We start from the raw sequence: 54,953 nt of genomic DNA, 5'->3' as shown, positions 1-54,953 counted from the left end.
GAGCGGCATCCGCCGCTGGCTCGATGCCCGCGACTTCCTCGAGATCGAAACGCCGGTGCTGAATGTGGAGGCCGGTGGCGCCGACGCCCGCCCCTTCTGCACCCACCACAACGCCCTCGATCTGCCTCTGTTCCTGCGCATCGCCACCGAACTGCATCTCAAGCGGCTGGTGGTGGGGGGCTTCGAGCGGGTTTACGAATTGGGCCGCATCTTCCGCAACGAAGGCATCAGCACGCGCCACAACCCCGAATTCACGTCGGTGGAGGTGTATCAGGCCTATGCCGATTACACCGACATGATGGTGCTCACCGAGCAGATGATCGCCGCCGTCACCGAGCAGGTGTGCGCCACCACCGCCCTCACGTATCAGGGCGTGGCGATCGATCTCACGCCCCCCTGGCGCCGGGCCACCATGCATGAGCTGGTGGAGCAGGCCACCGGGCTGGATTTCTCTGGCTTCGCCAGCCGTGACGCGGCCGCCACCGCCATGGAGGCCGCGGGGCTGGAGGTGCCTGCCGCCGCTGACAGCGTGGGCCGCCTGCTCAACGAGGCCTTCGAGCAGCGGGTGGAAGCCAACTTGATCCAGCCCACCTTCGTGCTCGATTACCCGGTGGAGATTTCACCACTGGCGCGCACGCACCGCAGCAAGCCCGGCCTGGTGGAGCGCTTCGAGCTGTTCATCGTGGGCCGCGAAACCGCCAACGCCTTCAGTGAACTGATCGATCCCCTCGATCAGCGCCGGCGCCTGGAGGCCCAGCAGGAGCGGCGCCTGGCCGGCGACCTGGAGGCGCAGGGGGTGGATGAGGATTTCCTCCAGGCCCTTGAGGTGGGCATGCCCCCCACCGGCGGGCTGGGCATCGGCATCGACCGGCTGGCCATGTTGCTCACCGACAGCCCCAGCATCCGTGATGTGATTGCCTTCCCGCTGCTGCGTCCGGAGGCCGGGTCCAGCTGAGCTTGAAGGCCAAAGTGGATAATGGGGTCACGTTGGCACTGACCTTGGCCCATGAGCGGTGAGCGCGTTGGATTCCGCTTCAAGCACGCAGATGCGGTGGTCAAGCGCAACCCTCAGGGCCGCTCCCGTCGCGGCTGGGTGATGGAGCCGGTGGAGCAGACCACCAGCCGCGGCACCAAGATGCCGGCCTACAGGATTCGCTGGCGCGACAGTGAACGCCCCGAGATCGTGCTGCAGCACATGCTGATCGCCGATCCCGATCCAACGCCGCCGCCCGAAGGGGTGAGCCTGGTGCCGCCGGCGCCCAAGAAGTAGCTCCCGCCCAGTTTGTCGCATCCGGTCCGGATGTGCTGCTGGCAGCAGGGTGTGCTGCCGCAAGCCCACCTGCGCCCCATCCCGGCCTTCAACTCCAGCCCCGCAGCCGGTACACCAGCAGCCCCAGGTGCTCCTTGAGCGCCTGGGTGGTGAGCTGCAGGGCGCCGGCTTCGGGCAGCAGCTCGATCAGCAGCGAGGCGGCGGTGGGGCGGCCGGTCGCGCTGCGGGACGGCAGCAGATAATCGCAGGCCACCGGCACCACCTGGAGCCCTGAGCGGCGCTGAAACGTGGCCAGCGAGCGGGGCATGTGCATGGCACTGGTGACCAGCAACACGGAACGCCAACCGCGCGCCTGGCCGATTGCGCGCAGCGCCAGGGCCTCTTCCGCCGTGGTGCGGGCCTGATCGCTGAGCAGAAGGGGCGCCTCGGGCACGCCGAGCTCTAAAGCCAGCCGTCGCGCCGATTCCGCCTCCGCCGGCGCCGGGTTGTCGCTTTGGAAGGTCACCCGGCCGCCGCTCAGCAGCAGCAGCGGCGCCTTGCCGGCCCGCAGCAGGCGTACTCCGGTGAGCAGGCGGTCCCCCGCTTCGTTCACCTCCACGCTGGTGCGGGGCGGCAGCTGGGGGTGCAGGCCGCCGCCCAGCACGATCACGGCGTCAGCGGTGGGAAGTGGACTGGGGGTCAGGGCAGCGCTGCGCTCCTCCAGGCCCCAGACCAGCTGGCGGGCCGTGAACGGCAGGGCGCTGATCCACAGCAACGCCAGGCTGCCGCCACTCAGCCAGGGGCTCCAGCGGCGGCGGCGGCCCGCCAGGGCGATCGCCTGCAGGCCGATGGCCAGTCCCAGCGGGTAGAGCAGCAGCGGCAGCAGCTTGGAGAGCAGGAACCCCATGGCGGCCGGCTCAGCTCGGTGGAGAGCCGTGGCGGCGCCGCAGCTCCTCCAGCTCCTGCTGCGCTTCGAACGCCGACCAGGCGGCTTCCAGCTCGATCGGATCGAGCGGCGTGGGGCGGGCGGAAGCGCCAGCCGCCGCCGTTCCCTGGCGGCCTTCGGGGCGGCCTTGGCCGGCTCCGCTTTCGCCTGTCCCGGCTGGCGCTGGCGCGCCGGAGCCAGGTCCCCCCTGGGCGGTTCCGCTTTGGGCAGCTGCGGCCGCCTGTTGTTGCTCCTGTTCCTGTTGCAGGGCTGCCAGGTCGGCTTCCAGGCGGCGGAACTCATCGCCCAGGCTGCTGAGGGCCTGCCAGCGGTCGCGGCCCAGACCCATCAGCTGCCGCAGCCGCGCTTCGGCCTGGTCGGCCAGTGTGCCGGCGCCGGCGGCCCGGGCCCGCTCCACCCGCCCCTGCCACTGGGTGATCTCGCTGGCCAGCTCCAGCAGGGCGCGCCGCAGCCGTTCCGCCTCCGCCTGCACCTCCAGTTGCCGCTGCTTCAGCCGCCGCTGCCGTTCCCGCTGTTCTTCCTCCACCAGCAGCTGGCGCTGCTCGGGGTTGCCGCTGAGGAACGCTTCCAGCTGCTGCTCCAGCTGCGCCTCCAGCTGCTCGAACCAGTTGCCGCTCATGGCCGCTGCCTGCGCCAGAACCCGCCTTTCATTCCGGTGCCCGCGTGATCAACGGCGCCTCGATCTCTTCCTGCAGGGGCGTGATTGCGCCATCGCGGGAGCGCAGCAGCAACTGGGTGAGGCGGGCGATCGCCCCTTCGCCCAGGTCTTCGCCGCCGATGCGATCGAAGGCCTGGCGGTAGAGCTCCTCGAGCTCGGCGATCAACTGCTCGCGCGTGGTGCGCATCGCCTGGCGTTGGTCTTCCCGGCTCATCGGCTGGCCTCGACTGGTTCAAGTCTGCCTGGCGCCTGGGGGGCGAGCAGGTGCAGGCTGAAGCTGTCGCTGGGATCGGCCCAGCGCGCCTGGGCCCGCCAGCCGGCCGCGGCCGCCAGGGCCGTGAAGGCCGCGGGGGCGTACTTGTGGCTGTGCTCGGTGATCAGCGCCTCGCCGGGGGCGAACGGCCAGCGCCGGCCCGCCACCTCCACCACCTGCTGGCAGGTGCTCACCAGCGCCATCTCGATGCGGCCCTGCTGCGGCTGCCAGCGGGCGCGGTAGCGGAAGCGTTCCGTCACGAAGCTCCCCCCCAGCTCGCGGTTGAGCCGCACCAGCAGGTTGCGGGCAAAGGCGGCCGACCAGCCGGCGGCATCGTCGTAGGCGGCCTCCAGCTGGGCCGGGGCGCGGGGCTGGTCGATGCCGATCAGCAGGCGCCCCTCCGGGCCCAGCAGCCGGGCGAACTGACGCAGCAGGGCCACCGCTTCGCTGGGGGCGAAGTTGCCGAGCGAGCTGCCTGGGTAGAAGCCCAGCAGCCGCTGGCCATCGAGCAGCCGGTGGGCCGGCAGGGTGAGCAGTTGGCTGTAATCGCAGCAGATGCCGAGCACGGGAATGGCCGGATGGCGGGCCTGCAGCGCCCGGCAGGCCCCGGCGAGGTGCTCGGAGCTGATATCGAGCGCCACATAGGCCGGCGGCGCGAGGGCCTCCAGCAGCGGTGACACCTTGCGGGCGCTGCCGGCGCCGAATTCCACCGGCACACCGGCGCCGAGCGCCGCCGCCATGGCCGGCGCCTCCCGCTCCAGCAGGGCGGTTTCGGTGGCGGTGAGCGCATATTCCGGCTGCTCGCAGATGCGGTCGAACAGGCGAGAGCCTTCGGCGTCGTACAGGAACCAGGCGGGCAGCTGGCGGGGGCTGCGCGACAGCCCCTCCACCACCAGCCGCCGCATGTCGGCGGCGACGGGATGGAGATCGAGCAGCTCGACGGCGGCCGGCCCGCGCTGCAGAGCGGCGGCGGGGGCGCTCATCGGCCGTCCCGCGCGAGGCGCAGGCCGCCGGCCAGCCAGCGGCTCGCGGGCGGAAAGAAGTTGCGGTAGGTGAGGCGGCCGTGGCCCGGCGGTGTGAGAAAACTGCTGCCGCGCAGGACCATCTGGGAACTCATGAATTTGCCGTTGTATTCACCCACCGCTCCGGCGGCGGGCCGGAAGCCCGGATACGGACGGTAGGGGCTGGACGTCCACTGCCACAGCACCCCCTGCAGGGCGTCCAGCTCGCCGCTGCCGCCCGCCTGGGGTGGGGTGGCGGCGGTCACTTCCCACTCCGCTTCGCTGGGCAGGCGCGCCTCGGCCCAGCGGGCATAGGCGTCGGCTTCGAACCAGCTGAGGTGCCGCACGGGCGCGGCCGGGTGCAGGGGGCGCCGCCCCGCCAGGGTGAACTCCCACGACCAGCCCTCGGGGGCGCCGCTGCCGCGCCAGTAGCGGGGCGCCTGCCAGCCGCGCTGCTGGCACAGTTGCCAGCCCTCGCTCATCCACAGCTCCGGCCGCCGGTAGCCGCCCGCGGCGATGAAGGCGGCGTACTCCCCGTTCGACACCAGCCGGGGGGCCAGGGCGAAGGGCTCGAGCCACTGGCGGTGACGGGGGCTTTCGTTGTCGAAATGGAAGGCGCCGGACGGGCCCTCGGGGCCGGTGTGGCCCTCGGCGTGACCGATCTCCACCAGCCCTCCCGGCCAGTGCAGCCAGGGGGAGGCGGGCGGAGTAGGGCTGCTGGCGGAGGTGGTGGCGGGGGAGGGGCTGGTGGCCACCATCCCTTCGTAGGTGGCTTCGGCGCCGCGCCCCGCCGGCTCCACCGCAGGCTCCAGCGGGTTGCGGCTGAAGCCGTCGAGCAGATCCATCAGCAGCAGCTCCTGGTGCTGCTGCTCGTGCTGCAGCCCCAGCTCCAGCAGCGCCAGCAGGGGCGCTGCCGGCTCGGCGGGCCCGGCGCTCAGCCGCTCCAGCAGGGCCTCGAGTCCCGCATCGACGCGCCGCCGCCAGGCGAGTACCTCCGCCAGGGGCGGCCGGGACAGCAGTCCCCGCTGCGGCCGGGGGTGGCGTGCCCCGATCGCGTCGTAATAGGAATTGAACAGAAAGCCCCAGCGGCTGTCGACCGGCTCATGGCCCGGCAGGTGGGGCGTGAGCAGGAAGGTGTCGAAGAACCAGGTGGTGTGGCCCAGGTGCCACTTGGGCGGGCTGGCGTCCGCCATGCCCTGCAGGCACAGATCCTCCGGCTCCAGCGCCGCGATGAGCGCCTCGCTGTGGGCGCGCACGGCATGGAGCCTCCGCAGCAGAGCCTCGGTGGGGGCGGCGGAGGCCATGGCCAGAGGGCTGCTGGTTTGAGCGTAGAAGGAATCGGCCGCCATGGCCTTCGCCCCTACGATCGTCGCCAGAGCGATTTCTTCCCCCACAGGCGCGATGGGCAGCACCGCCGGTTCGATCAGCAGCGGCGGGGCCATGTCCGCCAGCGGGGCGATGGCCGCCGGCGGGGCGATGGCCGCCGCCCGGGCGGGAACCACCCAGGGCTTCGTCGGCGCGGTGGGCAACACCCCGCTGATCCGGCTGGGGCTGCTCAGTGAGCTCACCGGCTGCGAGATCCTCGGCAAGGCCGAATTCATGAATCCCGGCGGGTCGGTGAAAGACCGCGCCGCCCTCGGCATCCTGCTGGAGGCGGAAGCCAGCGGCGCCCTCGAGCCGGGCGGCACCGTGGTGGAGGGCACCGCTGGCAACACCGGCATCGGCCTCACCCACCTCTGCAATGCCCGCGGCTACCGCAGCTTGATCGTCATCCCGGACACCCAGTCGGCCGAGAAGATCGGTCTGCTGCGCAGCCTCGGCGCCGAGGTGCGCACGGTGCCGGCGGTGCCGTACCGCGACCCCAACAACTACGTGAGGCTCTCCGGGCGCATCGCCGCGGAAACCCCAGGTGCCGTCTGGGCCAATCAGTTCGACAACCTGGCCAACCGCCGCGCCCACTACGCCAGCACCGGGCCGGAGATCTGGGAGCAGACCGGCGGCCGCATCGACGCCTGGGTGTCGGCCACGGGCACCGGCGGCACCTATGCCGGCGTGGCCCTGTTCCTCAAGGAGCGCTCGCCCCAGGTGCGCTGCGTGCTGGCCGATCCCCACGGCAGTGCCCTCTACAGCTGGGCCACCGCCGGGGCGCTGCAGGCCGAGGGCAGCTCGATCACCGAGGGGATCGGCAACAGCCGCGTCACCGCCAATCTCGACGGTGCCCCGATCGACGATGCCGTGCGCATCGACGACCAGGCTGCCCTCGACACCATCTACCAGCTGCTCTGGCGCGAAGGCCTGTTCATGGGCGGTTCGGTGGGCATCAACGTGGCCGCCGCGGTGGAGACCGCCCGGCGTCTCGGTCCGGGCCACACGATCGTGACCGTGCTGTGCGATGGCGGCGACCGCTACCGCTCCCGCCTGTACGACGCCGACTGGCTGGCCGGCCGCGGCCTGCGCCAGCCCGAACGGGGCCCCCAGGACGGCCTCCCGCAGGACCGGCCCACCCATGGCTGACCAGCCCGGGGCGGACGCCGGTGCGGTGATCGCCGATCGCTATCGCCTGGAGATGGAGGTGGCCAGCGGCCCCCAGGGGGTGCTGTGGCGCGCCAGCGATCTGCTGGCCGGTGAGGTGCCGGTGGCCCTGCGGCAGCTGGGCCCCAGCCACGACCAGGCCGGGGCGCGGGCGGGCTGGAGCCGCCTGCAGGCCCTGCTCCACCCCCAGGTGCCCCGCTTCGGTGAAACGATCCAACGGGACGGCCAGCTCTGGCTGGTGCGCGAGTGGCAGGACGGGCGCACCTATCTGGAGCTGCTGGAGGCGCGGCGGGGACGCCAGCTGGTGTTCGGCCCCGGCGAGGTGCTGTTGCTGCTGCGCCAGCTGCTGCCGGTGCTGGCGGTGCTGCACGGCCAGGAGATCTGCCACGGCGATCTCACCCCCGCCAACCTGCTGCGCCGCGACCGCGACGGGCTGCCGGTGCTGCTCGACATCGGTTGGACCGGCCCCGGCCAGGCCGCTGCCGGCGCCACCCCGGGCTATGCGCCGCCGGAGCAGGTGGCCGGCGCTCCGCTGCTGCCCTGGATGGACCTGCACGGCCTGGGGGTGGTGGCGTTGGTGCTGCTCAGCGGCGAGGATCCCGCCGCCCTGCTCGATCCGGTGAGCCTGGCCTGGCGCTGGCCCGACGGCCTCCGCCTCGACCCGCCGTTCCGGGCCGCCCTGGAGCGGCTGATCAGCGCCGATCCCGCTGCCCGCTTCGCCAGCACGCCGCAGGCCCTCGCCGCCTTCCAGGCGCTGCCGATGCCGGAAAGCACCGGCCCGGTGGCCCGCGCTGATCGCACCTTGATGCTCGTGCCCGCCGCCGCCGGCTCGCCTGGCCTGGCCGGCGCCGGCGCCGCGGAGCCGGAGCCTGCGGAGGAGGCCGCTGCCTTCACCAACACCGCTGCGGCTGCCGCCATGACCCCCGCTGTTCCTGCACCAGCTCCCGAGCCCCGGGCGGCGGAGCGGCGGCCACCGCCACCGCCCATGCCGCCGCTCAGCCGGCAGCAGCAGAAGGAGGAGGCCGTCGAAGGGCGGCTTTGGCCGGTGGTGGTGGCCTTGGTGGTGTCGGCGGTGGTGGGCATCACCGGAGGCTGGTGGCTGCTCGGCCGCGATACCGCCCCTGCCAACCGCCCGGCCGAACAGCCCCGTGAGCTCACCGCCAGCCTGCCCCCCGGTGAGGTGGACCAGCGCCAGCAACTGCTGAACCGCCTGCGGGCGCTGCAGATCAACCGCAGCTGGTTCCTGCGGCTGGTGGACGCCAATCTGCTGGCCCAGTTCCCCGAGCGGGGCGGCCGCCTGCCCAACGACTCGATCGAGGACGCTCCTCTGCGCAAGGTGTGGAACGCCCTGGCGGAGGAGTGGCTGGCCCGGGTGGAGCGGTTGCCGCCGCCGCTCCGCAGCAAGCTTGGCTCCTTTTCCACCACCGACTGGGACGCCCGTCAGCGGCAGCTGGCCGGCCAGGGGGTGAGTCCGCCGGTGCTGCGCCAGCTGGTTTCGGGCAACGCCCAGGCGCTGCTGCCGGGCCGCGCCGGCGCCGACATCCCCGCTGAGCCCTTCCGCCAGCTCTGGTATGCCGCTGGCGAGCAGACACTCCAAACCCTGCAGATCGAACCGATCCAGGCCACGGCGGGCGAGCTGAAGGCCCTCTCCGCCTCGCTCGGTGCCGGTGGGGCACGGCTGTTTCCGATTCGCCTGCCGCAGGGATACCGGCTGGTGCTCGGTGTCAACGGCTCACCGCTGATGCAGATGAGCGTCTACAACGCGGCCGGCAGCCTGCTGGAGCCGAAGGGGCCGCTGCGGGTGGTGAGCCTGCCGCCGGTGCAGGGCACCGAGGTACAGCTGCTGGTCACCAACGACGGCGTGGCCCCGGCGATGATCACCCTGTCGCTGCGCGCCGATGCGCCGCCGCCAGAACCTCCGTCGGAGCAGCAGCAACCGCCCGAGACCGCCCCCGGCGACACCACCGCACCACCGCCGCCCGCTGAACCGGTGACGCCACCCTCCCTGCCGAGCCAGCCCCCTGTGGCCCCCTCGGCTCCCACGGCGCCTCCCGCTGCGACGCCCGAGTCCCAGTCCCCTGCTTCGCCGTGAGCACCGCTGCCCCTCCCGTCGCCGTCGCCCTGCTCTCCGGCGGCCTCGATTCGGCCACCGCTGCGGCGCTGGCGATCGAAGCGGGCTACCGCGTGATCGGCCTCTCGCTCGATTACGGCCAGCGTCACCGCCAGGAGCTGGCCGCGGCCGCGGCGCTGGCGTCCGATCTTGCCCTGGCGGAGCACCACACCCTGGCGGTGAACCTGGCGGCCTGGGGCGGCTCGGCCCTCACCGATGCCGCCATCGCCCTGCCGCTCGGTGGTGTGGAGGAGGGGGTGATTCCCACCACCTACGTGCCCGGCCGCAACACCGTGTTCATTGCCCTTGGCCTGAGCCTGGCCGAAGCGCGCGGGGCCGAGCGGCTCGTGCTGGGGGTGAACGCTGTCGACTATTCCGGCTATCCCGATTGCCGCCCCGATTACCTCGCCGCCTTCCAGCAACTGGCTGATCTGGCCAGCAAGAGCGGCCGCGAGGCCCACGGCGCCCAGCTGTGGGCCCCCCTGGTGACCTGGAGCAAAACCCGGATCGTGCAGGAGGCGCTGCGCCTGGGGGTGCCGATCGCCCGCACCTGGAGTTGCTACGCCGGCGGCGCCTGGCCCTGCGGGCGCTGCGACAGCTGCCGCATCCGCGATGCTGCCCTGCGGGACGCAGGTCGCCCGGACCTGGCCAGCGATGGGGGCGGCAGCAGGGGCGGGCCGTCGGCATGAGACCGGCTGCTGGGGCGGAGCGGCCGCCGCTGCTGCGCCGCTCATTGCCGTGGCGTGACCCCTGGGAGGTGGCCCTCGCCCTGGCCACCGTTGGCGGCACCGACGGCCTGGCCTGGCTGGATGGCGATGGCAGCGCGCTGGGGCGCTGGGGCCTCCTGGGCGTGGCTCCGCTGGAGCAGGTGGTGTGCCGGGGGCTGCCAGGCGAGCCGGATGCGGCCGATCCATTCGCGGCTCTCGCGCGCCTTCAGGAGCGGCCGGGCAGCTGGTTCGGCTGGCTCGCCTACGAGGCCGGGGCGTGGGTGGAACCGGCCGCCCACTGGCGCTCGCCCGACATGGCCCTGCTCTGGGCAGGCCGCTACGACCCTGTGCTGCGCTTCGATCTGCAGGAGCGTCGCCTGGAGCTGGAGGGGGTGGATCCCGCCCGGCTGACGGCGATGGCGGAGCGGCTCGCGGCCCTGGTGCCGGTGGCCGGCACGCCAGCAGACGCCGCTGGTGTGGCCGCCGAGGACTGGCACTGGCACACCGATCCCGCCACCTTTGCCCGCCAGGTGGCGGACCTGCGCCACTGGATCGCCGCCGGTGATCTGTTCCAGGCCAACCTCACCGCCTGCTGCGAGGCCAGCCTGGCCGCGCCTCCCGACCCGCTGGCCCTCTACGGCCGGTTGCGCACGTCCTGCCCGGCGCCGTTCGCCGGCCTGGTGGTGGCGGGCGATGAGGCGGTGCTCTCGGCCTCCCCGGAGCGCTTTCTGCAGGTGAGTGCCACCGGCTGGGTGGAAACCCGGCCGATCAAGGGCACCCGCCCGCGCCACAGCGATCCGGAGGCTGATGCCGCCGCCGCTGCCGAGCTGATCACCAGCCCCAAGGATCGCGCCGAGAACGTGATGATCGTGGATCTGCTCCGCAACGACCTCGGCCGGGTGTGTGTGCCGGGCTCGATCCAGGTGCCCCAGCTGGTGGGGCTGGAAAGCTACCCGCAGGTGCACCACCTCACCTCGGTGGTGGAGGGGCAGCTGCGCGCCGACCGCAGCGTGGTGGATCTGCTGCGCGCCTCCTGGCCCGGTGGCTCGATCAGCGGTGCCCCCAAGGTGCGGGCCTGCCAGCGCCTGAGCGAGCGGGAGCCCGTGCCCCGGGGCCCCTACTGCGGCGCCCTGTTCCGCTTCGGCGCCGATGGCAGCTTCGACAGCAATATCTTGATCCGCAGCCTGATGCTGCGGGGCCGGCGCCTGCGCGCCCATGCCGGCTGCGGCATCGTGGCCGACTCCGATCCGGCGGCGGAGGCCGAGGAGCTGCTCTGGAAGCTGGGTCCGCTGCTGGCGGCCGTGGCGCCAGGCCCGGGGAGTGGGGCGCGCTGATGCGGGCGATCGCCTGGATCGAATCCAGCGGGGCGCCGGGGGCGCCGGGGCTCTGGGGCGCGCCGGCCCAGCTGGCTCTGCCCCTCGCCGATCGGGGGCTGCAACTGGCCGACGGCCTGTTCGAAACCCTGCTGGTGGAAGCGGGGCAGCCGGCGCTGCTGAGTGCCCACCTGCAGCGCTGGTCGCAGAGCGCGGCCCTGCTGGGCATGGAGCCACCCCCCGGCGCTGAACGGGTGCGCGCCCTGCTGGGGGAGGCGGTGTCCCGCAGCGGCATCCAGACCGGCGCGCTGCGCCTCAACTGGAGCCGGGGTGCACCGGCCGCGGATGCTGCTGCTGAGGCGGCCGGGCCGCGGGGTGTGGAGCTGCCGGCAGCCGGTGCCCCACCGCTGCTGCCCCGCTTCTGGCTGCAGCTCACGGCCGCGGCGCCGGTGTTCGATCCCGTGCCGGTGATCGTCAGCCGCAGGGAGCGGCGCAACGCCGCGAGCCTGCTGAGCTGCTGCAAAACCTTCGCCTATGGGCCCGCTATTGAGGCGCGGCGTGAGGCCCGGGCTGCCGGCGCCGCTGACGCCCTGCTGGAGAGCACGGCCGGCGGCCTCTGCTGCGCCACCACGGCCAACCTGCTGCTGCGGCGAAACGGCCAATGGTTCACACCGCCCCTGTCCAGCGGCTGCCTGCCGGGGGTGATGCGAGGCCGCGCCCTGGCGTTGGGCTTGGCGCGCGAAGGCCCCTGTCCCCTGGGCCCCGACAGCGCCATGCTGCTGATCAACAGCCTGGGCTGCCGGCCGGCTTCGAGCGTGAATGGCGCCCCACTGCCGCTGGAGCCGGAGCCGGAAGCGTTCTGGCGCCAGCTGCTGGCAGGTGGGTGACCTTTGCCGCCGCCGGCCATTGCCGCGATGGGCGGCGAGCCTATGTTCTGAGGCTCCACGGTGAAGGCTGGGTGATGAGGTTGGTGTCCGGATCGGCCTGGAGCACAGGGGTGGCGGTGGTCGCAGCAGCGGTGGTGGCGGCTTCTAGCCTGAGCGCCTGCCGTGCTGCCCCCGGGGAGACACCCGCCCAGAAGGCCGAGATCGGCGATCTGCTGGTGCAGGCGGGAACCACCACTGTGACCCTGGCCAAGGCCTTCGTGCCTGGCCAGCCCAACGGCCTCTACAAAGGGGTCGTGAGCGTGGAGACGGAAGGGCAGCCCGACAGCAGCGCCAGACTGTATCAAGTGAATGCAGTTTGCAGTATCGAGAACGAGCCCAACTGGCCGACGTATGACAACCTTTATGGCAATGCACTGAAAGATCTCGCAGAAGCCGGAAAGTTCTCCACCACTACGCGCTGGCAGATTCTTTATCACTTCGATGGCGGTGTTGACAGCAGCGGTGTGTTGTCGCGTCAACCCTGGACCGATCGCCTCAAGGACAATCTCTGCCGCCGCGGCACCTTCAACGACAGCACGGCAAGCCCCGCCACATAGCCGGCCAGCCTGCAGATCGTGCTGCCGCTTTCTGCGGCGGAGGTGCGGCGTGCGCGCCTGTGTTGCCGCAGCCAGGCTGCTTGGTTCTGGTAGCCGATGACACTTCCGCGAATCCACCCGTGGATTTCGATAGAGGTGAAACACGCCTCGTTTGCGATGCCGAAAACGCTGTTCAAGGTTGATCTCACCAAGCCGATGGATCAACAGGACATGCCGGGCCACAACCGCTGGCATCCCGACATCCCCGCCGTCGTTTCCGTCAACCCTGGTGAGGTTTTCCGGATCGAATGCAAAGACTGGACCGATGGCCAGATCAAGGACAATGACGACCCCCAGGATATCGCTGATGTGAACCTGGAAGTGGTGCACGTGCTCAGCGGCCCGATCTGGGTGAACGGAGCTCAGCCCGGCGATATTCTTGTTGTTGACATCCTCGATGTGGGTGCACTCCAAGGGGATGAGTGGGGCTTCACCGGCATCTTTGCCAAAGAGAATGGCGGCGGCTTCCTCACCGATCATTTCCCCAAGGCCGCCAAAGCGATCTGGGATCTGGAAGGCATCTACACCTCGTCGCGTCATATTCCCGGCGTGCGTTTCGCCGGCATCACCCACCCCGGGCTGATTGGCTGTGCCCCTTCCCACGAGCTGCTGCGGGAGTGGAACCGCCGGGAAACCGAGCTGGTGAACACGGCCCCGGACCGGCGCACCTATGGCGCCGGCCTTTCGGGCAGCGAGCCCGTGCTGGCGGCCCTGCCCAACCCCAACAGCGCCATCCTCGGCACGCTGCCAAGCGCAGACTTTGAGCGTGTGGCCAACGAAGCGGCCCGCACCGTGCCACCCCGCGAACACGGCGGCAACTGCGACATCAAGAACCTCACCAAGGGAACGCGCATCTACTTCCCGGTGTATGTGGAAGGGGCCAAGCTCTCGATGGGAGACATTCACTTCTCCCAGGGCGATGGAGAGATCTCCTTCTGTGGGGCAATTGAGATGTCGGGCTATCTCGATCTCCATGTGGAGATCATCAAAGGTGGCGTCGCCAAGTATGGGATGGTCAATCCCATGTTCAAGACGAGCCCCGTGGAGCCCCACTTCACCGACTACCTGGTGTTCGAAGGCATCTCCGTGGATGAATTCGAAGGCAAGCAGTATTACATGGATGTGCACATCGCCTACCGTCGCGCTTGCCTCAATGCCATCGAATACCTGAAGCGCTTCGGCTACACCGGTGAGCAGGCCTACCTGCTGCTGAGCTGTGCGCCGGTGGAAGGCAGGATCAGCGGCATTGTGGACATTCCCAATGCCTGTTGCACCCTGGCGATCCCCACCTCCATCTTTGACCAGGACATTCTTCCCTGCTGATGGCTCGCAAGGGGCTGCCGGCGCCGCCGCGAGGTGAGGCGTTCGGTGGCCCTAAGGCGCCAGGCCACAACTCCTGCCCCAGCAGCAGGGGCTTTTGCCCCAACCGCGTGCTCCTTGAAGAGGCTTCGCTTGCGGGGCCTCCATTTCTTCTCTCCTTTTCTTCATGCCTGTCTACGAATTCAGCTGCGCTTCCGGCTGTGACAACTACGAGGTCTGGCGCAGCATCGATACCCGCCAGAACGACACGGATTGTCCCGGCTGTGGCCATCCTGGCAACAGAGTGTTCAGCCCGCCGATGACACTGTCAGGCAGTTTCCGCCTCAAGCAGGAAGCCAGTGAGCCCCGCCTGGTGCGCAAGGAAGTGCGCGAAGAATCTGCTAAACCCCGGCTCAGGGAAAGTGCCGCCCGCCCTTGGATGGTCACCCGCGGCTGTTGAGCCGCTGGTGACCATCCAGGGTTGCAAAACCGATGACGCAAGCAGTTGCGCACGAATCGCTGCGCACGAATCGTCGTGCACAACCGTTGGCTCCAACGGTTGTGCACCAAGAGCTCCAGCTCGTGCCGGCAAGGCTCAAGCTGTTGAGCTCCGGGCTATCGGGTTTGAAGTGTGGGCTCAGACCGTGAGGAAGGCCTGAACCACATCATCCGAAAGGTTTTCGGTGGGGCCGCTGGACACAATCCCCCCGCGTTGCATGGCGTAGTAGTAGTTGGATTGGCGCACGAAATGAAGGTGCTGCTCCACCAGCAGCACGCTGATGCCGGTTTCTTTCATGATCCGCTTCACTGCCACTTCAATGTCATGAATGATGGAGGGCTGGATGCCTTCGGTGGGTTCATCCAACAGCAGCAGTTTTGGCTTGCCCAGCAGGGCGCGGGCGATGGCCAGCTGTTGCTGTTGCCCGCCGCTGAGGTCACCGCCTTTACGGGCCAGGAACTTCTCGAGAATTGGAAAGAGATCAAACACGATTGGGTCAATGTGGCGGTTCTTTCCCATTCCGCCTGGGAGTGCTTCCATTCCCAGCAGTAGGTTTTCCTTCACCGTCACCTGTGGAATGATGTCACGCCCCTGGGACACATAGCCGATGCCGGAACGGGCGCGTTGGTAGGGGGGCTGATCACTGAGGGCCTGGTCGTCGTATTGCATGCTGCCGGAGCGTTGCTTGAGCAGACCAATGATCGTTTTGAGAAAGGTGGTTTTGCCCACGCCATTGCGACCGATCAGGCACACCATCTGGCCCTTGGGGATGGAGAGATCCACATTGCGAAGAATGTGGCTTTCGCCGTAGTACACATTGAGATTGGAGACGGAAAGCAGGTTGTCGGTTGTCATGGCAGCTGGGATTAGGTGGGAAGCAAGTGGTGGAATCTGCTTATTCCTCGGCTGGGCCCAGGTAAACCTCAATCACCCGAGGGTCCTTCTTCACATCCTCCAGGAGGCCTTCAGTGAGCAGTTGCCCCTGATGCAGCACGGTCACGGGGGCATTGAGGTCACGAATGAATTCCATGTCATGTTCGATCACCACAACGGTGTGATCGCCAGCCAATGACTTGATCAATTCGGCGGTGCGAACCGTTTCTTCGTCGGTGAGTCCGGCCACGGGTTCGTCGAGCAGCAACACCTCCGGTGACTGGGCCACCAGAGAGGCAATCGCCAGCCATTGCTTCTGTCCGTGCGAGAGAGAACCTGCCTGGGTGGTGGCGAAGGGGGTGAGACCCACGTAGTTCATCAAGCGATGCACTTCATCCTTGGCGGTTTTCGGAAGTGTGTCAGTGAGCAGGCTGAAGGGATTCTTGTTCGGTGACGCGGCCAGTTCAAGGTTTCGCAGCACCGTGAGGTTGTCGAACACTCGAGGTGTCTGGAACTTTCTGCCGATTCCTTGCCTTGAGATCCTCTGCTCCGACAGCCCCACCAGCGATTTCCCTTTGAATGTGACAGTCCCCTTGGTGGGACGCACCTTTCCCGTGATCACATCAAGAAAGGTGGTTTTGCCGGCGCCATTGGGCCCGATGATCGACTTGATCTCGCCTTTCTGCAACGTGAGCGAAAGATCGGTGAGCGCAAAGAAGCCATCAAAGCTGACGCTGACGTCGTGAAGTGCAAGGAGTGGTTCAGACATGATCGTCAGGACGGTTCAGGGGGGCTGTGGAAAGGGGGCTAGCCAGCGGGCTTGTCAATGGGAAGAGAGAGTTGAGGAAGGCGGATGGGATGGCGCTGGAGGGAGCAGGGCGGAGAAAAGATGGGGTTTGGTCACCTTCGGAGCAGTGAGTTCGCTGCCCATCGCCCAGGGCCCCGTTGCCAGCTGTGCGCCGGCCTGCCGCTCAGGCGGAGGAATCGTTGGGGGCTGGGCTCTTCATCTCCATACCTGGGCCTTCCTGATCGATCTGGGGATAGGTGCGGGCCTTGGGAGCAATGCCGAAGGCGGCCAGCAAGGTGCGCAGACCCCCTTTGGACACCCAGCCATAGATGCCATCGGGCATCAGCACCACGACGAAGACGAACAACGCCCCCTGCACGAACAGCCAGAACTCCGGCAAGGCTTCGCTCACCAGGCTGCGCAGATAGTTCACCAGCACGGCACCGATGATCGGGCCCACCAGCGTGCCGCGGCCACCCACAGCCACCCAGATCACCATCTCAATCGAGAAGGAGATCGACATGAACTGCGGGGAGACGATGCCACTCTGCACGGTGTAAAGGGCCCCTGAGATGCCGCACAGGGCACCAGCAACGAGGAAAACAATCGTTTTAAAGGGAACTGGATTGAAGCCGGCAAAGCGGAAGCGCTGTTCATCATCACGGATGGCAATCAAGGCATCGCCAAAACGGCCGGAGGTGAAATAGCGGCAGATCAGAAAGGCGACTGGAATCAGAATCACCGTGAGGCGGTAGAGCCAGATCTGCATATCGCTAGATCCCACTTGCAGGCCGAACAGCTCAGTGGTGCTGGTTTTTAGGCCGTTCGTGCCGTTGATCAGCTTCTGCTGGCCATTGAAAAAGTGAAAGAAGACCATCAACGCCGCTTGGGTGATGATCGAGAAGTACACCCCCTTGATCCTGTTCCTGAAAATCAGATAACCCACCAGCCCGGCCACGATCGCCGGGAGCACCCAGATGGCGATCAGGGTGAATGCGGGCGACCAGAACGGCTGCCAGAAGAAGGGCAGCTGAGCAACACCGTAGTTTTCAAAGAATTTGGGGATGCCATTGCCGCCGGCCTCACTCGGGGTGTTAAGCGTGAGGTACATTGCCACCCCGTAGCCTCCGAGGGCGAAAAAGATGCCTTGGCCAAGGCTCAACAGGCCCGTGTAGCCCCAGATCAGGTCGATCGCCAGGGCGGTGATGGCCAGGGAGAAATACCGGCCAAACAGGTTGATGCGGAAATCACTGAGGAACGTTGGAAGGATGAACAGCGCGAAGGCCAGCAGAATCCAGGGAATGAGTCGCTTTAGAAGTTTCATGGCTGGGGCCTCAGTGGAGAGGTGGTAGATGGAAGGAGCTTGGTTGTTGGCTGTGGTGTATCAAGCATCCACCGATCTCCCCTTCTGAGGGAACATGCCGTTCGGCCGGAATTGCAGGAAGGCAATGATGAAGATGAACACAAGCACCAACGACATGCTTGTGGTGGCGAAGAATTCCACCACGCTTTTCGCTGCCGGGGGCATGCCCGGGAACGCAGTCAACAGCGATCCCGAGCCCACCACCGACTGAATGATGCCGAGTATCAGAGAAGCGAACACCGTGCCCAGCAGGTTGCCCACTCCCCCCAGCACGATCACCATGAAGCAGGAAACGATGTAGGCCGCGCCCAGGTTTGGCCCCACTGACCCCAGCAGCGTGATGGCACATCCCGCCACTCCGGCCAGGCCTGAGCCAAGGCCGAAGGTGATGCTGTCCACGCTGTCGGTGGGAATTCCCAGGCAATTGCTCATCTGCCGGTTCTGGGTGACGGCCCGAATGCGAAGCCCCCACACACTCTTGGTGAGGAACCACATCACGAACAGCAGCAGCACGGCCGACAGCAGAATGATGAAGATCCTCAGACCAGGAAGTTGAATGCCGCCGATCACTCCCCAGCTGCCTTGCAGCCATTTGGGTGCGGTCACGTCGATGTTGCGGGGGCCAAACCAGGGGCTGGCGAGGGCCCGCATCGAGGAGAAGGAATTCACAACTGCCAGGCCAATGCCCACAGCGGCGGCCCACATCACGCCGTTGAGATAGGGGAAGGCAGGGCGATCGCCGATCTTTTTGCTAAGAAACTGACCACCGAAGAAGCCGATCGCCACCGCTGCGGCGATGCCGATCACCATGGAGGTGGAGATGCTTCGAATCAGCTGGATCAGGATCAGGCTCACCCCCCAGGTGGCCAGCAGCGTTTCCAGTGGTCTTCCGTAGAGCTTGCGGATCAGCGTTCGCTCCAGCACCACTCCGAAGATGGCGGTGACAAAAAAGGCGGCCACCAGTGCCACGGGGAAGTAGAGCTCAAACACCAAACCGCCCATCGGCCGAAACAGGTTCTGGACCACGAAGGTGATGTAGGCACCCAGCATCATGAATTCACCATGAGCAAGGTTGATGACCCCCATCAGGCCAAAGACGATGGCAAGGCCCGTGGCGGTGAGCAAAAGAACCGAGCCGATGCTTAAGCCATCAAGAATCTGCGAAAAGAAAAGTTCCACTGGGGGGCTGTTCCGTGCGAGTGGGATTAACCTTGGATGAACGTGAGCCTCACGGCTGTATCAAGCGATATTGCAAACTGTCTTTGTGCGTGAAGCGCGATCTGGGAGGCGAAGCAGGCCAAGCAAGCACCGCCATCCAAGCCGCTTCCATGCACAGAACGAGTGGCGGAATTGTCTGAACAAATGGGAAATCCAGAGAGAACAATCCGTGTTGGTTGATCTCTCTGGTGTGTTGTCTGCAGATCTAGGGAAAATGCCTCTTTGAGTGCCGAAGGCTATGGATCGCGCAATCAATGATAAAGGCGACAATCCAACGCCTGAAGCGATCACTCCAGGCAGCATCAATCGCTCAAGCCAGATTCAATGGCTTAAAGTGGAATCAATCACTCAAGCCAGGACTAATTGACCTGGCACGGATTCATCAACAAAGCCAGACAGTGAAAAGGAAGGGTGGCTTCCGAAGAGGCCACCCAAGCGATCACATCTTGAACTTGCCGGCATCCGGCCGGTCCTGCGTCCAGTCGCAGGTGTAGCCCTTGGTTTCAGGAACGAACTGGTTCCAGGGAATCGGTGGGATGGCCGTTTCGCTGTCGGAGAGGATTTTGAACTGTCCGTCGGGAAGAGCTTCGCCGATCATCACACGCTCGGACGTGTGGTGGTTCGGGAACATCTTGATCTCACCTTGAGGGGCATCAAAGGTGATGCCAATCATGGTTTTGCGGACCTTGTCAAGGTCTTCGAAGGTGTCTGCCTTCTCAACGGCGTTCTTCCAGAGATACACCATGTTGTAGGCCGACTCCGCAGGGTCGCCCACCACACGGTCAGCCCCGTAGGCCGCTTGGAAGTCGGCAACGAACTTCTTCGATGCCGGTGTATCCAGGCTCATGAAGTAGTTCCATGCGGCGTAGGTGCCGGCAGTGAACTCAGGGCCGATCTGGCGGATTTCCTCTTCCGCGATCGAGAAGGACATGATCGGGTACTTCTCGGGATCGATGCCCGCAGCCTTGAATTGCTTGAACAGAGCGACGTTGGAGTCACCGTTCAAGGTGTTGATGATGATGCCACCATCAGGGAACACTTCCTTGATCTTGGCGATGATCGGCGCCACTTCCGTGTTGCCGAGGGGGATGTAATCCTCGCCGACGGTTTCGCCGCCCAGCGCCTTCATCTGCTCCTTGATGATGGTATTGGCGGTGCGGGGGTAGACGTAGTCAGAGCCGACCAGGTAGACCTTCTTGCCCAGCTTTTCGCCGTACTGTTTCATCAGCCAATCAACCGCAGGCTCGGCCTGCTGGTTGGGAACGGCGCCGGTGTAGAAGATGTTGCGGGAGCACTCCTGACCCTCATATTGAATGGGGTAGAAGAGCATATGGTTTTTGGACTCATACACCGGCAGCATGGCTTTGCGGCTGGCTGAGGTCCAGCCACCGAACACCACGGCCACGTTGTCGGAGTCGATCAGCTTCTGAGACTTCTCGGCGAAGGTGGGCCAGTCAGATGCGCCGTCTTCAATGACGGGCACGATCTTGTAAGACTTGCCACCAACCTTGACGCCGCCAGCATCATTGATCTCCTTGATAGCCATTTCTTCGACCTCTTTCAGGGTCGTTTCAGAAATGGCCATCGTGCCACTCAATGAGTGAAGAATGCCAACCTTCACTTCGCCATCGAAAGAACCAGCGCCATCACCACCTTCACCGCCCCCGCAGGCGACGAGGGATAACGTGATCGCAGTTGCAGCAAGACCGGCAACCAGTCGCCTCGAGAAATACGGAACCATTGGGCCTGTTCAAGGTGAAGAAATTGCCGCAGTGCTGACGGCATTGCGGAACATACGGAGCTGTCCCGGTTGGCCCTGTCGTCAAAGGCACAGAAATGAGCGATCCCGTCATGCTGAGGGTGGCTTTGGAGCTTCCCGCACACAGCATTGTTCAACTACGTTCAATCCCTGTCTCGCTTTTGAGGTTGCGCCCACCGATCTCACGGTGCCCGCGCTTCTCCCTCCAACCACACAGCGGGGCTCTGGGTTGGTGCCGTTTAGGGAGCGAAGCTCGGAAGGGGTAGTTGTCGATACAGAAACTGCTCCACGGCATCAAGGCCTTCGCCGCTGCGCAGATTCGTGAAACACCAGGGGCGGTCCCCGCGCATGCGGCGGGTGTCCGCTGCCATCACCTCCAGGCTTGCTCCCACCATCGGCGCCAGGTCGATCTTGTTGATCACCAGTAGATCGGAGCGGGTGATGCCCGGCCCCCCTTTTCGGGGGATCTTGTCGCCGGCGGCCACATCAATCACGTAGATGCAGAGATCCACCAGCTCCGGGCTGAAGCTGGCCGCCAGATTGTCGCCACCGCTTTCCACCAGCACCAGGTCGAGATTCGGAAACTTCTCTTCCAGGTCTTCCACCGCAGCTTTGTTAATGGAGCAGTCTTCGCGGATGGCGGTATGGGGGCAGCCGCCGGTTTCCACCCCGCGGATCCGCTCCGGCTCCAGTGCTCCGGCGCGGGTCAGAAACTGGGCATCTTCCTGGGTGTAAATGTCGTTGGTGACCACCGCCAGCTGCAGCCGGTCGCGTAGCCGCCGGCACAGGGCTTCCACCAGCGCCGTCTTGCCCGAGCCCACCGGTCCGGCCACGCCGACACGCAGTTTGCTCATGGAGTCTCATCAAGCGGATGGGCGCAATCCTGCCACCGGTGCCCAGCCCAGCCTCCGCTCAACTTCTGAACAGGCGTGAATAGAGCTCGGTGTGTCCCAGCTGGGCCAGGCCCGCTCCCACTCCGCCGCTCCAGAGCGTGCGGGGGTCGGTGTGTTCCAGCTCTGCGGCCCGCTGGGCCAGCAGCGGCGCCAGGCGCAGTTGCAGCCCTTGCCCCTGGGTGGGCCCGATCGGCACCAGCCGCACGGCGGCGCTGATCTGGCTGGCCACCCAGGCATAGAGATAGGCCTGCACCAGGTCGGTACTGGGAACGCCGAGGCAGTGGCCGGCCCAGGCCCAGGCCGCCGGCCAGGCCAGCCCTCGCGCCGGTGTTGCAGGAGTGGCTGGTTCCTGGCCCGCATCGGTCGGTAGCCGCCAACCCAGTTCGCCCAGCAACTGGGTGAGGGAACGGCCCATCTGGCGCTGCTGGGCGCGCACCTCCGGCGCTTCCCGCAGGGCCAGTAGCCAGCCATCGAGATCGAGCACGGCGTTCCATTGCTCCGCCGCCATGGCCTGCTGCAACGGTGCCAGAGCCGCGGCCTCCACGCACAGCGCCCCCCGCTGCAGTTCCGCCGCCAGCCAGCTGTGCAGTGCCTCGGCGGAGCTGATCCGGCCTTGCTGCACCAGCACTTCCAGGCCCTCCGAATAGCTGAACGCCCCCACCGGTAAAGCCGGACTCACCAGCTGGAACAGCAGCAGGCGGGCCGGCGCAGTGCCCGCCGGGGCCGGGGGCTCAGTGCGCATGGCCGCCCTTGCCGGCGTAGGCGCCCGGTTCCGGCAGGAACGGTGCGTCGAGGCGGTCCACCACCAGCCCGCGGTGGCGCAGCAACTCCTCCAGCACCGGATCTTCCAGCAGGCGCAGCTCGCCGGGGCGCAGCTCCAGGGCCACATGGCGGTTGCCGAGGTGATACGCGGCTTGCATCAGCTGGAGGGAGTCGGCGCTGTGGGCCCGCAGCAACGGTTCTGGAGCGGCTTCCACCTGCACCACCGCGGCGTCGCCGTCGCGGCTGCTCAACCACTCACCGGGTGCGAGCGCCTCACCGCGCGGCAGCTGCAGCAGCAGATCCTTGCCGCAGGCGGTGCGGCGATGGCCGCGCAGGCTTTCGCGCTGCTGGGCGCTGAGCGGCAGCCGCAGGCTGGCGGGGGTTTCGGGCGGGACGCTCAGGCGCCGGTCGAGGACGATCATGGGCCCCACCCTCGCCACCGGCAGGGGCGAGAAATGTGCCGATCGCTACCGGGCAGCCGCCGCTTCGCTTTCAGCATCGCCGGACCGACCCATTCTTCTTCTGGCCCACGTCATCGTTGCGGATCCGACCCCAGCCACCGGCAGCGACAGCGGCAGCTGGCGCGGAGAGGCCAGTCTTCGCTTTGCGCTCTCGCCCTCGGTGCCGTCGCTCACCATTCATCAGGGAGGGGCCACCTCGCCGCTGAAGATTCAGCGTGCCTACAGCCGCGCTGACGGTCGCTGCGAGTTGCCCTTGCTGCACACCGCCGGCGGCCTGGTGGGCGGCGACCAGCTGGAGATCGCCACCCAGCTGGAGGCCGGCAGCCGCGCCCTGGTCACCAGCGTGGCGGCGCAGAAGGTCTATGGCTCAATCGGCCGCTCCCGCCGGGCGCCCGAGGGCCAATGGGCCCGGCAGGTGCTGGAGTTCCGCCTGGAGGACGGCGCCGATCTCGAATGGCTGCCCCAGGAGCTGGTGCTGTACGCCGGCGCGCTCTACGAACAGGAGAGCCGGGTTGAACTGGCGGCAGACGCCAGCTGGCTGGGCGCCGAGGTGGTGCGGCTCGGCCGCAGCGCCGACGGGGAATCCCTCGGTGCCGGCCGCTGGCGTTCGTCGCTGGCGATCCGCCGCGCCGGCCGCTGGAGCGTGGTCGATCGCCTGGAGCTGGGCGGCGACAGCCTGGATCACGGCCACGGCCTGGACGGTGCTCCGGTGTTCGGCAGCCTCGTGTGGGCGGCGCCGGCGCCAGTGAGCGAAGAGCTGCTGCTGCGCTGCCGCGACGACCGGCAGGGTCTGGTGGGTGAGATGGCCTGCGGGCGCCTCGATCAGGGACTGGTGGCCCGCTACCGCGGCCCTTCCACCCAGGCGGCCCGCTACTGGTTCACGCGCCTCTGGGCGCGCATTCGCGCCGAGCGGGGGCTGGCGCCGCCCCAGCTGCCGCGGGTGTGGCCGTTCCAGGAATCGCCGTTCGGCTGAGCCGGGCCATCACCCCCCTCCGTGGCCGGCGCCGCGAACGTTCCTGCTGAACCTGCTCCAGCCCCGCACCGCTGCGAGAGTGTGGCCGGCAATCGCGTCCCCCATGCATCTCACCCCCCAGGAGAAGGACAAGCTCCTGATCGTCACCGCGGCCCTGCTGGTGGAACGGCGCCTGGGTCGCGGTCTCAAGCTCAACCATCCCGAAGCCGTGGCCTGGCTCAGCTTTCAGGTGCTGGAAGGCGCCCGTGATGGCAAGAGCGTGGCCGCCCTGATGGAGGAGGGCAGCACCTGGCTCCGGCGTGACCAGGTGATGGAGGGCGTTCCCGAACTGATCCCCGAGGTGCAGATGGAGGCCACCTTCCCCGACGGCACCAAGCTCGTCACCCTCCACGACCCGATCCGCTGATCCCCCTGATCGCTGCGCCTGCATGTCTCCTCTCATCCCTGGCGAACTGCTGCCGCAGCCCGGCAGCCACGAACTCAACGCCGGCCGGCCTGTCACCACGCTCAACGTGGCCAACCGCGGCGACCGCCCGGTGCAGGTGGGCTCCCACTTCCACTTCTATGAAGCCAACGACGCGCTGGTGTTCGACCGCGACAGCGCCCGTGGCCAGCGTCTCGACATCCCGGCCGGCACCGCGATCCGCTTCGAGCCCGGCGACCAGCGCGAGGTGCAGCTGATCCCCCTGGCCGGCGCCCGCCGGGTGTTCGGCTTCAACGGCCTGGTCAACGGCCCGCTCGACTAAGGCGTCGCCGCCAGCGCGCGCTGCCAATGCCCTGCGACGGCCACCCCGGCCACCACCCACCCGTCCTCCTCGACTCTCCTCAGCCATGCCCTATCGGATGGATCGGCGGGCCTACGCCGAAACCTATGGCCCCACCACCGGCGACCGGCTGCGGCTGGCCGACACCGAGCTGTTCCTGGAGGTGGAGAAGGATTTCACCACCTACGGCGAGGAGGTGAAGTTCGGCGGCGGCAAGGTGATCCGCGACGGCATGGGCCAGGCCCAGACCTCCCGGGCCGAAGGGGCGGTGGACACGGTGATCACCAACGCCTTGATCCTTGATTGGTGGGGGATCGTCAAGGCGGATGTGGGCCTGCGCGACGGCCGCATCTGCGCGATCGGCAAGGCGGGCAACCCCGACATCACCGACGGGGTGACGATTGTGGTGGGCCCCGGCACCGAGGCGATCGCCGGTGAGGGCCATATCCTCACCGCCGGTGCCATCGACACCCACATCCATTTCATCTGCCCGCAGCAGATCGAAACCGCCATCGCCAGTGGGGTCACCACCCTGCTGGGTGGCGGCACCGGCCCGGCCACCGGCACCAACGCCACCACCTGCACCCCCGGTGCCTTCCACCTGGCCCGCATGCTGCAGGCGGCCGAGGGGCTGCCGGTGAACCTGGGCTTCTACGGCAAGGGCAACGCCAGCACCCCGGCGGCGATCGAAGAGCAGATCCGTGCCGGCGCCTGCGGCCTCAAGCTCCACGAAGACTGGGGCACCACCCCGGCGGCGATCGATTGCTGCCTCACCGTGGCCGACAAGTACGACGTGCAGGTGTGCATCCACTCCGACACGCTCAACGAGGCGGGGTTCGTGGAGGACACGATCCGGGCCATCGGTGGCCGCACCATCCACACCTTCCACACCGAAGGGGCCGGCGGCGGCCATGCCCCCGACATCATCCGGATCTGCGGCGAGGCCAATGTGCTGCCCAGCTCCACCAACCCCACCCGCCCTTACACCCGCAACACGCTCGAGGAGCACCTCGACATGCTGATGGTGTGCCACCACCTCGATCCCGCCATCCCCGAAGACGTGGCCTTCGCCGAATCGCGCATCCGCCGCGAAACGATCGCCGCCGAAGACATCCTCCACGACCTGGGCGCCTTCTCAATCATCGCCAGTGATTCCCAGGCGATGGGCCGCGTCGGTGAGGTGATCACCCGCACCTTCCAGACCGCCCACAAGATGAAGGTGCAGCGCGGCAGCCTGCCGGAGGATTCCGCCGGTCCAGGCGGCGGCCGCAACGACAACACCCGGCTGAAGCGTTACATCGCCAAGGTCACGATCAACCCTGCCATCGCCCATGGGCTCGACAGCCAGATCGGCTCGGTGGAAGTGGGCAAGTTGGCCGATCTGGTGCTGTGGAAGCCGGGCTTTTTCGGCGTGAAGCCGGAGCTGGTGATCAAGGGCGGCTCCATCGTGTGGGCCCAGATGGGCGATGCCAACGCCTCGATTCCCACCCCCGGTCCGGTGCACGGCCGGCCGATGTTCGCCGCCTACGGCGGTGCGCTCGCCCCCAGCTGCCTCACCTTCTTGAGCCAGGCGGCCCTCGACGCTGACCTGCCGCGCCAGCTGGGCCTGAAGCGCCCCTGTGTGCCGGTGGTGGACACACGCGGCATCGGCAAGGCGCAGATGCGCAACAACAACGCCCTGCCGAAGGTGGAGGTGGATCCCCAGACCTACGAAGTGTTCGCCGATGGGGAACTGCTCACCTGCGAGCCCGCCGACGTGCTGCCGATGGCGCAGCGTTACTTCCTGCTCTGAATGGCCGGATTCACCGCCCGGGCCGATCTGGCCGGGCCGGAGCCGCGGCCGGCCTGGCTTGATCGGTAGCAACCATGACGGGTTGGCCCCGCGCCGCTGTTCATGATTGAGCCCGATGCGGCTGGACATGTTCACCGATTACAAGCCCGCAAAGGGCTACGACGAATATTTCAGCGCCACCTCCCAGCCGCGCTCCGCCCTGCGGCCCCTGCTCTCCTCCCTGGGGCAACTGGGCATCGAAGAGATCAACCGCAACCACGCGGCCGCCGGCATGCTGCTCAAGCGCTTGGGCGCCACCTTTCGCCTCAATGGCTCGGGTGACCAGGGCGGCGAGCGGATCCTGCCCTTCGACCCCCTGCCGCGGCTGATCCGCGCGGGCGAATGGCAGGAGCTGGAGAAGGGCCTGGTCCAGCGCCTTGAAGCGATCGACTGCTTCCTCGCCGACGTCTACAGCGACCAGAAAATCCTCAACGACGGCGTCATCCCCCGCGCCGATGTGGTCAGCTCCCACGGCTGGCGCCCGCAGATGGCGGGGTTCAAGCCGCCGCTCGATCGCTGGTGCCACGTTTCCGGCCTCGATCTGATCCGTGACGGCAAGGGCACCTGGAGAGTGCTGGAAGACAACCTGCGCTGCCCTTCGGGCGTGGCCTACTTCCTGGAGAACCGCCGCGTGATGAAGCGGATGTTCCCGAGCCTGTTCTCCGGGCCCACGGTGCAGCCGATCGACGACTATCCCTCCCATCTGCTCCAGACCCTGCGCGAACTGGCCCCCTGGACCGACACCCCTTCGGTGGTGCTGCTCACCCCGGGCGTGTTCAACAGCGCCTACTTCGAGCACAGCTACCTGGCCCAGCAGATGGGCATCCAGCTGGTGGAGGGCCGCGACCTGGTCTGCGAGGGCAACCGCGTGTGGATGCGCAGCACCGCCGGGCTCGAGCCGGTGGACGTGATCTACCGCCGCATCGACGACGACTTCCTCGATCCGGCCGTGTTCCGCAGCGATTCGATGCTCGGTGTGCGCGGGCTGATGGAGGCCTATGCCGCCGGCCGGGTGGCGATCGCCAACGCACCAGGCACCGGCGTCGCCGACGACAAGCTGATCTACGCCTACGTGCCGGACATGATCCGCTACTACCTGGCGGAGGAGCCGATCATCGAGAACGTGCCCACCTACATCTGCGCCCGACCCGAGGACCAGGCCTATGTGCTGGCCCACCTCAAGGACCTGGTGGTGAAAGCGGTGGGAGAAGCCGGGGGCTACGGCATGCTGATCGGCCCACACGCCGAGCAGGCCGAGATCCTTTCCTTCGCCGACAAGATCAAGGCCGATCCCCGCAACTTCATCGCCCAGCCCACCTTGGAGCTCTCCACCGTGCCCTCGCTGAGCGAAGGGGAGCTCTACCCTTGCCACGTTGATCTGCGGCCGTATGTGCTGCGGGGCAAGGGGGCCTGGGTGAGCCCGGGTGGTCTCACCCGCGTGGCGCTGCGCCGTGGCTCGCTGGTGGTCAACTCATCCCAGGGCGGAGGATGCAAGGACACCTGGATCGTGGATGAGACCTCATGCTGAGCCGCGTCGCCGAATCCCTCTACTGGATCAACCGGTACGTCGAGCGGGCTGAGAACATCTCCCGCTTCCTTGAAGTGAGCGAGGCGATGGCGCTTGACTGCCCGCCGGGCAGCGCCGAACCCTGGCTGCCGCTGATCGATGCCAGCGGCGACCGCGAGCTGTTCGACCGCCTCTATCCCGCCGGCGGCCCCACCGATGTGGTGGGCTTCCTGGTGCGGGAGCCAGGCAACCCCAGCAGCATCGTCAACTGCATCGCCACCGCCCGCGAGAACGCCCGCCAGATCCGCGAGGTGATCACCACCGAGATGTGGGAGCAGATCAACGACATCTATCTCACGCTCAAGGAAAGCGACCATTTCTGGCGTCTGCCGGCCCAGGAGCAGCTGCACGAGGTGCGCCGGGCCTGCCAGCTGTTCTATGGCGTCACCGATGCCACGCTCAGCCGCGATCTCTCCTGGCAGTTCAGCAAGCTGGGGCGCCTGGTGGAGCGGGCCGACAAGACCAGCCGCATCCTTGATGTGAAGTACTTCCTGCTGCTGCCCAGCCCGGAGGAGGTGGGCGGTGTGCTCGACGAGCTGCAGTGGATCTCCCTGCTGCGCTCGGCAGGGGCCTATCAGATGTTCCGCCAGTCGCAGCAGCGGGCGATCGAACCCAAGGCGGTGGCCGCCTTCCTGCTGCTCGATCCGATCTTCCCCCGCTCGGTGCGCTATTGCCTCGAAGGCCTCAGCAAGTCGCTGCGGGTGATCCGCGGCAACCCCGTGCCCGGCCCGCCCGACGACCTTGAATGCCTCTCCGGCCTGATGCTGGCCAACTGGAGCTACGTGCGCATCGACGAACTGATCGGGCGCGGTTTGCATGAAGCGATCGACCAGTTCCAGAGCGACCTCAACCGCCTGCATGGCCTGATCAGCGACCGCTACTTCGACACCGTCATCCACGCCAGCCAATCCCCGGCCTGCGTGCAGTCGGGCGCTCCCGAGACTCAGTCGATGGACGCTTCCAGCTCCTCGGCCGCGTCCCCGCCACCCCTGCCCACCGCCTCCTCCCCGGCATGCGCGCCCGCGTAACCCATACCCTCTCCTATCGGTACAGCGCGCCTGTCCAGCTGGGTCCCCATCGCCTCTGCCTGCGGCCGCGGGCCCATGGCTTCCAGCGGCTGGTGAATTTCGAACTGTTCTTCTCGCCCGATCCCCACCGGCTGCATCTGCTGGTGGCCGCCAGCGGCGACGACGTGCTGCGGGCCCGTTTCGCCGGCAGCACCGACAGCTTCGAGATCCGCGCCACCAGTGAGGTGGACACCCAGATGCCGCCCCTGCTGCAGGCCTGCCTGGAGGAGAATGAGCCCCTGCTGCCGTATCCGATCGGCCTGCTCAACAGCGACCTCAAGGGCTCGCTCGATGGCTGGCTGCCCAATGGCCAGCACGAGCCGGCGGCGGTGGAGCTGGCCCAGGAGGCGCTGATGGGCAGCGACCAGCGGGCGCTGATGTTCCTGCAGCAATTGGTGGAGATGATCCAGGACCGGGTGAAGTACACCCAGCGGCACGTGGGGCCGGCCTGGCCTGCCGGCCGCACGCTCAAGGAGCGGGTGGGCTCCTGCCGTGATCTGGCCGTGCTGATGATTGAGGCCTGCCGCTGCGTGGGCCTGCCCGCCCGCTTCGTGAGCGGCTATCACCTGGTGGAGCCCAGGCCGCAGCGCTACGACCTGCATGCCTGGGCGGAGGTGTATCTGCCCGGGGCCGGCTGGCGTGGCTTCGATCCCAGCGGTCAGGGGGCCATCGACGACCGCTACATCCCCCTGGCCACCTCCTCCAAGTCCGGCCTCACTGCGGCGGTGTCGGGCAGCTTCTCCGGCCCGCCCGGTGTGAAAAGCGAACTGAGCTGGGCGATCACCGCCGATGTGATCAGCGAGGAGCACATCGTGCCAAACCTGCTTCAGCTCTGATCCAGCCTCGCTTCTGGCCGCAACGGCGGCCTGGCGGCCCCGGCGCGGCAAACGGGAAATGAACCTGAATCGGTAACCGTTGGCGCAGCATCGGGGGCCCGGTCCGCAGCATGAAGGTGCGATTGCTGATAAGCACCCCATGGCCGCCACCACAGCACCCCCTGCGGAACGCGAATCTTTCTCTTCCGCGGATGGCAAGGCGCTGGCGGAGGGCATCCGCCGCCACCTGTTCTCCAGCCTGGCCAAGTCGCCGTCGCTGGCCACCCGCCACGACTACTACCGCGCCCTGGCGCTGTCGGTGCGTGATCAGCTCCTGCACAACTGGGTCGACACCGCTGAGACCTACACCCAGCAAGGGGTGCGCACGGTCAGCTACCTCTCCGCCGAATACCTGCTCGGCCCGCACCTCGACAACAACCTGGTGAACCTGGGGCTGCGTGAGGCGGCCAAGGACGCCTGCGACGAACTCGGCGTCGACCTTGAGGAGCTGATCGCCGAGGAGCCTGAACCGGGCCTGGGCAACGGCGGCCTCGGCCGCCTGGCGGCCTGTTTCCAGGAATCGATGGCCAGCCTGGAGCTGCCTGCGATCGGTTATGGCATCCGCTACGAGTTCGGCATCTTTCGCCAGCAGATCAGCAACGGCTGGCAGGTGGAGAGCACCGACCCCTGGCTGGCGCAGAGCAACCCCTGGGAGGTGATCCGGCCGGAATGGACCTACCCGGTGCAGATCGGCCAGCACGTGGTGCTCGGCGTCGCCTACGACACGCCGATCCTGGGCTATGGCGTCAAGACCACCAACACGCTGCGGTTGTGGTCGGCGCAGGCCCCGGAAGCCTTCGATTTCGCCTCCTTCAACGCCGGCGACTACACCCGCGCGGTGCTGCAGAAGGTGGAGTCGGAAACGCTCTCCAAGGTGCTCTACCCCAACGACGAGCTCGAACAGGGCAAGCGCCTGCGGCTTAGCCAGCAGATCTTCTTCGTGAGCTGCTCCCTGCAGGACATGTTCCGCATCCTCAAGGGGCAGGGCCTGCCGATCACCGAGTTCCACCACAAGTTCGCGGTGCAGCTCAACGACACCCACCCGGCGATCGCCGTGGCCGAGCTGATGCGGCTGCTGATCGACGAGCACGGCGCCGACTGGGACACCGCCTGGTCGATCACCACCGCCAGCGTGAACTACACCAACCACACGCTGCTGCCCGAAGCGCTCGAGACCTGGGGCCTGGAGCTGTTCGCCCAGCTGCTGCCCCGCCAGCTCGAGATCATCTACGAGATCAACTCACGCTTCCTGCGCATGGTGCGCATCCGCTATCCGGGCCAGCCCGAGCTGCTGGAGCGCCTGTCGCTGATTCAGGAGGGGCCCCAGCGCAAGGTGCGGATGGCGAACCTGGCGGTGGTGGGCAGCCAGAAGGTGAACGGGGTGGCGGAGCTGCACAGCAACCTGGTGCAGAAGCAGCTGTTCCCCGAGTTCGCCGATCTCTGGCCCGACCGCTTCACCAACGTCACCAACGGCGTCACGCCCCGCCGCTGGATCGCGGTGGCCAACCCGTTCCTCTCCGGCCTGCTCGATGACACGATCGGCCGCGGCTGGCGGCGGGACCTGGCCGAGCTCAAGGGCCTGGAGGCCCATGCCGACGACGGTTCTTTCCTGGAGCGCTGGCGCAGCGTGCGCGACCAGGCCAAGCAACGGCTGGCCGCCACCATCCACCAGGACCTCGGCGTGCTGGTGGATCCCTCGTCGCTGTTCGACGTGCAGGTGAAGCGGATCCACGAGTACAAGCGCCAGCACCTGGCGGCGCTGCAGATCGTGGAGCGCTACCTGCGGCTGCGCAACGGCGAGGACCTGCCGCCCCGCACCTTCATCTTCGGGGGCAAGGCGGCGCCGGGCTACCACATGGCCAAGCTGATCATCCGGCTGATCGGCGGCATCGCCGAGATCGTGAATATGGACCCGGCCATGGACGGCCGCATGCGGGTGGTTTTCCTGCCCAACTTCAGCGTCAGCCTCGGCCAGAAGGTGTACCCAGCGGTTGATCTCTCCGAGCAGATCTCCACCGCTGGCAAGGAGGCCTCCGGCACCGGCAACATGAAGATGGCGCTCAACGGAGCCGTCACGATCGGCACTCTTGATGGCGCCAACGTGGAAATCCGCGAGCTGGTGGGCCATGAGAACTTCTTCCTGTTCGGCCATACCGCCGACCAGATCGAATCGCTCAACCGCAACGGCTACCACCCGATGCCCTGGCTGGAGAACGATCCGATCGCCCGCGAAGCGATCGAGCTGATCGGCTCGGGCCACTTCAGCGAAGGCGACCGCGACCTCTTCCACCCGCTGCTGGCCAACCTCTGCGGCAGCGATCCGTTCCGGGTGATGGCCGACATGGGCGACTACCGCCGCGCCCACAACGCCGTCGATCAGGCCTGGCAGAACCCCAGCAGCTGGAGCCGCATGTCGGTGCTGAACACCGCCCGCTGCGGCTTCTTCTCCTCCGACCGATCGATCGCCGACTACGCCGAGCGCATCTGGAAGGTGGCACCGGTGCCGATCAATGCCTGCACCGTGATCCCTGCCAGCCTGCGGACAACCCCCCACTGACCATGACCGTCACCCCCGCGTCTGCGCCCGCCGACTCCCTGCAACGGCCTGCGCCACCTCCCCTGACGACCACACCCGCCTGGATGGCGGACACGGCCATCGAAGCGGAGCACCGGCTGCGGGCCGAGGGCATCCACCTCACCCTGGGCGGTGAGCCCACCTATGTGCCGCTCAAGCCCGAGGGAGCCGAGTGGTCGGTCACCGCCGATGGGCCCACCAAGCTGGCCTATGCCCATGCGCTGGCGGCACAGATTCAGCGGCGCACCTGGCCCGGCAGCACCTTGATGTATTGCCCGGGCAAGCGCTACGACGGCGAGGTGAACCCGCGCTGGGCGCTGCGGCTGATCACCGGCCTTGATGGCCTGCCCCTGGTGCGCTGGCCCCAGGACGCCGCAGCGGGCCGGCCGCCGGAGCCACGCACGCCGACCGAACTGCCCTCCCTGCCCCGCAAACGGGCCAAGGCCTTTCTGGAGGCCGTCGGTGCGGCCCTGGGCTGCGCGTTCACCCCGCTCAAGCTGAAAGATCCCCTGGCCCCGGACAACCGCATCTGGGCGGTGCCGCTCTGCCACCACGCCGAAGCCACTGAGGAGGGCGATCCCGAGGGTTGGCAGGCGGCGGAGTGGAACCTCGAAAAGCGCCGTTGCCGCCTGCTGCCGGCCTCGGGCCCTGCCGGACTGCGCCTGCCGCTTGAGCATTTCCCCGAGGGAGTGCTGCGCCAGGTGCTGACGCTGGAGATCCGCGAGGACAGCTGGAACCTGTTTCTACCGCCGCTGGCGCGCGAGCCCCTGCACCAGCTGCTGAAGGTGATCGCCGCCGCCAGCGAGGGCTGGAGCCGGCCTGAACTCAGCGGCATGCTGCCCGTCGATGTGGACGGCCAGTGGCAGGTGCTGGGCCTCACCGCCGACCCCGGCGTGCTGGAGGTCAATCTGCCGGTGTGCCACGGCTGGGCCGACTACGCCGGCTGGATGCAGACCCTGGCCGAGGCAGGGGCAGCCGTGGGCCTGTGCAGCTTGAAGGGGGAGGGCCTGGAGCAGCAGGGCACCGGGGGCGGCAACCACCTGCTCTGGGGCGGTGCCAGCCTCGAGGCGAACCCCTTCTTCAGTCGGCCCTCCTGGCTGGTGGCGATCCTGCGCTTTTGGCAACGCCATCCCAGCCTCTCTTACCTGTTCAGTAACAACTCGGTGGGGCCGTCCTCCCAGGCGCCGCGGCTGGATGAGGGCAGCGCCAGTGCCCTTGATCTCCGCCTGGCCCACAGCGCGCTGGAGCAACTGCCCGAGGGCGATCAGCGGGTGCTGGTGAGTGAAACCCTGCGCCACCTTCATGCTGATCGCAGCGGCAACACCCATCGCAGTGAAATCAGCTTCGACAAGTTCTGGAATCCCGCCTGGCCCAGCGGCTGCCAGGGCCTGATCGAATTCCGCGCGATCGAAGCCCTGCCCAAGGCGGAGTGGGCCGCGGCGATCGCCCTGCTCTGGAGTGCGTTGGCGGCACACCTGCTGGATCCGGTGCATCGCCCCACCGCGCTGATCCCCTTCGGCGAGCAGTTGCACGATGAAGCCCTGCTGCCCCATGCGCTCTGGAGCGATCTGCAACAAGTGCTGCAGCAGCTGGATGCCGACGGCCTCGACATGCAGCCCGAGCCCTACCGGCAGATCTGGAACTGGCGCTTCCCCCTGCTGCTCTCCTGGGAGCGGCATGGGGCCCGGCTCGAGATCCGTCGTGCCCTGGAGCCGTGGCCGCTGCTGTGCGACACCCCGGCGGAAGGGGGCACCACCAGCCGCTTCGTCGACAGCTCCCTGCAGCGCCTGGAGCTGCGGGTGAACGAGGCGTTCCTCGACACCCACCGGCTGCGGCTCTGCGGCCGTGACCTGCCGCTCGGGGACGGCTGGCTGGGGATCCGGTACCGCCATAGCAGCCTGTTCCCCTCCCTGCATCCCTGCATTGCCAACCAGTTGCCTCTGCAACTGGAGATCCTTGCGGCGGCAAGTGGGGAGCGGCTGGCCTGTTTCCGCCGCGATGGCGAGCCGCACGAATTCGTGCGCGATACGGAGGCGATCGAGCCGCTGGAGGCTCCCCCCTGGCCATTGCCGGCGGCCGGTCTGCGCACCATCGATCTGCGCCTGGGTTGAAGCGGCCCTGGCGGTGCGGTGTGATTCCGCCTGCGTCGATAGGTAGGGTCAAAAAGCACACCCAGCCTTTGCAATGGCCGCGCTTCTGATCACCGGTGGGGCGGGCTTCATCGGCAGTCACCTGTGCGTGCTGCTGCTGCAGCTGGGCCATCGGCTGGTGGTGCTCGACGACTTCTCCAACAGCTCCCCGGAAGCGCTGCGCCGGGTTGAGGAGCTGGCGGGGGCGCCGCTGCGGCTGATCGAAGGCGACATCCGTGATCCGGCGGCGCTGGAGCAGGCCTTTGCCGGCGACGCACCGATCGATGCCGTGATTCATCTGGCGGGCTGCAAGGCGGTGGGGGAGTCGGTGGCCGACCCCCTGCGCTACTGGGATGTGAACGTGGGCGGCAGCGTGCGGCTGCTGGCGGCCATGCGCCAGGCCGGTTGCCGCACGATCGTGTTCAGCAGCAGCGCCACGCTCTACGGCTTCACCGCCGTGGTGCCGATCCCCGAATCCGCGCCGGTGGCGCCGGTGAACCCCTACGGCGAGACCAAGGCGGCGGTGGAGCGGCTGCTGGCGGATGTGGCGGCCAGCGAACCCGGTTGGCGGGTGGCGCTGCTGCGCTACTTCAACCCCTGCGGTGCCCATCCCAGCGGCCGCATCGGCGAAGACCCCGGCGGCCTGCCCAACAACCTCTTTCCCTTCGTGAGCCAGGTGGCGATCGGCCGGCGGCCCTTCCTGCGCGTGTTCGGTGGTGACTGGCCGACGGCGGATGGCACCGGCGTGCGCGATTACATCCATGTGATGGACCTCGCCGACGGCCATCGCGCCGCCCTGGAGGTGCTGCTGGCGGAAGCTCCCCAGCGGTTGACCCTCAACCTCGGCAGCGGCGCAGGCCATTCAGTGCTGGAGGTGGTGCGCGCCTATGAGCGGGCCAGCGGCCGGCCGATCGCCTATCGGATCGAAGACCGCCGCCCGGGGGACGTGGCGGTGTCGGTGGCGGATCCCGCCCTGGCGGCCGAGCGGCTGGGCTGGCGCACCGAGCGCGGCCTCGACGCCATCTGCCGCGACGGCTGGGCGTGGCAATCTGCCAATCCGGCGGGGTATGGCCCCTTTTGAGCGTCAGCTAGCCAGTTGAGCGTCAGCTGGCCGGCTGGGTGACGCCGCGGTGGGGGGCGTCGATGCGGCCGTAGACGTCATCGAAGCGCACGATGTCGTCTTCGCCGAGATAGGGGCCGCTCTGCACCTCGATCATCTCCACGGCGATCTTGCCGGGGTTTGACAGCCGGTGCTTCGAGCCGAGCGGGATGTACGTGCTCTGGTTCTCGCCCACCATCTCCTGGAGGCCGTCTTTCTCCACCACGGCGGTGCCTTTCACCACCACCCAGTGCTCGGCCCGGTGGTGGTGCATCTGCAGGGAGAGTGAGGCGCCCGGTTTCACCAGCAGCTTCTTCACCTGCCAGCGCTCCCCCTCCACCACGCCGTCGTAGTGGCCCCAGGGGCGGTAGATGCGCCGGTGGGCCTTGCCTTCTGAGGCGCCGGCCGCTTCCAGTTGGTTCACGATCGTCTTGACCTCCTGCGCCCGGTCGCGATGGGCGACCAGCACCGCATCGTCGGTTTCGACCACCACCAGATTTTCAATGCCGAGCCCCACCACCAGCCGGTGCTCGCTGCGCAGATAGCAGTTGCGCGATCCCTCGCTGATCACCCGGCCGCGCAGCACATTGCCCGAGGCATCCCGCTCGCCGGTGTCCCACAGGGCGCTCCAGCTGCCCACATCGCTCCAGCCCGCTTCCAGCGGCAGCACCGAACCGAGCACCGTACGCTCCATCACGGCCACGTCGATGGCCAGGCTGGGGCAGCTGGCAAAGGATTCCTGCTCCAGGCGCAGGAAATCCAGATCGGCGGAATCCTGTTCAAGCGCGGCGCGGCAGGCGCTCACCAGCTCGGGCGTGAGCCGCTCCAGCTCGGCCAGGATGGTGCTGGCCTTGAACAGGAACATGCCGCTGTTCCAGGTGAAGCGGCCTGAGGCGAGGAAGTGCTCGGCAGTGGCCCGGTCGGGTTTCTCCACGAAGCGGGCAATCGGCACCGGCTCCTGCGGGCCGGCGGCGGCGCCATTGGCGCCGGCGCTGAAGGGCAGGGCCGCTTCGATGTAGCCGTAGCCGGTTTCCGGCGCGGTGGGCACGATGCCGAAGGTCACCAGGCGGCCGGCGCAAGCGGCCGGGCGGCCCGCCGTGATCGCCGTCCGGAAGGCGGCGGCATCGCGGATCACGTGATCGGCGGCCAGCACCAGCAGCAGCGGATCCTCACCGCGGGCGGTGGCCTGCAGGGCGGCTACGGCGATCGCCGGGGCGGTGTTGCGCCCCACCGGCTCCAGCAGGATCGCGCCGGGGTCCACGCCGATCTGGCGCATCTGCTCGGCCACGATGAAGCGGTGGTCTTCGTTGCAGACGAGCAGCGGCGGGGCGAGCTGCGGCAGGCCCTCCAGCCGTTGCTGGGTCTGCTGCAGCAGGGTGGCGTCATCGTTGCCGGCCAGCGCCCAGTATTGCTTCGGGTAGGAGGCGCGCGAGAGCGGCCAGAGGCGGGTGCCGGTTCCTCCGCAGAGAATCACCGGCATGAGGGCCGTGGCTGCAGGGCTCATGGTCGGCAGTCCACGTGTGCAGGCAGTTTATGGAGGGGCTCAGGCATCGAGCAAACCCGGCGGCGGCGTGATTTCCAGCCATCCTTCGCTGATCTCCACGCGCGGCACGATCGGAGTCACAAAGGGGATCAGCACCCGCCGTCCCTCGCTCAACCGCACCTCCAGCAGGTCGTTGCCGGCATGGATCAGGTCGACGACGGTGCCGATCGGCGTGCCGGCGGGCGCCAGTCGCACCTCCAGCCCCTGCAGATCGAACAGGTGAAACTCCCCTTCGGCCAGGGGCGGGCGGTCACTGGCTTCCACCAGCAGGTCGCGATCAACAATCGCCTCCGCCGCTGAGCGGTTGGCGATCCCCTCCAGCCGCACCACGAACAGCTCCCGCCCCGGCAGCTGGCGGCCGCTGAGCAGGCGCACGGGCTGGGGGGGCTCTTGCTGCCGCCGCAGCCAGCGGGGGCCCGGGCGGGTGAAGCGCTCCGGGAAATCGGTGCGGGGAAGCACGCGCAGCTCCCCTTCCAGGCCCTGGGCGGCCACGATCCGCCCCACCACCAGCCAGGGATCGGCCGCCGGGGCCTCCTTGGGCGGGTGGTCTGCCCCATCACGGCGCGGTGGTGCCCCTTTTGCCATCCCCGCTTGCCTGCATCAGCCTCGATAATGGCGCCACCCCTCACGACCACCGATGGCTGTCAGCACGCTGCCGATCCTGCCCGGGTCCACCGTGGTGGTTCGCGACCCACGCTCGATCTACAACGGCTACCGCGGCTTCGTGCAGCGCCTCAGCGGCAAGCAGGTGGCGGTGCTGTTCGAGGGCGGCAACTGGGACAAGCTGGTGACCCTGCCCCTCAGCAGCCTGGAGCAGGCCTGAGTTCCACGGCGCCCTGCTCCAGCGCCTTGAGCGCCGCGCTGGCCGCCTGTTGCTCCGCCTCGCGGCGCGAACGGCCCCAGCCTTCGCCCAGCGGATCCGCCGTTGCGCTGGTGGCCACGGCGACGGTGCTGTGGAAGCGGCGGGGATCGCCATGCAGCTGGCTGCATTCCTCACCGCGGTAGACGGGCAGCCCCAGCCCCCGCGCCTGGGTCCATTCCTGCAGGGCCTGCTTCCAGTTGTGGCGGTGCGGATCGGCCAGCAGCGCCGCGATGCTCTCCGACCAGTGGGGGGAGAGCCAGCCATGCACCGGCTCCAGCGTGCCCCAGGCTTCATAGAGCGCGCCGATCAGGGCTTCACAGGCTTCGGCGCGGATCGTGGGCCGCGCGGCGGCATCCCCGGCCGCCATGGCGCCGAGCCGCACCACCGCATCGATGCCGCAGCGTTCGCCCAGTTCCGCCAGCCAGCGGTCGCTGACGATCTGGGCCCGCAGCTCAGCGCGCGCGCCCACGCTCAGCTGCGGGTGAAGGCGTTGCAGGTGCTCGGAGGCGGCCAGCCGCAGCACCGCATCGCCGAGAAACTCCAGGCGCTCATGGTTGCGCGCCAGGCCGGCGGAGGTGTGGGTGAGGGCCTCATCGATCGGGGCCAGCCCCGATGGGCCCGTGGGCTCCTCCAGCCCCAGGTTGGCCAGGAAGGCCAGCAGCTGGCGCTGGCGGCGGGGGCTCAGCGCAGGGCCTGGGGGCGTCATCGTGAAGGGGTGAAAGCAGGACGTAAGCCGGGTTCTGTTCCGTTCCGCCGAAGCGGACCGGGGCGATCATCTATCTGGGACCGTTGTTACCAACGGCCTCGAGCGGCACACATGAAGCGGGACGGGTGTCATGGCCAACCCTTGTCCCTCGGCCTTGCTCCCGGCCGGGGTTTACCGAGCCAGCACCTCTCGATGCTGCTGGTGCGCTCTTACCGCACCTTTGCACCCTTGCCTGTGCCCGGCGGGCGAACCCCCTGGGCCATCGGCGGTGTGTTTCTGTGGCACTCTCCTCACGGTCACCCGCACTGGGCGTTACCCAGCAAGCCTGGCCATTCGGGAGCCCGGACTTTCCTCAACCGGGCCCGGCACCTGGCCCGAAAGCCAGACGCTGCCCCGATTGCGACCACCTCGCCTGCTTTCGTGGTCCATCATGCCCGCGGGGGCGGCGCTCATAATGGGCCGCAGGGGGCTGTAGCTCAGCCGGATAGAGCGACGGTTTCCTAAACCGTAGGTCGTGGGTTCGAGTCCCGCCAGCCCCGTGCATTTGAACGCAGTCGCTGCAGGAGCCCTGGCCGGTGGAGTGATTCGCTCCCGGTGACCGCGCATCTCAGTTGAGCGGTTGACCGATGTCGCAGAGACGGCCGGGTTGTTCAGCAAACTTCTCAGGCAGCGCCCCTGACGGGCGCGTCATCCCACCACGTTCACGGTGGTGCCGTAGCGCCGCAACTGGCGGTCCACACTCAGCAGCAGCATCGGCTCGGTTCTGCTCTGGCACACCAGCAGCCGGTCAAACGGATCGCGATGGTCTCCATCGGCCTCCAGCTCTGCCACCGCCAGCAGATGGGTGTTGCTGACCTGCAGCCAGCGGAAGCCCTGCAGCGGCACCTGGCGCTCCAGCTCCGGCAGATCCACCTGCAGCCGGCCGATCGACACCTTGATCGCCATCTCCCACAGCGAGGCCTGGCTCACGAAGACCTCCGCCTCCGGCGCCTGGACCCGCTCCACCACCGGCTCCGGCAGCCGCGGGTCGCCATTCAGCCACCACAGCACCAGGTGGGTGTCGAGCAGGAGCCGCGTCACCGCAGCGCCTCGAACAGCCCATCCAGCGGCGCCTCAAAGTCGTCACCCAGCTGGATCTGACCGCGCATCGCCCCGGGCGCTGCCACCGGCTGGGCCGGAGCCTGCCAGGCCACCAGCCGCGCAATCGGTACCCCCGAGCGGGCGATCACCACGTCCTGCCCCTGTTCCACCTCCTGCAGCAACTGGGAGAGGTGGGTTTTGGCCTGGTGGATGTTCACCAGCTCCATTGCTGAACGTTTCGAACTAAGTCTTAGTTTAGTCTGTTTATGGCGTCGCCCCGCACCCTGCTCGATGTCCTGATCCAGAACCTGCCCGAGCTGCTGCGCCGCATCGAGCCCGAGCAGATGGGCCCGGCCGGGGGCGGGCAAGACCTCTCCCGCTGGTCTTCCCGCCACGCCGCCTGCGAAGACCAGGTGCTCGTTCTGACCGTGCGGGATCTCAAGATGCACCGCTGGGAGTGGCTCGGTCGGGTTCAGGCCGTTGAAGTGGTGGAGGTCACCTCCCGCCGAAGCCCATCCTTCCGCCGATCAGCGAGGAGGCCTCCTCACCGCCGTGGCAGTTGGCAGCAACAGAAGAACCCAGGGCACATGGTGGGGCATGAGCTGATCACATGCCGCCCGACCTTCGCGCAGGGCGCGGCGGCTTGCACGATGCAGCCCGCTTGGGCTGTCTGAGCCTGAAGATGATCGGCGATCTATCGGTGCTGCCGTCCATCCTGAGCTGCTGAAGCACGCTGGAGAAAGCACCGATGATTGTGGGTCCATGACTCTGGCTCCATGACTCTGGGTCGATGACAGTGACTCGATGGCTGGGCTGGGCCGGCTGGCTGGCGCTGGGCTATGGCGGTGTCTGCCTGCTGGTGTTCCTCACCCAGCGTTCGTTGATCTATCTCCCCCAGCCCGCCGCCGATCCATCCGGCCAGCTGCTGCTGCAGGTGGAGGGCAAGCGCGTGCTGGTGGCCCATCGCCCCCATGCGGGGCCCCGCGCGCTGATCTACTTCGGGGGCAACGCCGAGGACGTGTCCCTCACCCGCGCTGAGCTGGCCGCCCTGCTGCCCGACACAGCCCTCTACCTGCTCCATTACCGCGGCTACGGCGGCAGCGAGGGCAGACCCAGCGAAGCGGCCCTGCGCGCCGACGCCCAGGCGCTCCATGCCCACGTGGCCGAGCGCCACAGCGCGATCACGGCGGTGGGCCGCAGCCTGGGCACCGGCCCGGCGGTGCATCTGGCTGCCACCCGCCCGGTGCAGCGGCTGGTGCTGTTGGTGCCGTTCGACAGCCTGCTGGCGGTGGCGCGCGCCGCCATGCCCTGGCTGCCGGTGGATCTGCTGCTGCTCGATCGCTGGGAGGCGGCCGCTGAGGCGCCCCTGGTGCGGGCCCCCACCACGATCGTGGCGGCTGCCGTCGATCGGGTGGTGCCCACGCGCCACGCCGTCGCCCTGCACCGCGCCTTCCAGCCCGGCGTGGCAGAGCTGGTGCTGGTGAACGACCTCGACCACAACACGCCGATCCTCAGCTCAGCGGCCTTCCGCGCTGCCCTGCAGGGCCAGGACCGTGGCCGCCCCAACAGCCGCTAGCAGGCGCTGCTGGTGCCGGTGGGTGGGGTTGGGGACGAAGACGGAGCCGGAGACCTACGGCGCTCTTGCTTCCAGATCAGCGGAAGGGCTCGCAGGACACCAGGAAGCCGCTGACGTGGTCGGACCACTGGGCCAGCGCCAGCAGCTCACGGGGCTGGCGGGCAAAGCCCTTCTGGGAGAGGGCGGTGAGCTCAGCCAGGTTGTCGTGGGTGACCAGGGGCTTGCTGCGCTTGGCGGCTTCGCAGGCGTCGACAAACTCCTGCCCCTGTTCGGCCAGGCACTGGGCGTAGGCCGCCTCGAAGGGCACCCCCTGCTCCTGCAGCCGCACGAAGGCATCGAGCTCAGGCGGGAGGTGCTCCAGCCATTGGGAAAGGTTGCGCACCGGCCCGATCGTGACGGCGCCGTTGTGGAGGTGCATCAGCAGCACGGTGGCCTCCAGGGTCCAGCTGGACTGGGCAAGCAGCTCGCCGGCGGCAAGCTCAAAGACCCGCGGTGGTCCTCGACCAGGGCCTGGTGGATCTGGGAGAGGTCAGCCATGGCTCTGGGTGACACGACAAAGCCCGGTGACGAGGCCACCGGGCTCGGCAGGAGTTTGGTTGATCAGGCGGAGCCGCTGACGCAACACCGCTCCCAATTAGGTCCAGATTACGGCTTCGGATTGGGGCTTTTCTGCCCCTGTGGTCGCTGCTGATGCCGTCATGACGACGAACGGAAGGCTGGCCCGATCAGGAGAGAATGAACCTCCAGGCGCTGGCCGGGGGGTGTTCTCGACCCCGGAGGCACCCGATGACGTTCAGGTACTACGCCAAGGAAGATCCCTGGCAAGAAGATGACGCAGGCCAGGACGGCCGACCGGTCATCCTGGCTCGCATAGGCGATGGCCCTGACACAGAAGCGATCTGCAATTTCGTCCGCAGCAGCCTTCAGTGGCGGCGAGATCCAGGAGCCCCTCCCGGAAGCGGAGATGGACCTGCTCCGTGAGGCCGATAAGGCCTGCAAAGCGCGAGAAGCGGTGGCCACAACCAAACCATGAACCCATAGAAGATCAAGCCGATGACAAACCACCCACCCACCCACAGCGAGCGCTACGACGAGGCCCTGCTCTGGACCGCCCAGCTGCACCGCTTTCAGACCCGCAAGGGCAAGCCGGTGCCCTACCTCTCCCACCTGATGGCCGTGAGCGGTCTGGTCTGGGAAGACGGCGGCAGTGAGAACGAAGCGATCGCTGGCCTGCTGCACGACTCCATCGAGGATGCCGGCCAGAGCCACGATTCGATTGCTGAGCGCTTTGGCGACGAGGTGGCCGCGATCGTGCGCGACTGCACCGACACAACTGGCCCGGTGGCGCCGGGTGTGGCCAAGGAGCCCTGGTTGCTGCGCAAGACCCGCTATGTGGCTGCTCTGGAGCACAAGGGCGAAGGCTCCCTGCGGGTGACGGCAGCCGACAAGGCCCACAACGCCCGCGACATGGTGCTTGATGCCCGGCGCAACCCCCGCAGCTGGGAGCGCTTCAACGCAGGGCTCGACGGCACTGCCTGGTATCTGCAGCGCATCCACCAGACCCTCAGCCAGCGGTTGCCGGGCAGCCGCTCCAACGCGCTGTTGGGGGAGTCGGTGCAGGAGATTCTCGCCAGCGAGGCCTACAGGTGCCTGGTGCCCCATGGGATTGCCCCGACGGTGTGGGCGACGGGCTACGTGGAGCGCCCGGAGACGCACCGGAGCAGATCCGCCCATGACGGCTGAGGCTCCCAGCTCCGCGCCGCGCCTGATCGACGGCCCCGATGCCGCGCCCGCCACCGTGCTGCTGGCCCATGGCGCCGGTGCCCCGATGGACAGCCCCTTCATGGCGGCTATCGCCAGCGGGCTGGCGCACCAGGGCTGGCGGGTGGTGCGCTTCGAGTTTGGCTACATGGCCCGGATGCGCGAAACAGGCCGTCGCCAGGGACCCGACCGGATGCCGGTGCTGCAGGAGGCCTTCCGCCAGCAGGTGCGGCTGGAGCACACGGAGCAGCCCGGCCGGCCGCTGTTCATCGGCGGCAAGTCGATGGGCGGGCGGGTGGCCAGCCTGCTGGTGGATGAGCTGGCCGCCAGCGATGGCGTGCGCGGCTGCCTCTGCCTGGGCTACCCCTTCCACCCGCCCGGCAAGCCGCTGCAACTGCGCACCGAGCACCTGGCCGCCTTGCGCACGCCCACGCTGATCCTGCAGGGGGAGCGCGACACGTTCGGGAAGCGGGAGGAGGTGGACACCTACGCCCTTTCGCCCCAGGTGCAGCTGCATTGGCTCCCCAGCGGCGACCACAGCTTCAAGCCCACCCGCAGCTCGGGCCTGAGCGAGGCGGAGAACTGGGCCGCGGCGGTGGGGTGGAGCGATCGGTTTCTGCGGGAGCAGCTCGGCCAGTGAGCGCTGGTCTCCATGTTGCCGGCGGGTTACCTGGATCGCTCCTGAAGCCTGTGCATCACTCCCCACACGTCCATCGCCGCCTCGTGGAGGTCGTGATCGGTGATGGAGTCCTTGAAGTTGGGATAGTCGATCGCATTTGCCCTGGCGGCCAGAGCCTCAGCCACCTGCTGCCGCGCGACCCAGGCCCGAAAGGCGTAGTCGCTGATGACGACCTGGAACACCTCGGCCTCAGGAAACACGCGCTCGATGTCGCTGGCCCGCCGCGCACGCACCAGCAGCCGCTCCCCCGTGGGGTCAGCTTTGTCGGCGACGACAGAGAGAAAAGCGTCGTTGAGAAAGATCCACATAGCGTTCAGTGGTTCGGTATTGGGGAGGTGGAGTCCATCAAGCTGACTCTGGTGCAGCCGGTGGCGGTTGGCGAGGTCAGCCCCAGCCCAGGGTCGTGATCGACCCTCCAGGTCAGGCTGGAGAAGTCCACCGTGTTCCGCCGCAACGAGGCCGATCTGGAGCTGGTCACCGGGGCCGGAAGTGGAGCCTTGATGAAGACGGCGAGCCATTCCGACTGGTGTCGGAGGCCGAACGCATCCGGCTGGCTACCTGTTTGATCCCTACATGGCGGTGAGCAGCAGCGCGATCAATCCGCTGCCCCATCAGACCGGTGCGGTCTACGAATGCATACTGCCGCGCCAGGAGTATCTGCAGGCGATGAGGTCACCAGGCCCCACGCAGTTGTGAGGGTTGTTGCATCAACCTTATGGCCCTGATTACACGACAAAGCCCGGTGACGAAGCCACCGGGCTCTGAAGGAGTTTGGTTGATAGGGCGGAGCGGCTGACGCTGGCACCTAGGGCCAGGTGACTAGTGGGACTTCCTGTTGGGTCCGGGGCACCTGAGGCGAGGCCTTTCGCGGTGCAGTGGACGGCGGTGGAGCACACACACAGCGGTGTCACGCGCCAGGGAAATCAGAGATCCGTCGAGAGTGTTGGAGCAGGGACCGGATCGTCAGCGCACTCCTGGCCTCTGCTCGGGTGGGGTGTCATCCATGGTCTGGAGCCTCCCGGTGAGTGATGAGATCACAATCGGCCGGCCAGGCGGTGGGGGCAATAGGGCTTTATGCCTGATGTAGCCAGCCCCGGAGGTTCACCAACCGGGCCGCTTCCTGGACTGCTTCCACGCAGCGATGGGCCCGGCGTTTCACATCGTCCTGGCTCTGCGCGCGCATGACGTAGGCCTCCATCGCTTCCGGCGTTTCAATCACGGCCAGCAGGCCCTGGGTGCGGCTGCCGATTGAGGGATCGGCCAGAAGCCGGGTGATCAGGTTCAACTCCCAGAGCCACTGAGCTTGGGAGCCAGGCGCGATCAACTGCTCTTGCAACACGCCCAGGCAGCCCTGCTTGAAGACCTCCAGCTGGCCTGGCCGGAGGCGGCGGCTGTTGGGCAGCCCCTTTGCAGCACTGCTGTGCTCGACACTCCAGCTCAACCCCGTGCCGGGCAGCCCCACGGTGGTGCGGGGTGCACCGGAGCGGGCCACGGGGATGTTGAACGACGCCCCACGGCCGCCGAGCGAAATCGAGCTGAGGCCGCTCTTGCCAAAATTGAACCTCAAGGGGCCCAGGCGGGCCGAGCGGCGGAAGCGAAAGGGCATGGGGCCGCACCGGCCTTGGGGCCTAGGAGTATGCAGATCTTGCCTGTTTTTGCAGGTGCCGCACTATTTCTTCCAGGGGAGGCTCCCCATTCGCTCAAGGCCGGGGCAAAGTGCTCGTTAGTGGTCTGCTTGGCGTGCGCGTTACCAGCACCTGCCTACTGCCTGCTTGGTTCTTCGCATGAAAGAAGTGCTCTTGCCAGGGAAAGCGCTTGATAGTGGTTGGCAGGCCTGGATGACCCGATGATTCGTCTGGAAGACCTCAAACCTGACGCTCTGGTGAAGGGCTTGCTGGGCAAAGAATCCGTGCGGCTGATCAGCGTTCAGCGGATGGGCGATATGGCCTGCCAGGTGTTGTTCCGCTGCCAGGACGGAAGCACCGGCGACAGGATCGTCTTTCGCAGCAACGAGGCCGATCTGGAGCTGGTCTCCGGGGGCGAAACCATGAAAGTCACCGTCGAGCTTCCCGAAGCCGAGATGGCCGAAATCCTGGACCTCACGGGCGAGCGCAAGAAGGGCGCCGCGGTCCGCAGGTTGATGAAGGAGGCGCTGAAGCAGCGACGTCGCGCCGAGATCACTCGGCGCTTTCTCAGCGGCGAATGGGGTGTGGAGCTGGAGAGTTTTGAGGCCGACCAGGATCGCGAGCACCAGCGGGTCCAGGAGACCGCTGCCTGACCCTGTTGCTCGACACCAGGTTGTGGATTGACGTCAGCCGAGCCCGCAGCCCGGCCCCGCTGAGGCAGTTCATCGCGCCTTTCCTGCTGGACCCAAAGGCCCACCTGGCGGAGCCGGTGCTGTTTGAGGTGCTCCGTTCCTCCCGGCCCGAGGAGGCTTGGTTGCTGGAGGCCCAGTTCGCCAACCTGCCCTATCTGCCCACGCCAAAGGATCTGTGGCAACGGGCGATCGCGCTGGCCCTGGCCTGCCTGATCCACATGCGCATGTGGTCGCAGGCCGGCGTCGCGGTAGCGGCTGATGGCGGATGAGAATTCAGGGCTGGGGATCGGAGCGGAGTACGAGAAGGCGATGAGGCTGCATAGGCAGCAGGCCTAAACAATGCACAGGCTGCATAGTTTTGGCATTGACGGGTGAGGCCGGGAGAAGCCTGCCTGCGCCTGGGCTGTGCTGGCGTCACACTGGGGGAATCGTCCCCTGCCATCTATGCCAGCCCAGCTGCGTCAGGCGGTGCCGCAATGAGCCAGGTTCCGCCTGCTCCTGCCCTCAGCAAGGGTTGCGTGGTCCACTGCCGCAGCCACCACCACTTGGTTGAGGAGGTCTGGGCGCCAGAAGAGAAAGGCCTCGACACCGTGGTTCGCCTGGCCTGCCTGGATGACGACGCCAACGGGCAGATCACCGAGGTGTTCTGGGAGCGTGAGGTGGATGCCCGGATCCTGGGCCAAAGCACCTGGGAGACGATCGGGCAGCGCGGCTTCGATGACCCGCAGGTGTTCTCCAGCTACCTGCACACGCTGCAGTGGAACTGCGTCACGGCCACCGACCCGGGCCTGTTCCAGTCCCCGCTGCGGGCGGGGATCGATGTGAAGCCTTACCAGCTGGAGCCGCTGCGCAAAGCCCTGCGGATGCCGCGGGTGGCTCTATTCATCGCCGACGACGTGGGCCTGGGCAAGACGATCGAAGCCGGGCTGATCATGCGCGAGCTGCTGCTGCGCCAGAAGGTGCAGCGGGTGGTGGTGGTGGCACCGCCGTCGGTGGTGCTGCAGTGGCAGGGTGAAATGGAGAGCCGCTTCGGTTTGCCGTTTGCGGTGATGAACCGCGAGTACGTCTCGCGGATGCGGCGCGAGCGGGGCTGGGGCATCAACCCCTGGGCCACCCACACCCGCTTCATCCTCAGCCAGGCGCTGGTGCGCAATGAGGACTACGCCGGCGCCCTGCGCGATTGGCTTGGGGATGGCGAGAAGGCCCTGCTGATCCTCGATGAAGCCCACAACGCCGCTCCTTCCAGTGGCTCCAGGATTGCCGTCGACTCCAAGCTCACCCGGGCCATCCGCGGCTTGGCCGGCTGCTTCGAGCACAAGCTGTTCCTCTCGGCCACGCCCCACAACGGCCACAGCAACAGCTTCTCGGCTCTGCTGGAAATCCTGGATCCCACCCGCTTCTGCCGCGGGGTGCCAGTGCGCAACAAGGCCGACCTGGAGCCCGTGCTGGTGCGGCGCCTCAAGGAAGACCTGCGCCGGATCGGCGAGGAGCTGCCCAAGCGTGAGGTGGTGCCCGTGGTGCTTGAGGGATTGGATCCCTCCACACCCGAGCTGGAGCTGGCCCGCCTGCTCAAGGCCTACCGCACCCTGCGGGAAGAGCGGCTCAAGGGAGCGAGCAGCAAACAGCGCGCCGCCGAACTGTTGGTGGTCACCAACCTGCAGAAACGGCTGCTCAGCTCGATCGAGGCCTTTCACCGCACGTTGGGCGTGCATTGCGACACGCTGCGGCGGCGCGATGCCGGCGAGCGCCTGCGCACGGCCCGAGACCCCCAGCAGCTGAAGCTGCTGCAGCAGGGCATCGACGGCGACGACGAGCGCGCCGACGCCGATGAAGACAGCGTCGAGCGGGAAGCTGAGCAGGAGCATCGGCTGGCGCTAGCTACCACCGAACTGGGCGCAGGGCCCCAGGAATGGGAGCTGCTCAAGGACATGCAGCGCATCAGCGAGCGCGCCCGCTACGAGCCTGATGCCCGCATCACCTACCTACGCCGCTGGATTCAGCAGCACCTCTGCCCTGATCTGGGGCAGGAGGGCGCCGAGTGGAACGGCGAGCGGCTGTTGATCTTCACCGAGTACGCCGACACCAAGCGCTGGCTGCAGGAGCGGATCGAATCGTTGATCGCCGGCAGCGACCGGGAACGGGAACGCATCGCCACCTTCCATGGCGGCATCGGCGATGAAAAGCGGGAAGCGCTCAAGCGCAGCTTCAACAGCCCGCCCGATCAGGATCCACTCCGCATCCTGATCGCCACCGATGCTGCGCGGGAGGGGGTGAACCTGCAGAACCACTGCCGCTACCTGTTCCACTTCGACGTGCCCTGGAACCCGGGGCGGATGGAGCAGCGCAACGGCCGCATCGACCGCACCCTGCAGCGCGCCCCAGAGGTGTTCTGCCACTACTTCGTGCTGGCCGACCGCGAGGAAGACCGGGTACTGGATGTGTTGGTCAAGAAAACCGAGGAGATCCGCAAAACCCTCGGTTCCCTGCCGCCGGTGGTGGTGGGACGGCTGAATGAGCTGTTGGCCAAGGGAATCAATCCCACCGCCATCAACGAGGTGATGGCGCAGATCCAGGGGGTGGATCAGGAGGAGGGCTACAAACGCCGTCAGGCCCTGGTCAACCTGGAGCTGGAGGACAACAGCCGCGAGCGAGAAGACGAGCTCCGCCAGCAGGTGGCACGGCTGGAGAAGGCCCTGCAGAAGTCGGAAGACTGGCTCCACTTCAGCAGTGATCTCTTCCGCGATGCGCTCAACACCAGCCTGCGGGTGAGCGCCCAGGGGAGCGGGCTGGGGAATCGATCGGTGCCTCAACTGATAGCCCGGGATCCTGCGGTGGCAGAGACCGATCCCGAGCGGGCCGAATGGATCTTCCCGGCGGCCGATGAGCTGCCCGGAGGCGAGCAGAGCTGGGGGGACGTGCTGGATGCCCTGCGGCGCCCTCGCCGCCCCGGCGAGAAGCTCTGGGAGTGGCGGCGCAACACAGCGCCCCAGCCCGTGGTGTTCAAAGACCCCAAGGAGGTGAATGCCGACCGGGTGCATCTGCATCTGGAGCACCCCTTGGTGCAGCGACTGCTCAACCGCTTCCTGGTGCGGGGGTTCCAGGGAGAAGAGCTGAGCCGGGCCGCAGTGATCGCCACCCATGACGACACCGCCAAGCTGATCCTGCTGGCTCGGTTGTCGCTGTACGGCCACGGTGCCGCCCGCCTGCACGATGAGGTGCTGGAGCTGGTGGCCGAATGGGACCCGGCTGATCCAGCCCGGCGGCTGCGGGTGCTGAACGCCACCAAGACCGACATGGCCCTGGCCGACCTGGAAACCAGCCTGCGCGAACGCCTGCCGGCGGTGGATGAAGGCATCCAGCGCCAGCTGCGGGAACAGCTGCCGGCCGATGTGGCCCAACTCAAGGACCGCTTGGAAGCCATCGCCGCCGAACGGGCCGAGCGCGCCAAAGCCCAGCTGGGCAAGCGCGCTGAGGATGAGGCCAACGCCTTCGTGAAGGTGCTGCAGGAGCAGCGGGAGCGGATCCTCAAAACCCGCACCAAGCACGACAGTGAGTTCGAACAGCTGGCCCTTGGTTTTGCCGACCACGAGCTGCGCCAGCTGCGCGACAACCGCTCCTACTGGGATAAACGGCTGACGCGGATCGAGCGGGATCTGGAGCTGGAGCCGGCTGCGATCCGGCGCACGTTCGAGGTGGCCACAGCCCCGAGGATTGAGCCCGCCGGGGCGATTGTGCTCTGGCCGCTGCAGGTGGCGCCATGACGAACGCCATCGCCACCCTCGCCCCCCTCGTGACCCGCGAAGCGCTGAACGCTTTCACCCAGCGGCTGGTGGAGCACTTTGCCCCTGAACAGATCATCTTGTTCGGCTCCCAGGCCCGTGGCGATGCCCGCTGGGATTCCGATGCCGACCTGCTGGTGGTGATGCCGTTTGAGAACAAGCCGCGGGAGAAAGTGGAGGCCCTGCTTGCAGCCGGCGCCGCCGATTTTCCGCTGGATCTGCATCTGCGGCGACCCGAGGAAATCGCACCCCGCTATTGCTGGGGTGATCCCTATCTCCGCGAGGCATTGGATCACGGTGAGCTGCTGCATGGGGAGCTGGAGCGCAGCACGCTCGAACGTCCCGGCGCTGCCATCCCAATGCGCAATCCGGTGGTGGATGAATGGATCGCACGCGCCGAACGGCACTGGCGCATGGCAACGCTTCTACCTGATCTACCGCGCGGCTATCTGAGCGGCCTGTTCCTGATCCAGCGCTGCTTGGAAACCTATCTGCGCGCCGTTCTGATTGCCCAGGACATCCCCTCACGCAAGTGCCGTGATTTGCTGGAACTCAGCAACCGGATAGCAGGGTCAATCCCTGGCTGGCACCCCGACCCCGCCACGCTGAACACCCTCACCCAAGCTGCCGTGGCCTATCTCGATCCTGGCGAGGGCGATCCTGAGCCCAATCGGGACACACCCTGGGCGCTGTCGGAGGCGGGGCCACTGCGCGACTGTTTGCGCCATTGGTTCGACAGTCTGGAATCGCACATGCAGGCAGCTGTTCTTCAGGAGGTGGCCTGATGAAGCGATTGCGCCACATCGGGAAACGCCGTCAGGATGGCGTGATCTTCTGTGATCAGCGGCACGCTCAAATGCTGGGCGACAGCGACGAATTCACAGTCGTAGGCACTGCAGCGACTGCTGCTCACAAGTTTCAGGACATGCTCAGTGCTGACCTTTTCTTCATGGGCCGAGAGGATCTCCTCAGCCTCCTGCATCAGCACCAGGGCCTTGGGGAAAGGCAAGAGATCACGCCGCAGGTAACCCGTGAGGACATTGCGAAACTCGCTGCGCCAAAGCGGTGGGGCCGCCCATTGGCGGTGATGCCGCCGGAGGACCTCAGCCTGCTCCGTTCTGGGTCCACCCAACAGCAGGTAGGCCAGCACGTTGGTGTCAACGACGATCAAGGCCGACCCTCGCGCTTGAACGCATCAATCTCGTCAGGATCAAAGCTGCGGGGCCCGAGGCTTTCGCGCAACCCCCTGATTCTCGCCAGCTCCTCTTCAACGGAGGGAACGTCGGCTCCAAGACCTGACTCCAGGCAGACGATCGCCTCCTGGTTGAGGCTGCGGCGGTGCCGCTTGGCCGCAGCACTAAGCCGGGCATGGAGCTCCTCCGGCAGGTTCTTGAGGGTGAGGGTCTTGGCCATGGCAACCAGGCAGGCAACATCGCTGCAGCCAGTATGGATCCATTTCGGTTGCGCAGCCATGGAGGGTCGCACCTGATGCCACCGCGTGCCCCTGGGGTTCACACCCACGAGGAGTGGAAGGGCATGGCCCAGCCGGTGGGCCTGGTGGTGGAGCCTGTGGTGCTCAATCGGCTGGGGGTTTTCCCGGAGAGTGCCACCACCGTGCTGGCCGACTGGCAGCAACGGCTGGAGCAACTGCTGGAAGACCAGCCCGTGGGCGAGCAGTGGCTGAGCGTGGCCCCCAGTTTTGAGCTGTTCTGTGAGGAAGTGCTGGCCTGGCAGTCCGGCGACCTCCGCACGCCCGAGGAGCTGCCGGCACCGGTGGCCGTGCACCTCGACGACTACGACGAGGTGCTCCGCCCCGATTGGGTCGTCCCCGAACCCAGCCAAGGGGATGGACCGCTCAAGGCCCAGCTGCTGGTCCAGGAGTTGCCCGTAGGCACCCCATTCGATGCTCTCCCCAAGGGAGCCGATGGCCGCCGCTGTTGGGAGGCCACACCGCAGCAGCGCTTGGAGCGGCTGCTGAAAGAAAGCGAGCACCCGATCGGCCTGCTCTGGAACGGAGTGGCCCTGCGGCTGGTGTACGCCCCGCGCGGCGAATCCAGCGGCCACCTCAGCTTTCCGCTGGAGCCGATGACCACGGTCGACGGGCGACCGATGTTGGCGGCGCTGCAGATGCTGCTGGGCCCCGATCGCCTGTTTGAAGGCGGCGCCAGCAACACGCGCCTGCGGCCACTGATGGAGCAGAGCCGCAAGGAACAGAACGAGGTGAGCTCCCGCCTGGCCGAGCAGGTGCTGGAGGCGCTGTGGATCCTGCTGCGTGGGTTTGATGCTGCAGGCCTGAAGGTGGACGACCCCAGCCACATCTACGGCGGCTTGATCACCGTGCTGCTGCGGCTGGTGTTCCTGCTCTACGCCGAAGACGAAGAACTGATGCCCACCGATTCGCGCTACGACCAGCACTACAGCGTGGGCGGCCTGGCGCAGCGGCTGCGGCAAGACCGAGCTGACTACCAGAACGCCATGGAAGGCCGGCGGGGAGCCTGGGCCTCGCTGCTGAGTTTGTTCCGCCTCGTCTACGACGGTGGCGGCTCCAGCGAGGCCTATCTGCCGGCCCGGCATGGCGATCTGTTTGATCCCGACGCCTACCCCTTCCTGGAAGGCCGCAAGGCAAAAACGGCTTACACCGATGGGCCGTTGGTCTCCGTGCCGTCCATCAGCGACGACGTGGTGGAGCGGGTGCTCACCAAGCTGCTAGGGACGACTGGGTGCCCTCGATCTGGGAGGACAGCAGGGCTTCACGCCGCACGTAGGCGTAGAGAAAGAGTTCCCGGTCGGGCAGCAGGGCTGACACGCCATCCAGGCGCCCGCAAGCCAGCAGCGCCCGCTCGTGCAGTCCCTGCAGGCCGCCATCGAGCAGAACGGGCGGCTCTGGCGGCAACGGGGCCGGCACGAAGGCGCGAACGGACTCCCCAGCGGTGCTGGTGATCTCGTAGCGGCCCGTGTCGACGCGCTGCAAGGGGCTTCCTCCGCGAACCTTGAACAAGCCTGCAGCTTATTCAAGAATCAGGGGCTTTCCTTGAATAAGCGCGCGTGGGGCGTTGCCTGTGCAGGACGGGCAGACGCCAGGCGCGGCCATCCGATTCCGCCCGCTGTCGGTAGTTCCAGAGCGGTTCACCCGCTCTTGAGCGGTACACCACGGCCCGACGACGGGTGCCGCCCCTGACCAATCCAATCCAGCAGCAACCTCATGACGAAGAGAACCAGACAGCGGGTGCTGGTGGTGTGCACCGGCAATTCGGCGCGCAGCATCATGGCCGAAGCCCTGTTTCAGGCCCTCGGTCAGGGGGCCGTTGAGGTCGTCAGCGCCGGCAGCGCCCCCACCGGGCGGGTCCACCCGCTGGCGCTGGAGCAGATCAGCCGCCTGCCGGTGGATCCCAGCCAATACGCCAGCAAGAGCCTGGCGGCGGTGCTGGAGGCCTCCGCCGACCCGTTCGATCTGGTGATCACCGTGTGCGATCACGCGGCCCGTCACTGCGACCCGCTGCCAGCCGACACCACGCGGCTGCATTGGGGGCTGCCCGACCCTGCAGCGCACACAGAGATGGAAGAGGCCAGAACGGCCTTCTCCACCTGCTTCGACGTGCTGGCCCAGCGGATCGGCGACCTGTTGGGCAGCGATCTGCAGCGGGCCTGAAGAGAGCGTGGCCCGGCCGCCAAGGTGATGCAGATCGCCAACGAATGCGCGGTGCGCCCCCCCCCCTTACTCCTTGTCCTTCGGTGGCCTGCTTGGTCACCATCGAAGGTGTTGTGTCTTGAACCGGCACCGCTGCTGAAGCCAACCTAAAGGAGCTGATCGGGGTGGTGACGGGGCTCACTTCTCCTGCTCGCTCCATGGCGAGCACACATCGATGAGGCAACCGGCTGGGTCAAGCACCAGGAACCGGCGTTGGCCGTAGAACTCGTTTCGCGGTTCCTGGATAATTTTTGCACCCATCTCCTGTGCCTTCTTGTAGACCTCATCCACATCCGGAACAACGAAGGTCACATACATCCCTGTCGGAGCGGTCTGGTAGGCCTTGGGGACGAGGTCATGCGTCCGCTTGATGATGCCGAACTCAAGCTCCAAGGGCCCCGGGGCTCCCAGCTGCACGTACCAATCACTGTCGTACTTCACCACAAAGCCCAGCAGCTGAACGTAGAAGTCACGGCAAGCGGCGAGATCGTCGGCGCAGATGTTCGTAAGGATTCGGCTGAAGGACATGGCGGTAGAGTGAGGTCTGATTGTGATGCCTAACGCTCCAGATCAGAAGCGGGCAGGATCTGGTTGAAAATACAACCTTTGCCCCCATCTTCTGCATCTGGATGTTAGGTGCTCCAGGGTAATTACATGGGGCCACATTCGAGCAAATCATTGTAGATATTTCTGATAGAGCTGAAGCAGAAAACTCATTCTGGCGGCCTCAGATTGAAACTTGAGATTGCCATATGCTTTGTCTACAACTTGATCTAGGGCCTGATGTGCTTTGCTGAGAACGGGTGGCATCGTGAGGGGATCATAGAGCTGGGCAAGGTTTGAATCCGGAAAGGCAACGCGGGCATCAAGGACGGCTTGAGCGGCTGCTTCCACAGCCTGTTGCTGCCTGTCGCTGGGATGTAGCGGCCAGGGAAAGTTATTATAGACGATACCGACAGAATAGCGATAGTCGCTCTTGAGACGTCCGCAGACAGTGCGCATCCAAGCGTTGTGCATCAGCGAGGAGAGAATGCCGAATTGGTATAGAGTTGCATCTGGAAGAATCTTGACCAGATTGCTGCACATCGTGGGCGGTTGTTCAAATCCTATAGGCAAATAGTGTCGCCGTTCTGAGGAAGCTTCAGGAATGACCAGAAAGGAGCCCGTAGGAAAGTTTTCTACATGAAAGCGCGTTGGAGTGGCTGCCAGCTTCTGGGTCGGTGTACTTTTGCTTGCTAACCGTGATTGCTGCACTGCCTTAACTCTTTTCATTGCTTCGGGCATGGCCTGCAGTTGAGCTGGTGAGCAGTCGCCTAGCCATAGGCACCATCGCTCATACCCGTTGAGAAACTCATGAGCACCGATCCAGCGATGGAAATAAGGCGTGGCCAAGGGCTCCAATTGAAGAAATAAATCCCGTTCTTCGGGAGTGAAGAGATAATGACCGCCGTCTATTGGTTTGTTGCCAATCGCAATGTGCGCCACTGCGCAGAGGGGTTTGCTGCGATTAACCAATGTGAGGTTTGGCCCGTCCACAAGATACGGATTAATCGTCTTAGCCTGGCTTCGCAATGGCTCGCCCTTAATGTCGTCGTAGGAAAATAGCCATTTAGGCGTTATGTCTTCTGCACCAAATCCCACAATTACACAATGAACAGCGGCCTTGCCTCGCGCTTCATTGCTCCAGCAGAACGTTCGATGGGCAAAGAAGATGTGCATTCCCTGTTGCAACATCCAGCTCCAGAGCACTCTGAGGTGGGTGCCTTTTACTGGACAGATTCGGCCCCTGACATCGTTAACCCAGGACGGGAGGAACAGTGTTTGGTCTCAGTGTAGACCTCTTGGGGAGTTTTGCCTCCCAGTGCGCTGTGTGGTCT

General features: G+C 66.9%; 56 protein-coding genes, 1 tRNA gene and 1 other RNA gene (1 of these 58 running past the window's edge). 31 read left to right on the top strand and 27 right to left on the bottom strand.

The genetic code is table 11. The features are described 5' to 3' along the window. Both lysS and KBY97_RS12760 read left to right on the top strand, forming a co-directional pair. A protein-coding gene (gene lysS, locus KBY97_RS12765; RefSeq protein WP_255147473.1) for a lysine--tRNA ligase crosses the window boundary here: on the top strand, positions 1-955 show its 3' portion. It extends 560 nt beyond the left edge of the window; 955 of the gene's 1,515 nt are visible here — the last part of the coding sequence; its start codon lies beyond the left edge, outside the window; it ends in the stop codon at positions 953-955. Positions 956-1,006: 51 nt separating this feature from the next. Then, the gene (locus tag KBY97_RS12760) at positions 1,007-1,270 is read left to right on the top strand and encodes a hypothetical protein (protein WP_048016474.1); all 264 of its coding nucleotides are present in this window, start codon (positions 1,007-1,009) and stop codon (positions 1,268-1,270) included. An 88-nt stretch (positions 1,271-1,358) separates the two neighbouring features. On the opposite strand, the gene KBY97_RS12755 is transcribed toward KBY97_RS12760, so the two are convergent. From KBY97_RS12755 to egtB, 5 genes are read right to left on the bottom strand one after another with little or no spacing between them, the layout of a single operon-like run. After that, positions 1,359-2,156, bottom strand: a complete 798-nt coding sequence (locus KBY97_RS12755) for a YdcF family protein (RefSeq protein ID WP_255147472.1) — start codon at positions 2,154-2,156, stop codon at positions 1,359-1,361. 10 nt (positions 2,157-2,166) lie between these two features. Continuing rightward, positions 2,167-2,814 (bottom strand): hercynine metabolism protein, encoded by a 648-nt coding sequence (locus tag KBY97_RS12750; protein ID WP_255147471.1) that lies wholly within the window; start codon positions 2,812-2,814, stop codon positions 2,167-2,169. Between the two features lie 28 nt (positions 2,815-2,842). Beyond that, on the bottom strand, positions 2,843-3,067 hold the full coding sequence (locus KBY97_RS12745; RefSeq protein ID WP_255147470.1) for a hercynine metabolism small protein: 225 nt from the start codon (positions 3,065-3,067) through the stop codon (positions 2,843-2,845). After that, positions 3,064-4,089 carry an L-histidine N(alpha)-methyltransferase gene (egtD, locus tag KBY97_RS12740; RefSeq protein WP_255147469.1) on the bottom strand — a complete coding sequence of 342 codons (1,026 nt, stop codon included), beginning with the start codon at positions 4,087-4,089 and terminating at the stop codon, positions 3,064-3,066. The genes KBY97_RS12745 and egtD overlap by 4 nt, the downstream gene beginning before the upstream one ends. Then, positions 4,086-5,411: an ergothioneine biosynthesis protein EgtB gene (gene egtB, locus KBY97_RS12735; protein ID WP_255147493.1), complete on the bottom strand. Its 1,326-nt coding sequence runs from the start codon at positions 5,409-5,411 to the stop codon at positions 4,086-4,088. The genes egtD and egtB overlap by 4 nt, the downstream gene beginning before the upstream one ends. Before the next feature lie 172 nt (positions 5,412-5,583). Between egtB and KBY97_RS12730 the strand changes: the two genes are divergently transcribed. The 8 genes from KBY97_RS12730 (at position 5,584) to KBY97_RS12695 (ending at position 14,050) form a co-directional block, all read left to right on the top strand. Further along, positions 5,584-6,621 carry a cysteine synthase A gene (locus KBY97_RS12730; protein ID WP_255147492.1) on the top strand — a complete coding sequence of 346 codons (1,038 nt, stop codon included), beginning with the start codon at positions 5,584-5,586 and terminating at the stop codon, positions 6,619-6,621. Then, positions 6,614-8,731 (top strand): protein kinase domain-containing protein, encoded by a 2,118-nt coding sequence (locus KBY97_RS12725; RefSeq protein ID WP_255147468.1) that lies wholly within the window; start codon positions 6,614-6,616, stop codon positions 8,729-8,731. The genes KBY97_RS12730 and KBY97_RS12725 overlap by 8 nt, the downstream gene beginning before the upstream one ends. Next, entirely contained in the window at positions 8,728-9,438 is a 711-nt protein-coding gene (queC, locus tag KBY97_RS12720) for a 7-cyano-7-deazaguanine synthase QueC (RefSeq protein WP_255147467.1), read from the top strand. Before KBY97_RS12725 ends, queC begins: the two co-directional genes overlap by 4 nt. Next, complete coding sequence (locus tag KBY97_RS12715) at positions 9,435-10,790, top strand: anthranilate synthase component I family protein (protein WP_255147465.1); 1,356 nt, start codon at positions 9,435-9,437, stop codon at positions 10,788-10,790. The genes queC and KBY97_RS12715 overlap by 4 nt, the downstream gene beginning before the upstream one ends. Continuing rightward, positions 10,790-11,656 carry an aminotransferase class IV gene (locus tag KBY97_RS12710; RefSeq protein WP_255147464.1) on the top strand — a complete coding sequence of 289 codons (867 nt, stop codon included), beginning with the start codon at positions 10,790-10,792 and terminating at the stop codon, positions 11,654-11,656. Before KBY97_RS12715 ends, KBY97_RS12710 begins: the two co-directional genes overlap by 1 nt. A 74-nt stretch (positions 11,657-11,730) precedes the next feature. Next, positions 11,731-12,252 (top strand): hypothetical protein, encoded by a 522-nt coding sequence (locus KBY97_RS12705; RefSeq protein ID WP_255147462.1) that lies wholly within the window; start codon positions 11,731-11,733, stop codon positions 12,250-12,252. Between the two features lie 156 nt (positions 12,253-12,408). Then, positions 12,409-13,614 (top strand): formamidase, encoded by a 1,206-nt coding sequence (gene fmdA, locus KBY97_RS12700; protein ID WP_255147460.1) that lies wholly within the window; start codon positions 12,409-12,411, stop codon positions 13,612-13,614. A 163-nt stretch (positions 13,615-13,777) separates the two neighbouring features. Continuing rightward, a complete protein-coding gene (locus KBY97_RS12695) occupies positions 13,778-14,050 on the top strand; it encodes an FmdB family zinc ribbon protein (RefSeq protein WP_255147458.1) in 273 nt (90 codons plus the stop codon). 177 nt (positions 14,051-14,227) lie between these two features. Here KBY97_RS12695 and urtE read toward each other — a convergent pair whose 3' ends face one another. The 8 genes from urtE to ureE all read right to left on the bottom strand — a co-directional run bounded on the left by urtE (position 14,228) and on the right by ureE (position 22,166). After that, positions 14,228-14,944 carry an urea ABC transporter ATP-binding subunit UrtE gene (gene urtE, locus KBY97_RS12690; protein ID WP_255147457.1) on the bottom strand — a complete coding sequence of 239 codons (717 nt, stop codon included), beginning with the start codon at positions 14,942-14,944 and terminating at the stop codon, positions 14,228-14,230. Between the two features lie 40 nt (positions 14,945-14,984). Next, a complete protein-coding gene (gene urtD, locus KBY97_RS12685) occupies positions 14,985-15,731 on the bottom strand; it encodes an urea ABC transporter ATP-binding protein UrtD (RefSeq protein ID WP_255147455.1) in 747 nt (248 codons plus the stop codon). A gap of 202 nt (positions 15,732-15,933) precedes the next feature. Beyond that, positions 15,934-17,073 carry an urea ABC transporter permease subunit UrtC gene (gene urtC / locus KBY97_RS12680; protein ID WP_255147454.1) on the bottom strand — a complete coding sequence of 380 codons (1,140 nt, stop codon included), beginning with the start codon at positions 17,071-17,073 and terminating at the stop codon, positions 15,934-15,936. 60 nt (positions 17,074-17,133) lie between these two features. Then, a complete protein-coding gene (urtB, locus tag KBY97_RS12675; RefSeq protein WP_255147453.1) occupies positions 17,134-18,291 on the bottom strand; it encodes an urea ABC transporter permease subunit UrtB in 1,158 nt (385 codons plus the stop codon). Positions 18,292-18,769: 478 nt separating this feature from the next. Continuing rightward, positions 18,770-20,071, bottom strand: coding sequence for an urea ABC transporter substrate-binding protein (gene urtA, locus KBY97_RS12670; RefSeq protein ID WP_255147452.1), 1,302 nt, complete (start codon positions 20,069-20,071; stop codon positions 18,770-18,772). 257 nt (positions 20,072-20,328) lie between these two features. Then, on the bottom strand, positions 20,329-20,943 hold the full coding sequence (gene ureG / locus KBY97_RS12665; protein WP_255147450.1) for an urease accessory protein UreG: 615 nt from the start codon (positions 20,941-20,943) through the stop codon (positions 20,329-20,331). 58 nt (positions 20,944-21,001) lie between these two features. Then, positions 21,002-21,724 carry an urease accessory protein UreF gene (locus KBY97_RS12660; protein WP_255147448.1) on the bottom strand — a complete coding sequence of 241 codons (723 nt, stop codon included), beginning with the start codon at positions 21,722-21,724 and terminating at the stop codon, positions 21,002-21,004. Next, on the bottom strand, positions 21,714-22,166 hold the full coding sequence (gene ureE / locus KBY97_RS12655; RefSeq protein WP_255147446.1) for an urease accessory protein UreE: 453 nt from the start codon (positions 22,164-22,166) through the stop codon (positions 21,714-21,716). Before ureE ends, KBY97_RS12660 begins: the two co-directional genes overlap by 11 nt. Here ureE and KBY97_RS12650 point away from each other — a divergent pair. The 10 genes from KBY97_RS12650 to galE all read left to right on the top strand — a co-directional run bounded on the left by KBY97_RS12650 (position 22,165) and on the right by galE (position 35,067). Continuing rightward, positions 22,165-23,178: an urease accessory protein UreD gene (locus KBY97_RS12650; RefSeq protein ID WP_255147445.1), complete on the top strand. Its 1,014-nt coding sequence runs from the start codon at positions 22,165-22,167 to the stop codon at positions 23,176-23,178. The two genes, ureE and KBY97_RS12650, sit on opposite strands and share 2 nt — an antisense overlap. A gap of 103 nt (positions 23,179-23,281) precedes the next feature. Continuing rightward, entirely contained in the window at positions 23,282-23,584 is a 303-nt protein-coding gene (locus KBY97_RS12645) for an urease subunit gamma (protein ID WP_255147443.1), read from the top strand. A gap of 22 nt (positions 23,585-23,606) precedes the next feature. Continuing rightward, positions 23,607-23,924, top strand: a complete 318-nt coding sequence (locus KBY97_RS12640; RefSeq protein ID WP_255147442.1) for an urease subunit beta — start codon at positions 23,607-23,609, stop codon at positions 23,922-23,924. 85 nt (positions 23,925-24,009) lie between these two features. Further along, complete coding sequence (ureC, locus tag KBY97_RS12635) at positions 24,010-25,734, top strand: urease subunit alpha (protein WP_255147440.1); 1,725 nt, start codon at positions 24,010-24,012, stop codon at positions 25,732-25,734. A gap of 127 nt (positions 25,735-25,861) precedes the next feature. After that, complete coding sequence (locus KBY97_RS12630; RefSeq protein ID WP_255147491.1) at positions 25,862-27,301, top strand: circularly permuted type 2 ATP-grasp protein; 1,440 nt, start codon at positions 25,862-25,864, stop codon at positions 27,299-27,301. After that, a complete protein-coding gene (locus tag KBY97_RS12625) occupies positions 27,295-28,368 on the top strand; it encodes an alpha-E domain-containing protein (protein ID WP_255147438.1) in 1,074 nt (357 codons plus the stop codon). Before KBY97_RS12630 ends, KBY97_RS12625 begins: the two co-directional genes overlap by 7 nt. Next, the gene (locus KBY97_RS12620; RefSeq protein WP_255147436.1) at positions 28,353-29,243 is read left to right on the top strand and encodes a transglutaminase family protein; all 891 of its coding nucleotides are present in this window, start codon (positions 28,353-28,355) and stop codon (positions 29,241-29,243) included. Before KBY97_RS12625 ends, KBY97_RS12620 begins: the two co-directional genes overlap by 16 nt. Before the next feature lie 139 nt (positions 29,244-29,382). Then, positions 29,383-31,839: a glycogen/starch/alpha-glucan phosphorylase gene (locus KBY97_RS12615; protein ID WP_255147435.1), complete on the top strand. Its 2,457-nt coding sequence runs from the start codon at positions 29,383-29,385 to the stop codon at positions 31,837-31,839. 2 nt (positions 31,840-31,841) lie between these two features. Beyond that, positions 31,842-33,968, top strand: coding sequence for a transglutaminase family protein (locus KBY97_RS12610; protein WP_255147433.1), 2,127 nt, complete (start codon positions 31,842-31,844; stop codon positions 33,966-33,968). 73 nt (positions 33,969-34,041) lie between these two features. Continuing rightward, positions 34,042-35,067, top strand: a complete 1,026-nt coding sequence (gene galE, locus KBY97_RS12605) for a UDP-glucose 4-epimerase GalE (RefSeq protein ID WP_255147431.1) — start codon at positions 34,042-34,044, stop codon at positions 35,065-35,067. Between the two features lie 22 nt (positions 35,068-35,089). Here the strand turns inward: galE and KBY97_RS12600 are convergent, their stop codons facing one another. Together KBY97_RS12600 and rimM are read right to left on the bottom strand one after the other, a co-directional pair. Beyond that, a complete protein-coding gene (locus KBY97_RS12600; protein WP_255147430.1) occupies positions 35,090-36,589 on the bottom strand; it encodes a mannose-1-phosphate guanylyltransferase/mannose-6-phosphate isomerase in 1,500 nt (499 codons plus the stop codon). 39 nt (positions 36,590-36,628) lie between these two features. Further along, positions 36,629-37,213, bottom strand: coding sequence for a ribosome maturation factor RimM (rimM, locus tag KBY97_RS12595; RefSeq protein ID WP_255147428.1), 585 nt, complete (start codon positions 37,211-37,213; stop codon positions 36,629-36,631). 52 nt (positions 37,214-37,265) lie between these two features. Between rimM and KBY97_RS12590 the strand changes: the two genes are divergently transcribed. Continuing rightward, positions 37,266-37,451, top strand: coding sequence for an NAD(P)H dehydrogenase subunit NdhS (locus KBY97_RS12590; RefSeq protein ID WP_255147427.1), 186 nt, complete (start codon positions 37,266-37,268; stop codon positions 37,449-37,451). Here KBY97_RS12590 and rnc read toward each other — a convergent pair. Continuing rightward, the gene (gene rnc, locus KBY97_RS12585) at positions 37,429-38,196 is read right to left on the bottom strand and encodes a ribonuclease III (protein ID WP_255147426.1); all 768 of its coding nucleotides are present in this window, start codon (positions 38,194-38,196) and stop codon (positions 37,429-37,431) included. The genes KBY97_RS12590 and rnc overlap by 23 nt on opposite strands. Positions 38,197-38,203: 7 nt before the next feature. After that, positions 38,204-38,616, bottom strand: an RNA gene (rnpB, locus tag KBY97_RS12580) — RNase P RNA component class A. 45 nt (positions 38,617-38,661) lie between these two features. On the opposite strand from rnpB, the gene KBY97_RS12575 reads away from it, so the two are divergent. After that, positions 38,662-38,735: transfer RNA gene (locus KBY97_RS12575), tRNA-Arg, on the top strand. Positions 38,736-38,883: 148 nt separating this feature from the next. Here the strand turns inward: KBY97_RS12575 and KBY97_RS12570 are convergent. Beyond that, positions 38,884-39,276 (bottom strand): type II toxin-antitoxin system VapC family toxin, encoded by a 393-nt coding sequence (locus KBY97_RS12570; RefSeq protein WP_255147425.1) that lies wholly within the window; start codon positions 39,274-39,276, stop codon positions 38,884-38,886. Continuing rightward, positions 39,273-39,494: a type II toxin-antitoxin system Phd/YefM family antitoxin gene (locus KBY97_RS12565; RefSeq protein ID WP_255147424.1), complete on the bottom strand. Its 222-nt coding sequence runs from the start codon at positions 39,492-39,494 to the stop codon at positions 39,273-39,275. Before KBY97_RS12565 ends, KBY97_RS12570 begins: the two co-directional genes overlap by 4 nt. Positions 39,495-39,542: 48 nt before the next feature. On the opposite strand from KBY97_RS12565, the gene KBY97_RS12560 reads away from it, so the two are divergent. Both KBY97_RS12560 and KBY97_RS12555 read left to right on the top strand, forming a co-directional pair. Then, a complete protein-coding gene (locus tag KBY97_RS12560) occupies positions 39,543-39,950 on the top strand; it encodes a hypothetical protein (RefSeq protein WP_255147423.1) in 408 nt (135 codons plus the stop codon). Between the two features lie 116 nt (positions 39,951-40,066). Then, the gene (locus tag KBY97_RS12555; protein WP_255147422.1) at positions 40,067-40,852 is read left to right on the top strand and encodes an alpha/beta hydrolase; all 786 of its coding nucleotides are present in this window, start codon (positions 40,067-40,069) and stop codon (positions 40,850-40,852) included. A 76-nt stretch (positions 40,853-40,928) separates the two neighbouring features. Here the strand turns inward: KBY97_RS12555 and KBY97_RS12550 are convergent, their stop codons facing one another. Then, entirely contained in the window at positions 40,929-41,270 is a 342-nt protein-coding gene (locus tag KBY97_RS12550) for a hypothetical protein (RefSeq protein ID WP_255147421.1), read from the bottom strand. A gap of 635 nt (positions 41,271-41,905) precedes the next feature. On the opposite strand from KBY97_RS12550, the gene KBY97_RS12545 reads away from it, so the two are divergent. Together KBY97_RS12545 and KBY97_RS12540 are read left to right on the top strand one after the other, a co-directional pair. Then, positions 41,906-42,595 (top strand): HD domain-containing protein, encoded by a 690-nt coding sequence (locus tag KBY97_RS12545; RefSeq protein ID WP_255147419.1) that lies wholly within the window; start codon positions 41,906-41,908, stop codon positions 42,593-42,595. Next, complete coding sequence (locus tag KBY97_RS12540; protein WP_255147418.1) at positions 42,585-43,253, top strand: alpha/beta family hydrolase; 669 nt, start codon at positions 42,585-42,587, stop codon at positions 43,251-43,253. Before KBY97_RS12545 ends, KBY97_RS12540 begins: the two co-directional genes overlap by 11 nt. Before the next feature lie 26 nt (positions 43,254-43,279). Here KBY97_RS12540 and KBY97_RS12535 read toward each other — a convergent pair whose 3' ends face one another. Beyond that, positions 43,280-43,600: a hypothetical protein gene (locus tag KBY97_RS12535; RefSeq protein ID WP_255147416.1), complete on the bottom strand. Its 321-nt coding sequence runs from the start codon at positions 43,598-43,600 to the stop codon at positions 43,280-43,282. Between the two features lie 764 nt (positions 43,601-44,364). Continuing rightward, positions 44,365-44,898 carry a DUF4236 domain-containing protein gene (locus KBY97_RS12530; protein ID WP_255147415.1) on the bottom strand — a complete coding sequence of 178 codons (534 nt, stop codon included), beginning with the start codon at positions 44,896-44,898 and terminating at the stop codon, positions 44,365-44,367. 240 nt (positions 44,899-45,138) lie between these two features. Between KBY97_RS12530 and KBY97_RS12525 the strand changes: the two genes are divergently transcribed. The 4 genes from KBY97_RS12525 (at position 45,139) to KBY97_RS12510 (ending at position 50,173) form a co-directional block, all read left to right on the top strand. Then, on the top strand, positions 45,139-45,570 hold the full coding sequence (locus KBY97_RS12525) for a hypothetical protein (RefSeq protein ID WP_255147414.1): 432 nt from the start codon (positions 45,139-45,141) through the stop codon (positions 45,568-45,570). A gap of 5 nt (positions 45,571-45,575) precedes the next feature. After that, the gene (locus KBY97_RS12520; protein ID WP_255147413.1) at positions 45,576-45,878 is read left to right on the top strand and encodes a hypothetical protein; all 303 of its coding nucleotides are present in this window, start codon (positions 45,576-45,578) and stop codon (positions 45,876-45,878) included. A gap of 207 nt (positions 45,879-46,085) precedes the next feature. Then, complete coding sequence (gene drmD / locus KBY97_RS12515; protein ID WP_255147411.1) at positions 46,086-49,370, top strand: DISARM system SNF2-like helicase DrmD; 3,285 nt, start codon at positions 46,086-46,088, stop codon at positions 49,368-49,370. Next, positions 49,367-50,173 (top strand): nucleotidyltransferase domain-containing protein, encoded by an 807-nt coding sequence (locus KBY97_RS12510; protein ID WP_255147410.1) that lies wholly within the window; start codon positions 49,367-49,369, stop codon positions 50,171-50,173. Before drmD ends, KBY97_RS12510 begins: the two co-directional genes overlap by 4 nt. Here the strand turns inward: KBY97_RS12510 and KBY97_RS12505 are convergent. The 3 genes from KBY97_RS12505 to KBY97_RS14770 form a co-directional block, all read right to left on the bottom strand. Next, on the bottom strand, positions 50,158-50,559 hold the full coding sequence (locus tag KBY97_RS12505) for a type II toxin-antitoxin system VapC family toxin (protein ID WP_255147409.1): 402 nt from the start codon (positions 50,557-50,559) through the stop codon (positions 50,158-50,160). The two genes, KBY97_RS12510 and KBY97_RS12505, sit on opposite strands and share 16 nt — an antisense overlap. Beyond that, positions 50,556-50,801, bottom strand: a complete 246-nt coding sequence (locus tag KBY97_RS12500; protein WP_255147407.1) for a FitA-like ribbon-helix-helix domain-containing protein — start codon at positions 50,799-50,801, stop codon at positions 50,556-50,558. The genes KBY97_RS12505 and KBY97_RS12500 overlap by 4 nt, the downstream gene beginning before the upstream one ends. 1,282 nt (positions 50,802-52,083) lie before the next feature. Then, entirely contained in the window at positions 52,084-52,194 is a 111-nt protein-coding gene (locus KBY97_RS14770; RefSeq protein ID WP_255147489.1) for a Fic/DOC family N-terminal domain-containing protein, read from the bottom strand. 396 nt (positions 52,195-52,590) lie between these two features. On the opposite strand from KBY97_RS14770, the gene KBY97_RS12490 reads away from it, so the two are divergent. Beyond that, entirely contained in the window at positions 52,591-53,037 is a 447-nt protein-coding gene (locus tag KBY97_RS12490) for an arsenate reductase ArsC (RefSeq protein WP_255147406.1), read from the top strand. A 177-nt stretch (positions 53,038-53,214) separates the two neighbouring features. Here the strand turns inward: KBY97_RS12490 and KBY97_RS12485 are convergent, their stop codons facing one another. Both KBY97_RS12485 and KBY97_RS12480 read right to left on the bottom strand, forming a co-directional pair. Continuing rightward, positions 53,215-53,604, bottom strand: coding sequence for a VOC family protein (locus KBY97_RS12485; RefSeq protein WP_255147405.1), 390 nt, complete (start codon positions 53,602-53,604; stop codon positions 53,215-53,217). A gap of 147 nt (positions 53,605-53,751) precedes the next feature. Next, entirely contained in the window at positions 53,752-54,795 is a 1,044-nt protein-coding gene (locus tag KBY97_RS12480; protein WP_255147404.1) for a type IIL restriction-modification enzyme MmeI, read from the bottom strand. Positions 54,796-54,953 lie beyond the last annotated feature (158 nt).

The sequence above is a fragment of the Synechococcus sp. ATX 2A4 genome, assembly GCF_024346375.1.
Classification (GTDB): Bacteria; Cyanobacteriota; Cyanobacteriia; order PCC-6307; family Cyanobiaceae; genus MW101C3.
Note: the sequence above shows the minus strand (reverse complement) of the source record. Positions and strands in the feature narration are given on the sequence as shown.

Coding starts and splice junctions, on each gene's coding strand:
- KBY97_RS12760 (WP_048016474.1), top strand. CDS start 1,007: ATGAGCGGTGAGCGCGTTGGATTCCGCTTCAAGCACGCAGATGCGGTG.
- KBY97_RS12755 (WP_255147472.1), bottom strand. CDS start 2,156: ATGGGGTTCCTGCTCTCCAAGCTGCTGCCGCTGCTGCTCTACCCGCTG.
- KBY97_RS12750 (WP_255147471.1), bottom strand. CDS start 2,814: ATGAGCGGCAACTGGTTCGAGCAGCTGGAGGCGCAGCTGGAGCAGCAG.
- KBY97_RS12745 (WP_255147470.1), bottom strand. CDS start 3,067: ATGAGCCGGGAAGACCAACGCCAGGCGATGCGCACCACGCGCGAGCAG.
- egtD (WP_255147469.1), bottom strand. CDS start 4,089: ATGAGCGCCCCCGCCGCCGCTCTGCAGCGCGGGCCGGCCGCCGTCGAG.
- egtB (WP_255147493.1), bottom strand. CDS start 5,411: ATGGCCTCCGCCGCCCCCACCGAGGCTCTGCTGCGGAGGCTCCATGCC.
- KBY97_RS12730 (WP_255147492.1), top strand. CDS start 5,584: ATGGCCGCCGCCCGGGCGGGAACCACCCAGGGCTTCGTCGGCGCGGTG.
- KBY97_RS12725 (WP_255147468.1), top strand. CDS start 6,614: ATGGCTGACCAGCCCGGGGCGGACGCCGGTGCGGTGATCGCCGATCGC.
- KBY97_RS12715 (WP_255147465.1), top strand. CDS start 9,435: ATGAGACCGGCTGCTGGGGCGGAGCGGCCGCCGCTGCTGCGCCGCTCA.
- KBY97_RS12710 (WP_255147464.1), top strand. CDS start 10,790: ATGCGGGCGATCGCCTGGATCGAATCCAGCGGGGCGCCGGGGGCGCCG.
- KBY97_RS12705 (WP_255147462.1), top strand. CDS start 11,731: ATGAGGTTGGTGTCCGGATCGGCCTGGAGCACAGGGGTGGCGGTGGTC.
- fmdA (WP_255147460.1), top strand. CDS start 12,409: ATGCCGAAAACGCTGTTCAAGGTTGATCTCACCAAGCCGATGGATCAA.
- KBY97_RS12695 (WP_255147458.1), top strand. CDS start 13,778: ATGCCTGTCTACGAATTCAGCTGCGCTTCCGGCTGTGACAACTACGAG.
- urtE (WP_255147457.1), bottom strand. CDS start 14,944: ATGACAACCGACAACCTGCTTTCCGTCTCCAATCTCAATGTGTACTAC.
- urtD (WP_255147455.1), bottom strand. CDS start 15,731: ATGTCTGAACCACTCCTTGCACTTCACGACGTCAGCGTCAGCTTTGAT.
- urtC (WP_255147454.1), bottom strand. CDS start 17,073: ATGAAACTTCTAAAGCGACTCATTCCCTGGATTCTGCTGGCCTTCGCG.
- urtA (WP_255147452.1), bottom strand. CDS start 20,071: ATGGTTCCGTATTTCTCGAGGCGACTGGTTGCCGGTCTTGCTGCAACT.
- ureG (WP_255147450.1), bottom strand. CDS start 20,943: ATGAGCAAACTGCGTGTCGGCGTGGCCGGACCGGTGGGCTCGGGCAAG.
- KBY97_RS12660 (WP_255147448.1), bottom strand. CDS start 21,724: ATGCGCACTGAGCCCCCGGCCCCGGCGGGCACTGCGCCGGCCCGCCTG.
- KBY97_RS12650 (WP_255147445.1), top strand. CDS start 22,165: ATGGGCCCCACCCTCGCCACCGGCAGGGGCGAGAAATGTGCCGATCGC.
- ureE (WP_255147446.1), bottom strand. CDS start 22,166: ATGATCGTCCTCGACCGGCGCCTGAGCGTCCCGCCCGAAACCCCCGCC.
- KBY97_RS12645 (WP_255147443.1), top strand. CDS start 23,282: ATGCATCTCACCCCCCAGGAGAAGGACAAGCTCCTGATCGTCACCGCG.
- KBY97_RS12640 (WP_255147442.1), top strand. CDS start 23,607: ATGTCTCCTCTCATCCCTGGCGAACTGCTGCCGCAGCCCGGCAGCCAC.
- ureC (WP_255147440.1), top strand. CDS start 24,010: ATGCCCTATCGGATGGATCGGCGGGCCTACGCCGAAACCTATGGCCCC.
- KBY97_RS12630 (WP_255147491.1), top strand. CDS start 25,862: ATGTTCACCGATTACAAGCCCGCAAAGGGCTACGACGAATATTTCAGC.
- KBY97_RS12625 (WP_255147438.1), top strand. CDS start 27,295: ATGCTGAGCCGCGTCGCCGAATCCCTCTACTGGATCAACCGGTACGTC.
- KBY97_RS12620 (WP_255147436.1), top strand. CDS start 28,353: ATGCGCGCCCGCGTAACCCATACCCTCTCCTATCGGTACAGCGCGCCT.
- KBY97_RS12615 (WP_255147435.1), top strand. CDS start 29,383: ATGGCCGCCACCACAGCACCCCCTGCGGAACGCGAATCTTTCTCTTCC.
- KBY97_RS12610 (WP_255147433.1), top strand. CDS start 31,842: ATGACCGTCACCCCCGCGTCTGCGCCCGCCGACTCCCTGCAACGGCCT.
- galE (WP_255147431.1), top strand. CDS start 34,042: ATGGCCGCGCTTCTGATCACCGGTGGGGCGGGCTTCATCGGCAGTCAC.
- KBY97_RS12600 (WP_255147430.1), bottom strand. CDS start 36,589: ATGAGCCCTGCAGCCACGGCCCTCATGCCGGTGATTCTCTGCGGAGGA.
- rimM (WP_255147428.1), bottom strand. CDS start 37,213: ATGGCAAAAGGGGCACCACCGCGCCGTGATGGGGCAGACCACCCGCCC.
- KBY97_RS12590 (WP_255147427.1), top strand. CDS start 37,266: ATGGCTGTCAGCACGCTGCCGATCCTGCCCGGGTCCACCGTGGTGGTT.
- rnc (WP_255147426.1), bottom strand. CDS start 38,196: ATGACGCCCCCAGGCCCTGCGCTGAGCCCCCGCCGCCAGCGCCAGCTG.
- KBY97_RS12560 (WP_255147423.1), top strand. CDS start 39,543: ATGGCGTCGCCCCGCACCCTGCTCGATGTCCTGATCCAGAACCTGCCC.
- KBY97_RS12555 (WP_255147422.1), top strand. CDS start 40,067: ATGACAGTGACTCGATGGCTGGGCTGGGCCGGCTGGCTGGCGCTGGGC.
- KBY97_RS12550 (WP_255147421.1), bottom strand. CDS start 41,270: ATGCACCTCCACAACGGCGCCGTCACGATCGGGCCGGTGCGCAACCTT.
- KBY97_RS12545 (WP_255147419.1), top strand. CDS start 41,906: ATGACAAACCACCCACCCACCCACAGCGAGCGCTACGACGAGGCCCTG.
- KBY97_RS12540 (WP_255147418.1), top strand. CDS start 42,585: ATGACGGCTGAGGCTCCCAGCTCCGCGCCGCGCCTGATCGACGGCCCC.
- KBY97_RS12535 (WP_255147416.1), bottom strand. CDS start 43,600: ATGTGGATCTTTCTCAACGACGCTTTTCTCTCTGTCGTCGCCGACAAA.
- KBY97_RS12530 (WP_255147415.1), bottom strand. CDS start 44,898: ATGCCCTTTCGCTTCCGCCGCTCGGCCCGCCTGGGCCCCTTGAGGTTC.
- KBY97_RS12525 (WP_255147414.1), top strand. CDS start 45,139: ATGATTCGTCTGGAAGACCTCAAACCTGACGCTCTGGTGAAGGGCTTG.
- drmD (WP_255147411.1), top strand. CDS start 46,086: ATGAGCCAGGTTCCGCCTGCTCCTGCCCTCAGCAAGGGTTGCGTGGTC.
- KBY97_RS12510 (WP_255147410.1), top strand. CDS start 49,367: ATGACGAACGCCATCGCCACCCTCGCCCCCCTCGTGACCCGCGAAGCG.
- KBY97_RS12500 (WP_255147407.1), bottom strand. CDS start 50,801: ATGGCCAAGACCCTCACCCTCAAGAACCTGCCGGAGGAGCTCCATGCC.
- KBY97_RS12490 (WP_255147406.1), top strand. CDS start 52,591: ATGACGAAGAGAACCAGACAGCGGGTGCTGGTGGTGTGCACCGGCAAT.
- KBY97_RS12485 (WP_255147405.1), bottom strand. CDS start 53,604: ATGTCCTTCAGCCGAATCCTTACGAACATCTGCGCCGACGATCTCGCC.
- KBY97_RS12480 (WP_255147404.1), bottom strand. CDS start 54,795: ATGCACATCTTCTTTGCCCATCGAACGTTCTGCTGGAGCAATGAAGCG.